Raw genomic sequence first — 57671 nt, 5'->3', positions numbered from 1 at the left:
GCTGGACCCCGCCGGACAGGAAGGCAAGCGACCGGAAATACAGCAGGCGTCCGGGCGCAGAATGCTTCAACGGGCCCGGGACACTGGGTTTAGATATGGATCGACTGGCCCTTGGCGTTGAGGACGGCTTCCTGGATCATTTCCGAGAGGGTCGGGTGGGCGTGGATGGTGGAGGCGATTTCTTCAAACGTGGCCTCCAGTGTCATGCCCAGGGTGAATTCGGCGATGAGCTCGGTCGCTTCGGCCCCGACAATGTGGGCCCCGAGGATCTCCCCGTGCGGGTCGCCCAGCAGAACTTTGATGAAGCCATCGGCATCTCCCGAGGCGACGGCCCGTCCGCTGCCGCGGTAGGGGAATTTGCCCACCTTGAACTTGATGCCTTTCTCTTTGGCCTTCTTCTCCGTCAGTCCGACGCTGGCCACTTGGGGCTGGCAATACGTGCAACCGGGGAAAACCGACACTTTGTGCGGCTTCTTGCCCTTGAGGAACATGCCCTCGACGGCCTCGATGGCCTCGTGCGAGGCCACGTGGGCCAGCCAGGGCGGGCCGATGATGTCGCCCGCGGCAAAAATGCCGGGGACGGTGGTTTCGTAGTTTTCCTTGGTTTTGACGTAGCCTTTTTCCAGTTCGATCTTGAGGTCTTTGTCGAAGATCGCCTCGGCATTGGCCTGCACACCGATGGCGATGAGGAGGGCATCGGCCTCGATGGTTTTGGAAACCTTGCCGGAAACGGTGAGCTTGACGCCCTTCTTGCCCACTTCGGTCTTGTCGACTTTCGTCTCGGTCAACACTTCGATGCCGGACTTGGTGAAAGAGCGCGAAAGGTGTTCCGCGACCTCGTGGTCCTCGACGGGCAGGATTTGGGGGAGCATCTCGATGAGAGTGACCTGGGTGCCGAAGCTATTGAAGAAATAGGCGAACTCCACCCCGATGGCCCCGGCGCCGATGATGGCGAGGGACTTGGGCTGGGTCTTGTTGGCCAGGGCCTCGCGGCTGGTCATAACCCGTTGTCCGTCGACCTCGACTCCGGGCAGACGGCGGGCCACGGTGCCGGTGCAGACGAGGATCTTGTCGCCGTCAAGGATCTGTTCTTTGCCGTCGGCGGTTTTGACCAGGACCTTCTTGTCTTTGCGGATCGAACCGGTGCCGACGACGTAATCGACCTTCTTCATGCGGAAGAGGGCTTCAATGCCCTTGGCCATTTTATCGGCCACGCCGCGGCTGCGCTCAACCACTTTGGCGAAGTCGAAGCTCACGTCCTTGGCGGAAAGGCCGTATTCAGCGGCGTGTTGGAAATGACGGTACAGGTCGGCGGATTTGAGCAGGGCCTTGGTGGGGATGCAGCCCCAATTGAGGCAGGTGCCACCGGCGCGTTCCTGTTCCACGACCATGACGGACTTGCCGAGTTGGGCGGCGCGGATGGCGCCGACGTAGCCGGCGGGTCCGCCGCCAATAACAATCAAATCATATTTCATAAAGGGACTTTCACCGCAGGGCGCGCGAAGGGTGCGAACAACGGACCTTCAATATTCCACCAGACCCGCTGGTGGACAAGTGCTTAAATCTGGAGAGGAGGACCGGTCAAGCCACCAACAGGGCCGGGGCTTCGAGGAGGTCTTTGACTTCCTTCAGGAAGATGGCGGCGTCGGCGCCGTCGACCACGCGGTGGTCGGCGGATAGGGTCAGGCTCATGCGCTGGCCGACCACGATCTGGCCATTGGCATCGACCACGGGTTTGGCCACGATGTTGCCGACGGCCAGGATGGCAGCCTGGGGTGGGTTGACGATGGCGCTGAAGCGGTCAACGCCGAACATGCCCAGATTGGAGACGGTGAAAGTGCCGGTGGTGTATTCCTCGGGCTTGAGTTTGCCCTCCTTGGCACGGGCGGCCAATTCCTTGGCTTCAAGGCTGATCTGCTTGAGGTTCTTGTCCTGTGCGTCGGGGATCACGGGCGTGATGAGGCCACCGGGGATGGCAACACCGAAAGCGAGGTGGACCGAACCGTTCATGCGCACGGCATCCTCTTCCCAGAAGGCATTGACCACGGGTGCCTTGCGCATGGCCACGGCACAGGCTTTTAGGACGAAGTCGTTGAAACTGAGTTTGACCGGAGGCTGGGTTTTTTCCAAACGGGCATTGAGAACGGCCCGAAGCGCCATGCAGGGGCCCATGTCGATTTCCATCTCCTGGTAAAAATGGGGAATGGTCTGTTTGCTCTGCTGGAGGCGCTTGGCGATGGTCTTGCGCATGTTGGTCAGGGGCACACGCTCGTCGCCCTTGCCGATGTAACCGGTGGCGTGAAGCCATCCGGAGCCGCCGGAGCCTCCTGTTGAACCGAGGGCCAGCACGTCCTTTTTGACGATGCGCCCGCCGGGCCCGGTGCCCGTCACCCGGGAAAGATCGACCCCGTTTTCGGCCGCGATCTTGCGGGCCAGGGGAGAGGCTTTGGCCCGTCCCACCAGTCCACCCACGGCCTGGGGGGTCGGCAGAGGCAGTGCGGGCGCGGAAACAGGTTCAACGGCCGGAGCCGAGGCAGACGCCGGAGCCGCCTCCTTGACGGAAGCGGCGGCAAATGCCGCTTCATCAATTTTTTCCCCTTTTTCACCAATAAAGGCAATGGGAGCCTTGCAGGCGGCCGCGGTGCCGGCCGGGGCCAGGATCTTCAGCAACACCCCGGAATCAAAGGCCTCCAAATCCATGGTGGCCTTGTCGGTTTCAATCTCGGCAATGACATCGCCGGAGTTGACCGTGTCCCCCTCTTGCTTGAGCCATTTGACGACCGTGCCCTCGGTCATGGTGTCGCTGAGCTTGGGCATGGTGATGGCGGTGGGCATGGGGAAAAGTTTTAAGTTTTAGGTATTAAGTTTTAAGCAGAACAAGATCTAACCCACGCTGAGGGCCGCTTTGACAATGCGGTCAACGTTGGGGATCTGGAAATCCTCAAGGGGTTTGGAGTAGATTGCCGGGGCATCGATGGCGGAAAGGCGCTTGATCGGCGCATCAAGGTCGTCGAAGCATTTTTCCTGGATGAGGTGGCTGATCTGGGCGTCGACGCCGCAGAAGGGTTTGTTTTCTTCCACCAGCAGGACACGGTGGGTCTTGCGCACGGATTCGCAGATGGTGTCCTCGTCGAGCGGGCGGATGGAGCGGAGGTCGACCACTTCGACACTGAGATCGTGTTCGGCCTGGAGGAGTTCGGCGGCCTTGAGGGCCATGATGACGCAACGGCCATGGGCCACGATGGTCAGGTCTGTTCCCTCGCGCTTGACGTCGGCCTTGCCGATGGGGACGAGGTATTCTTCCTCGGGCACCTCCCAGGACTCGCCATAGAGAAGGGTGTTCTCCATGAAATAGACCGGGTCGTTGTCGCGGATGGCGGATTTGATCAGGCCCTTGGCATCGTAGGCGGTGGCGGGACAGACGACCTTGAGGCCGGGGACATTGGCGATGGCGTTTTCCGGGGTGTGGGAGTGGGTGGCACCGACGTTGGTACCGCCGTTGGCCGGGCCGCGGACGACGATGGGGCAGTTGATTTTTCCTCCGGACATATAGCGCACGGCGGAGGCGTTGTTGATCATCTGGTCCCAGGCCACGTAGGCGAAGCTGAAGAACATGAGTTCCATAACCGGGCGGATGCCGAGCATGGAGGCGCCCACGCCCATGCCGATGAATCCGGCCTCGCTGATCGGCGCGTCAACGATGCGTTTGTCTCCGTACTTGGCCCACATGCCCTCGGTGACTTTGTAGGCGCCATTGTACTGGGCCACTTCCTCGCCGATGATGACCACGTTCTCATCGCGTTCGATTTCTTCGGAAAGGCCCTCGCGCAGGGCCTCGCGGTAGGTGATTTTGCGCATAGGGAAGTTATTCGATTTCGTCGTTGAAGAAAATGCGGCCCTGGGAGGTACGGCCGTCGGGCTGGTCGGTTTCCCAGTAAATGTCCTCGCGGATGGATTCACGGGAAGGATAGGGGCTCTGTTCGGCGAAGTCGGCCGCGGCCTTGGCTTCGTCCTTGGCCTCGCGGTCGATGGTCTCGTATCGCTGTTCGTCCAGATGACCCTCGGCGATGAGCTGGTTCTTGAAGAGCTGGATCGGGTCCTTGGTGGTTTTGTAGTTTTCGATCTCTTCCGGGCTGCGGTATTTCTTTTTGTTGGCGTCGGCGACGGAATGGCCTTCGTAGCGGTAGGTGTCGATCTCGATCAGGGTCGGCCGGGATTTCTGGTGGGCACGGTCGAGGGCGATTTGGACGGCGGCGCGTACCTCGTAGAGGTCGTGGCCCATGCACTGCTGCCAGTCCATGTCGTAACCCTCGGCGCGCTTGGCCAGGCACTCGCGGAAGGCCGAGGAACGGGCCAGGCTGGTGCCCATGGAATAACCGTTGTTCTCAATGACGAAGATGACGGGGATGTCCCAGAGGGAGGCGAGGTTGAGGGATTCGTGGAAAGCACCCTGGTTGACCGCACCGTCGCCCATGTAGCAAAGGCAGGAACCGGTCAGGCCCTTGTATTTGACCGCGTAAGCCAATCCGAGGCCGAGCGGGGTCTGACCGCCGACAATGCCATGGCCTCCCCAGTAATTCTTGTCGGGGGCGAAGAAATGCATGGACCCGCCCTTGCCTTTGGAACAACCGGTGGCCTTGCCGAAGAGTTCGGCCATGCATTCATTCATGCCCATGCCGACAGCGAGCGCGTGTCCGTGGTCGCGGTAGGCGGTGATGACGTGGTCGTGGGGTCCACAGAGGGAAATCGAACCGACGGCAACGGCTTCCTGGCCGTTGTAGAGATGGAGGAATCCACCGATGTTGCCGCCCTGATAGGCTTGGAGCGAACGTTCCTCAAAGCGTCGGATGCGGACCATGGTGCGGAGCAGGCCGACCTTGGCTTCCGGCTTGAGCGACTTGTTGACCGGAGCGTCGGCAAACGAAGAGGGTTGGGGGGCTTTTCGGGTGGCTTCCAGAGTGGACATAGTGGGGTCGGTTGGCTTTAGGAATGCGGCTTGCCAGCGTAGCGGAATCGTCCGCTGCGACAACAAGTTTGTGACCCGCGGCGGGGTGGGAATAGGACAGCCCGTTCCGTGCCAACCTCGGGACGCCCCAAGTTAAAAGTTCCCGGGAGAAATGCAATAGTCCGGGTGGGAGGATGCGCTTGATTCTTGATTTCCCCATCGGGTGAGTCCAAAAAAGGTCGTGGCCATGCTTGTTCCTCTGGCCGGGCAGGAAGCATCCTGGCCGGAAGCCTTCCCCCTGACCGAGGCTGAATTCTTCATCGGGCGCCTGCCCGGCAGTGCGATCATGAGCACCAATGACTCGGTCAGCCGCCAGCATGCCCGCTTGGTCTTTTACCAAGATGCCTGGTACATCGAAGATCTGGGCTCCCGCAACGGAACCAACGTTGAAGGCCAGGCCGTCACGAGCACGATCTTGGGGGACGATCAAATCATCCAAACTGGCGACCTATGGTTCGGCTTCACCCTGCGTGATCCCGAGCAATTTGACGCCGATTCCTTCGCCAGTTGGGCCGCGGAGATGCGGCAAAAGGCCGGACGGATTGAGCAACAAGCGGCCGCCGAGCCACCGGCCCAGGTACCCCAGGCCCTGCCCAAGCCACCGGCGGCCATCCTGAGCAACACCATGTCCCTGGCCGTTTCCCCGGCAACGCGGGCTTATCCTCCGCGCGAACCGAAGAAAAACGCCAAGGTCTCGGCCATTCTCCACCTGCCAGGAGCCACCTCGGCCACCGTATCGGCCTCAGCATCAGCTGTGCAGGAGGCCAAACCAGTCCTCGTGCCCTCATCTTCCACCGCCGCTCCTTCCTCCCTCAAGGTCACCGGACCCGATTACCTCTGGTATGCCGTCATCGTCCTCGCCGTGGTCGGCCTCATCCTGGCCGTGGTCGTTTTTGTCGTCCGCCACAACAATCGCGACAGCGACAGCGGCTCAATCTTCCAGCCCCGCTCCCCCCAATACCTCGTCGCCCAACAAAGTCACGGGACAGTCCGGTAGTTTGGCCAGAAAGGCCTTGCCGTAGGACTTGCTCAAGATCCGGGCGTCCAGGATCGCCACCTGCCCGTGATCGGTGGCCGTGCGGATCAACCGCCCCACCCCCTGGCGGAATTTCAGAATGGCCTCGGGCAGGGAATACTCCCGGAATGGATCGCCCCCGCGTTCCTCGATCCATTCCAGCCGTGCTTCGATCAGCGGATGGTCAGGGACGGCGAAGGGCAAACGGGTCACGATGACGTTGACCAGTGCTTCGCCGGGCACATCGACCCCCTGCCAGAAGCTGTCCGTCCCGAAAAGCACGGCATGGTCCCGGCTCTTGAAGTCGTCCAACATCTTCTTGCGCGACATCCCCCCGCCTTGCAGCATGAAAGGCCATCCCTGCTCCGCCAACCAGCCCGCCATGCCCTGGGCCACGCGTTGCATCGCCCCGTAGCTGGTGAACAGGACAAAGGCCCGCCCTCCGGTCTGGCCGAGAAAGTAGCGGATCCAGCGCTGCAGGGCTTCCTCGTATTCGCGTCCCTGCGATGGTTCGGGCATGCGCTTGGGGATGAATACTTTCATCTGCCGGGCGTAATCGAAAGGTGAATCCAGTTGCAGTGTGTCGGCCTCGAAGGCCCCCACCCGTTTCTGGAAATAATCCAATCCCTCACCCACAGACAAGGTGGCACTGGTCATGATCGCGGTGTTGCCCGGCTTGAACAGCATGGGTTCAAGCACCCCGGCCAGGTCCACCGGCGCCCCGTGCAGTTGCAGGGCTCCGGAGGATCCGCGCCCGCTCCGCTCCACCCAATAAACATAGTTCTCATGCGCCTGGGATAGAAAAACCGAGAGGTCGTCTTTGAATTCGGCGAAGCGCCGGGCCATGTCTCGCAGTTCCACCTGCTGGGTTTCGTCCTCGGACGACGCCGCGGCATCCAGCAGGGCCTGCCGGAGCTGCATCGCCGGAAGTGAAAGCGAATCTTCGACCACATCGGGCTGCCGCACCCTCCACTCGTTGCCCTGGTCGAACCGGCAGGCATTCTCCAATTTGGAAAAAAACTCGTCCACCCGGTCCAACAGGTCCACCACCATCCGCTGCCCTTCAGTGTTGCGGGCCAGCACCAACAATCCCTTGCGCGTCGTGGGGTGGTAGAGCCGGTGCAACTGGTAGCGCAAGGAGGAGGATCCCACACTCAATCCGATGTGCCGGGCAGCCGCCGACTCGAGGTTGTGGGCCTCGTCGAAAACGACAAAGTCATTCGGAAACAAATACCCGCCCCCGGCCATCATGTCCTCGTCGATCCCGCCCAGGCAGGTGAAGAACAGGGTGTGGTTCATCACCACCACATGGGCCTCGACCAGTCGTTTGCGGGCCTGTTGGTAGAAGCACTTTGGGTCGTTGCCGCAGGTCCGGGGGGTGCAGACATGGGCCTCGCTGCAGACCTGGGCCCAGACCTTCGGGTCCGGCGCCAGATTGAAATCGCTCAGCGTCCCGTCAGTGGTGGCCTGCCACCATTCCCACAAGCGTTCCAATTCGGCTTTCTCGCTGGTGACGAATAAATCGGCCGCCAACTGCCGCGCGCGTTTGAGGCGGTGCGGGCAGATGTAATTGTGCCGTCCCTTGAGCAGGGTGGCCTGGAAATCGAAGGGCACGATCTTCTCCACCAAGGGGATGTCCTTGTGGAAAAGTTGCTCCTGCAGGTTGATGGTGTAGGTCGAGACCAGGGCCTTGCGCCCCTGCTCGACGGCGAAGTGCACCGCGGGCAGCAGGTAGGCCAGGCTCTTGCCGATGCCCGTTCCGGCCTCGACCACCAGATGGCGTTCGTTCTCGAGCGAACGGGCCACCGCCGACGCCATTTCCTGCTGGGGTTGGCGGTGTTCGAAGTTCTTGGCCTTGGAAAGCAACCCACCGGGGCCGAACATCTCCCGCACCCGGGACTCCAGGCCGTTGTCCCAGGGTTGAAGGGGCGCAATCATGAACAGAGCAGCATAACGCCGTCCCCCGGTGAATCGATGGGAAATTCGTGTGCCCGTCCACTTTTCACCGCCCTGAAAGACGATGCCCACCGCGAAGATCGCGAAGAATCGAGCCCCCTCGGCTAACCCCGTCCCAAGCGCCCGCTTTCACGCAGCCATTCAGCCAGGCCGAAAATCAAATCCGGTCTCACTTTGCCCGCAGCCAACTCATCCACACTGAAGGGCAGACGTTCCGACCAATTGCTTTCACTCACCGGCCCGGGGACGTTGAAACGCAGATCGAGGGCGAAAAAGTCGGTCACGGTCAGCACGGCCAGCCAGGACGGACATTCCAACAATTGTCGGCAGGCCGCCTGGTGAACGGCCGGTTCGAACTCCCTGACCAGACGGGAATCGTCCAACCCGGCAAATCGAAGCAACCGGTAAATCTCCCACGAGGCTTCACGGGCGTCCTGGGCCAGCCCCTCGTCGCCCTGCTTGATCACTCCCCGGCCCCAGTCCCGTTCGATCTTGGCCCACCATCCCTCCCACGTCCCCTTGAGGGTTTCGTGGTCATGGGTGGACAGGGTGGCCAGGGTCAGTTCGGGATAATCCGCCGGATCCTTGTATTCGCGTGTGGCATCGTCGCGCTCAAAAAGCGGGATCTTGAAACCACTGATGCCCAGTTCCAACAAGCTGGGGCGCACGTACACCGGGACCACGCCCAAGTCCTCGGCCACGATGACCGCATCGCCCGCCGCCTCTTGGAGAATACGGAGGATCTTCTCCCCGTCGCGGCGATTGGCCTGGCGGTTTTCCTCGGAATGGTCGTCACGGGGCAGGAAACGCGGGACATCCCCGGCCAAGGCGCGGGCTTCCGCTTCGCCCATGCCGATGAACCGTGCGTTGTCGCGCGGCTGCCACGGGAAGGAAAAGACACGATAAAATCCCAGAACGTGGTCGATGCGGAACATCTTGAAAATGCGGGCGGTCTGGCGCACCCGGCGGCGCCACCAGGAAAATCCGTCCGCTTCCATGGCCGCCCATTGATACAACGGCACACCCCAGTTCTGCCCCCATTGCTGGGTGAAGGGATCGGGCTGGAAAAAGGGCTCCGGCGGTGCACCGCCCGACCACTCCAGATCGAATTGCTGCGGACGGGCCCAGACATCGGCGCTGGAACGGCTCAAACCGAAGGGAATATCCCCCATGAGTGCGACCCCGTGCAGCGCGGCATGCTTTTGTACGGATTCCCACTGGCGGTAAAGCACCCATTGGACGAATTGGTAGAAGCGACATTTCACATCGAGGCGTCGTCGCTCCACCACCGGCAGCTCCGCCACCCACTCCATCGCGGACTTGAGCGTCCGGCATTCCGGACGCCAGGATTCCCACATCGGCGAATCGTCATGATCGGCCATGAGGGCGCGGAAGAGCGCGTAGGGTTCGAGCCATTCGCGTTCGTCCCGGCAAAAGACCTCGAATTCCCGGCCTTCCGTCGCGAAATCCGCCCGCTCCGTCTGGAAACCGGCAAAGGCCTCGCGGGCCAGCTGCCACTTGATGGCCTTGACCTTGGCATAAGCCACCGGTCCGCGACCCAGATCCGCCGCCAGATCGTCTGGACAAACCTCGCGTCGGGCATCCGGGGTCAGCCCGGGCAACAGACCGGGTTCGGCCGCCAGGGTGGTGATATCGAGCGCGCAAGAACTGATGGCGTTGTAAGGGCTGTTGTCGCCGCTGGTCTCGTTGATTGGCAGGACCTGCAACACACGGAAACCCCAGCGGGCACAGACATCGACCATCCGCCGGACGGACTCGGTGTCCCCCACCCCCAGGTCACCCTTGTGGCGGAGGGCGAAAACCGGAGCGAACAATCCCGCTTGGCGGGAGGGGGCGGACGATGGGGTGGGCATCTGCTGACATTCCCCCGCTGCCCTACGGGCGTCAAAACCAAAAGGCGGGCGATGTGGCGACGGAATGCCTTTCTATGGCCGGGGAACGGATTCCCCGGCTAATGAATGAAAAAAATGAACACAAAAAAACGGCGCGGGATGGCTCCCGCGCCGTTTCCTTGTATCCGCTCGGGGATCAGTAACGGTAGTGCTCGGGCTTGTAAGGGCCGTCCACGGGCACACCGATGTAGTCGGCCTGGGCCTTGGTCAGGCGGGTCAGCTTGGCCCCGATCTTCTCCAAGTGCAGGCGCGCCACTTCCTCGTCGAGTTTTTTCGAGAGGCGGTAGACGCCGGGCTTGTAGGTGTCCTTGTTGTGCCAGAGGTCGATCTGGGCCAGGGTCTGGTTGGAGAACGAGGCCGACATGACAAAGCTCGGGTGACCGGTGGCGCAACCGAGGTTGACCAGGCGCCCCTCGGCGAGGAGGAAGATGGCCCGGCCGTCGCCGAAGACATACTTGTCCACCTGGGGCTTGATGTTGACGCGCTTGGCGCCCGCAAGGGCATTCAGCTTGTCGACCTGGATCTCATTGTCGAAGTGACCGATGTTGGCGATGACCGCCTGGTCCTTCATCTTCTGCATGTGCTCTACGGTGATGATGTCGGCGTTACCGGTGGTGGTGACGTAGATATCGGCCCTTCCGAGGGTGTCCTCGATGGTGGTGACTTCGTAACCTTCCATGGCGGCCTGGAGCGCACAGATCGGGTCGATCTCGGTGATGATGACACGGGCGCCCTGGCCCTTGAGCGACTGGGCGCAGCCCTTGCCGACATCGCCGTAGCCGCAGACCACGGCCACTTTGCCGGAGATCATGACGTCGAGCGCGCGGTTGAGTCCGTCGATGAGCGAGTGGCGGCAACCATAGAGGTTGTCGAACTTCGACTTGGTGCAGGAATCGTTGACGTTGATGGCGGGGACGAGGAGTTTGCCCTCTTCCATCATCTTGTAGAGGCGGTGGACGCCGGTGGTGGTTTCTTCCGAAACCCCGCGCCAGTCCTTCACCACTTCATGCCAGTGGAAGGGATTCTCGGCCTTGATCTTCTTGAGCAGGTCCTTGATGACCTGTTCTTCCGTGCTCTTGGAGGCGGAATCAACCCATTTGTCCCCGTCCTCAAGTTCCACGCCTTTGTGGATGAGCAGCGTGGCATCGCCGCCGTCGTCGACAATCAACTGCGGTCCTTTTCCATTGGGCCAGGTCAAAGCCTGCCAGGTGCACTCCCAGTATTCTTCCAGGGTCTCACCCTTCCAGGCAAAGACAGGGATGCCGGCCTTGGCGATGGCGGCAGCGGCGTGGTCCTGGGTGGAGAAGATGTTGCAACTGGCCCAGCGGACGTCGGCCCCGAGATCCTTGAGGGTCTCGATGAGAACGGCGGTCTGGATGGTCATGTGGAGCGATCCCGTGATGCGCACGCCGTTGAGCGGCTTGGTGGCGGCGTGCTTCTTGCGGATCGACATCAGGCCGGGCATTTCCTGCTCGGCGATTTCAATTTCCTTGCGTCCCCAGTCGGCGAGGCCGATGTCGGCGACTTTGTAGTCGTGGGTCTTGGCGGTGGTGGTGGCTGTGGTGCTCATGGTGGTCCTTTGTTGTAGTTTTAAGTTTGTAAGTATTAAGTTTTAAGCTGATCGGTGGACAGACTTTCGCAACCCTTCCAACATGGCTGAGATTTCTTTTGATTCTTTCACCAGTCTTTTTGCTTCTGTGACGTCGATTGCTTTCAACTTCTGGGCAATATACAACTGGGTTCGAACTTCGCCACTCGACCCCTTTGCTATTTTCAAAAATTGCGAAAATTCTTTTGTTCCGCCACGTTCAGCACCTTCGGCAATGTTGGAAGCCACCGAAAGGCCAGCCCGTTCAATCTGACTTTTGAGATTGGGGAAGCGGCATTTTTCGAATGCTAAAAAAAGATCCACTGACATCCTGCATCCACGCTGCCAAACCTCCAGATCCTCGAAAGATTTGTAAGCCATGGCCGCGAGTCAGCTTAAAACTTAATACTTAAAACCTAAAACTTTCACACCCCCGCCGCTTTGCGCAGGGCTTGTGCTTTGTCGGTTTTCTCCCAGGTGATTTCGGGGTTTTTCTTCCCGAAATGTCCGTAGTTGGTGGTGAGGCTGTAGATCGGGCGCAGCAGGTTGAGCTGGCTGACGATGTCGGCCGGTTTGAAACTGAAGACTTGGTTGACCGCGCGCAGGATGCGGGCATCGGCCACCGCACCCGTGCCGAAGGTGTCGATGTGCACGCTGACCGGCTTGGGGTGGCCGATGGCGTAGGCGAACTGCACCTCGCAGCGCTGGGCCAGACCGGCGGCGACAATGTTCTTGGCCACCCAGCGGCCCATGTAGGCGGCGCTGCGGTCGACCTTGGAGGGATCCTTGCCCGAGAAGGCCCCGCCACCATGGCGGCCCATGCCACCGTAGGTGTCGACGATGATCTTGCGCCCGGTCAGGCCGCTGTCGCCCTGGGGACCGCCAACGACGAATTTGCCCGTCGGATTGATCAGGTATTCGGTCTTGTCGGTGAGCATTCGTTTGGGCAGGACTTTCTTGATCACCTGTTCGATGCAGAAGCGTTCGATTTCCGCGTGGCTGACGCTGGCGGCATGTTGGGTGGAGATGACGACGTTGGTGATGCGGGTGGGCTTGCCGTCGATGTATTCCACCGAAACCTGGCTCTTGGCATCGGGACGGAGCCAGGGGGCGAGTTTGCCCTGCTTGCGGATGCGGGTCAGTTCGCGCCCGAGGCGGTGGGCAAACATGACCGGCGCGGGCATGAGTTCGGGCGTTTCATCACTGGCGTAGCCGAACATGATTCCCTGGTCACCCGCCCCTTGCTCGGCCGTTTTCTTGCCCTTGGCCTTGACCGCATCCACACCCTGGGCGATGTCCGGGGATTGGGTGGTCAGGTAATTGTTGATGAAGATCCGGTCGGCATGGAAGACATCGTCGTCATGGACATAGCCGATGCCACGGACCGCGTCGCGGATGGTCTTGTCGATGTTGATGACATCACCGATGGGCTTGAGCCCGATTTTCGGAATGGTGATCTCCCCGCCCACGACCACGACGTTGCTCTTGGCAAAGGTCTCGCAGGCCACGCGGCTGCGGGGGTCGACGCGGAGGCAGGCATCCAGGATGGCGTCGGAAATGGTGTCGCAAACTTTGTCCGGATGGCCCTCGCCGACGGACTCGGAGGAGAAGATGTAGCGGTCTGACATAGGCTGATAGCGTAATCCGGCGCCTGCCCGGTGCAAGACAAAATATTGACGCATCATGATGGAATGATATTTTCCCTGCCATGCCCGCCGGACCCGTTTCCCGCCTCAAGTTGCTTGGCCTGCTTTCGGATCCGACCCGGCTGCGCATCCTGAGCCTCCTGCAGGGGGATGAGATGTCGGTGGCCGAACTCCAGGAGGCCCTCAATCTGGGACAGTCCCGCATCTCCACCCATCTCGGCCAGTTGAAGGAGTCGGGCGTGCTGTTGACCCGCCGCGAAGGCCAGCGCACGTACTATCGCTGGTCAGACACCCTGCCCGCCATCCTCACCCCCCTTTGTCAGGCCGCGCTGGAAGCGGCCAAGGAACTGGAAACCCACGAAAAGGACCGCAAGGCCCGCCTGTTGATCCTGAAGCGACGCAAGGAAACCACCCGCCAGTATTTCAACACCCTGGCCGGTCGCTTGGGGAAAAAATACTGCCCCGGCCGGTCCTGGGAGGCGGTCGGCCACCTGCTCCTGCAGATGCTCCCCCCCCAAACCATCGCCGATCTCGGTGCGGGCGAGGGCCTGCTATCGCAAATGCTGGCGGTGCGGGCGAAGAAGGTCATCGCAGTGGACAACTCCCCGCGCATGGTCGAAGTGGGGTCCGCACTGGCGCGGGAAAACGGACTGGAGGGATTGGAATACCGGTTGGGCGACATGGAAGACCCGCCCATCGCGGCCGCGAGCGTGGACACGGTCATCCTCAGCCAGGCCCTGCACCATGCCGCCACCCCGCAGAAGGCGATGGATGCCGCCTACCGCATCCTCAAAAAAGGCGGACGGGTGTTGATTCTGGACCTGAACGCCCACACCTTCGACAAGGCGCGGGAGCTTTACGCCGATACCTGGTTGGGCTTTGCCGAGACCGATCTGGACCAGATGATGCGCCTGGCAGGGTTCAAACAGACCTCGGTATCCATCGTGGCCAAGGAAACTGAGGCCCCCCATTTCCAGACCCTGCTGGCGGTGGGGACGAAGTAGCGGATGTTCTTGAATTTCCCGGAGGGTCGCAGGTCCTGCGACCGGGCTCATCTTGCAATATCGATTGTCCTGTCCGAGACAGGCAACTTTTAGCCCACGTCATCCCTTCATCCCGGTCACAAGGCGTGTGACCCTCCGGACCGGTCTTACTGTCTTTCCTCCTTCCCGGAGGGTCGCAGGCCCTGCGACCGGGCTTATCTGGCAGGTCGAATTCCCCAAACCTCATTCCCAGGGCATTCCACTGATTGCCTCTCATCCGGACGCACGGCGTGCGCCCCTCCGGTAAATAAATCAAGCTTCCAAATTTTCGATCACTCCTTGATAGGGCCAATCTTCCGCTTCCTTCACCAACCCAGCCCTCACCGGATTCTGAAAAACATAATTCCATTTGGATTCGTAATGATCCACGGAACGGAGTTGACGATCCCAGTATTCCCTTTGCCAAACTGGCTTTTCTTCAAGATAAGGCCAACGCCTGGTGCTGGTTCGTTTCCAATAGGTGATCCACGAAGGAAGGGATAGAATGGGATTCATGGATACAGGGGCACAAAACAAATGCACATGGTCGGGCAATAGAACATAACGCCCAACCTTCCAATCTTTGGCGTCGGACCAGACGGATTTCAACAGTTGGTAAATGGTATCTCGGTTCAGCAACGGCCTTCTTCCATTCACGGCCACAGTCAGGAAAATCAAAGGTGCCCGGTTGTTCCAATCACGGGGAGGAAGATGAATCGGATGCTTCCTGGATTTCTCGGCTTTTTTCTTCCAACTTCCGGAGGGTCGCAGGCCCTGCGACCGGAAGCAACTTTTGAGCACGGATTCCCCGGACGAGATCCTGAGAAGACTTCTTGGGTTGTTTCCTCATCCCGGTCACACGGCGTGTGACCCTTCGGGAGGAAAAAAACCTACTGCCGACTGCCCCAGTTGGTCACCCAACGGAGGTAGCGGGCGTAGTTGGCCGAGCCATCGTTGGTCACGGTGACGGCGCCGGTTTCTCCCGCGGTGGACCAGATGTCCGGCACCACTTGGTTGAAAAGGGATTTGGCGGAGGCCACGCTGTTGACGTTCCCGGCGGAATCGTAAAAGTAACCATAAGCGTAACCGAAGGGATCCTGGATGTAGGAGTTCGTCGTGAGCGAGCCGACCTGGCCTTCCTTCAACTCGATGTAGGCGGTGGCATTGGCGGTGGCGGAATAGGCCGAGCGTCCCATCAAAGCGGTGAACAGTGTGCGCCCGGACGTGGTGTAAGTGGCGTTGCTGGGGTTGGAGGAATACAAATTGCTGGTGATGGCGATGCCGTTGGCCACGGGATAATCGCCATTGTCTATTTTGTAACGTTCGAGCGCGGTTTCAATGGCGGCGATTTCCACCGAGGCGCGGCTGGTGGCGGCTTTTTTCTGCACGTTGCCCATGACCCCGATGGTGATGCCGGCCAGGACGGTGATGATGGTCATGACCACCAGGAGTTCAATCAAGGTGAAGGCGCGGCGGGAAGGGCGGGAGGTGGCGGTCATGGATTACTTCCAAGTGGTGACGTACTTTGTTTTGTCCGTGCCATCGTAAGACTTCTGAGGGCCACGCGACCAGATGGCCACGGAGGCATTGATGGTCCCCTGATTATCTCCGACTGCAATCTGGTTATTATAGTCCGAATCAACCTGGATCCAGTAGGCTTGGTGCCAAGGATCGACAAACTTGGTACCACTGGCATCCGGGGTCTTGTTGCTGGAGCTGATGTTGGAACGGAGGACTTTGGTGTTGAATTCCATGAAGACGATGCGGCGGGGATTTTGATCACTGGCAGTGGCCGAGGTAGAACCAATCAAAATATTGTAGAGTGCGGTATCCCCGGAGTTGGTGCTGGCGTCCGTCCCGGTAAAAAGGCCGGGCCAGGTGCCATACTCGGTCTGATAGCTGACCATGGCTGTGCGGAGCTGATTGACCATGGCACCGGCTTCGGCCTTGCGGGCGGTATTCAGAGCCCCATTGACCGCAGGCAGGGCCAGGCCGGCCAGGATGCCGATGATGGTGATGACCACCAGAAGTTCGATCAGGGTGAAGGCACGACGGTTGCGACGAACGGGGCTCATGGGTATAAACTAGGGCCCGTATGGACCTTGTAAATCCCTTTTGGGAGGCTGTGCTGCACGAAATCAGGGGAAGATTTCACCGCAAAGGACTCGGTGCACTCGAAATTTTCGGAATGATGCCATGGGACCCGGGGTCCACAAAAAAACCCCATCGCGTGCTTCGCGGTAAACCCACCCCACACCCGTCCGCGACCGCCTCACGAACGCTTGTCGAGTTCGTCTTCCAGCCGCTCGGCCAGCCACTGCTTGATCATGCTCTGATAATTGAGGTAACGCTGCCCGGCCAGGCGCTTGAGGCGGGCCAACATGCGCGGGTCCATGCGGAGGGTGATGGTGGTGGACTCGGTGCCGTCGGACTTGAAACAGGCCTCCTGCATGATCCGTCCATCCAACTGGTGTTGCTGCCAGTAGTCGCGTTCCTCCTCGACCGAGGCGAAACGGGGGATCTGTTCCCATTTGGTGATGGTTTCCATCAGAAGTACTCCCGGGCCTTGCGGTTGTAGAAAAAGCTCTCTTCCTCGGTCAATTCACGGGCGGTCAGCACTTTGATCTGCTTGCCATTGGTGCTGTACACAGAAAAAACGCCACGACCGCGCAACGTCATGCCCAGACAGAAATAACGGCTGTGTTCGGCGATGTCCCCCCGCTCCGGCCAGAGTCGCACACTAAAGGGGTCTTCGAAGCTCTCGGCGGCTTCTTCCAAGGTCACCCCTTTTCCGGAAAACAGGGTCCAGTCAAACTCCATAACGCGTGGCGATGCCCACCCTAAGCCGTTCCCCCAGATGTGAAAAGAAGGAACCTTGGAAAATCGACAGCCAGCCGGAGTAGCCGAAGCCGAAGGCAAAGAGGCAGAAAAACGGCAGTGACCACCACTGCCGGTGCTGCACCGCATACCAGACGAAAGTGAGGTAGTAGGCCGCCAACAACAATTCCAGCCAAGGGAGGACCGTTCGGGCCGATCGGTAATTCATCCGCCACCAGGTGGTCCATCGCTCGGAGACCCCGTATTTTGGCGTGCGGGTGAATTCCGAGTGGTGGTTGAAGACGGCTTCGAGCACGGCCCGGGCATTATTGAGGCACAACCCGATGCCGACGGCGATGAGCATGGGAATGTAGAAGACGATCTGGATCCAGCTCACCCCCCCCGCGCGCAGGGCCGCGGCGTAAAACAGGAAGATCGACAGTGAAGCCGCCATGAAAATGGGCAGGTCAATAAGGAGAACCGATTGCCAGTGAACCCCCTGGTGCTTGAGGTCGGGATGGACTAAGAGGGCCATGCAGGCCAGAAGCAGGTAGGCAAAATTGGACGTGAGGTGGAAGGTGGCCTCCAACTTGACTCGCAGGGGCTGGCGGGAACGCCAGACGGCTGGCAGGAGTTTCTTACAAGTCTGGACCGCACCCTTGGCCCAACGGTATTGCTGGGCCTTGAAGGCGTTCATGTCGACCGGCAACTCGGCCGGTGTGACCAGGTCAGGGACAAAGACAAATTTCCAGCCCTGCAACTGCGCCCGGTAACTCAGGTCCAGATCTTCGGTCAGGGTGTCGTGTTGCCACCCCCCGGAATCGGCAATGGTGGAGGCCCGCCAGATGCCGGCTGTGCCATTGAAATTGAAGAAACGCCCGGAACGTGAACGCGCCGTTTGCTCGATGATCAAATGCCCGTCGAGAAGCAGCGCCTGCACCCGGGTCAGGAGGTTGTACCCACGATTGAGGTGACCCCAGCGGGTCTGGATCATCCCAACGGCAGGATCGGTGAAGAAATCGATCGTCTGACGGAGCATCTCGGGGGGCGGAACAAAATCCGCGTCAAAAATGGCAATGAACTCGCCCTTGGCCTGCTTCATGCCCTCTTGCAACGCACCGGCCTTGAACCCCGATCGATCTTTCCGGGTCAGGTGTTCGATGTCCAAGCCCCTGCCTTGGTACTCCCGCACCAGCCCGGCCACCAAGCCGCTGGTTTCATCGGTCGAATCATCCAAGACCTGGATCTGCAGAAGATCGGACGGGTAATCGAGGGCGCACACCGAACGGATCAGTCGCTCGGCCACATAACGTTCATTGTAAATCGGCAACTGCACGGTGACTTTGGGCAACTGCCCGAAACGGGCCATGGGCAAAGGCTTGAGGTGGCGGTACTTGAGGTAAGTGCGAACCATCCACAATCGGTGCAGTCCGTAAACGGACAACCCGATCACAACGAAGGCATATGAAGCCAGCCAAAGGATACCGAACATATTCGTAAGTGCTTCTAGGACCGTTGGAAAGCCAACGGACTTTCGGATTGCACAGGGCCGCATGTTGCTGCTTACGTGGGGAGGGTCAAGAGAAAAACCATGATCCGGAAACTCTATGAACTTCCCTAAATGTGTCGCATTTAACGATTTGGAGAACTGGCGACAAAGCAGCGCCGCCTCCGGATCCTGGGTCGTCACCAACGGCTGCTTCGACCTGCTCCACGTCGGCCATGTGCGCTACCTCCAACACGCCCGAACCCTCGGGCAACTACTGCTGGTCGGCATCAACGACGACGAAGGTGTGCGCCAACTCAAAGGCCCCAACCGCCCGCTCAACACCGCCAGCGACCGCGCCGAAGTCCTGGCCGGCCTGGCCTGCGTCGATGCCGTCTGTATCTTTCCCGGCTCCCGGGCCACCGCCTTCCTGGCCGCCGCACGACCGGACATTTACGCCAAGGGGGGGGACTACACCCTGGACACCCTCGACCCCGAGGAACGGAAAATCCTCGAAGCTGCTGGCTCCCGCATCGAGCTCCTCCAGCTCGTCCCCGGCCGTTCCACCACCTCTCTAGTCAACCGGATGAGACAACCATGACGCATGGCCCTCTCCTGCCGGTCGCCGTCCTCGGCTCGGGCCGGGGCTCCAATTTTCTCGCCCTCGCCGATGCCATCGACCGCGGCGAAATCCCCGCCCGGATCGTCCTCGTGGCCAGCGACCTGCCCCATGCCCCCATCCTCGAACACGCCGCCGCACGCGGCCTCCCCACCTACGTCTGCCCGACGGGAAAATTCAAAACCAAACTCGAACCGGAAATCGAATCCGCCTTGGCACAAACCATCCGGCATTCGGGCGCCAAATTGGTTGTGCTGGCGGGTTACATGCGCGTTCTCAAGTCCCCGCTCTTGCAACCCTTCGCCGGACGCATCCTCAACATCCATCCCTCCCTGCTTCCCGCGTTCAAAGGACTGGAGGCCTGGAAGCAGGCCCTCGATGCCGGCGTTGCCGAAACCGGTTGCACCGTCCACTGGGTCGATGATTCCCTCGACGGCGGTCCCATCATCCGCCAGGAAAAAGTCCCCGTCCTTCCGGGCGATTCCGCAACAACCCTCCACGCCCGCATCCAGGAAGCCGAACATCGCCTGCTGCCGGCGGTCGTCGCCGACCTGGCCAGGGGGGGCATCCCCTGGCCCGACCAAGGCGGATTTTAGATTTGCGAAAAAAAACGTCCGGCCTAGGCTCATCAGTTCCATCCCCTGCCCGATGGTGTAACGGTAACACAGTGCCCTTTGGAGGCATTATTCATGGTTCGAATCCATGTCGGGCAACCCTACCCCCAGCAGAACGCGGGAACGAATCAGCGGGTCAACCACCAAAACGCAAGTCTCCAATGAGATCGGCTTGGTTTTGATCAACTCTTGCATTGATCGTTCGGGTATCCAAATCAATCGCTCTCCGGCTCCTTTCCAAACTTCAAACCTTGGTGTCTTGGAGTCTTGGTGGTTACGAAACTTCCGGGGCGTTTGCGTTTCCCCCTGCCGAACGTAATCTGACCCCATGTCCGTTTCCCGAGCCCACGGCGCCTGGTGGGGGTCGTTTATAGGTGATGCCCTGGCCATGCCCGCCCATTGGTATTACAGCCGCGCCCTCATCGCCCGCGATTACGGAACCCTCGACTCTTACAAACCACCCCTACCCCACCACCCCGATAGCATCCTCTGGCGCAGCCACTACACCGCCACCGGCCCCAAGGACGACATCCTGCACGATCAGGCCCGTTTCTGGGGATTGAAGGACATCCACTACCACCAGTTCCTCCAGGCCGGGGAAAACACCCTCAATCTGAAACTCGCCGCCGTCCTCGCGGAATCCCTCATCTCTTGCCAGGGCTACGACCGCAACGATTTTGTCCAACGCTACCTCGCCTTCATGCTCACGCCCGGGTCGCACCGCGACACCTACGTGGAGGAGTTCCACCGGGGATTCTTCCAGAACCACGCCAAAGGAAAAAAACCGGACCGCTGCGGCATCGACGACATCCACATCGGCGGACTCGCCATGGTCGTCCCCCTCGTGCTCTGGTATCTGCACGACGACGAAAAACTCCTCCAGGCCGTGCAAAGCCATGTCTCGCTGACCCACAAAAACGCCCAGGTCCAGGACGCCGCCCGCACCTTCGCCCGTTTGCTCCAGGCCTTCATCCTGGGAGAAAACTGGACCTCCGCTTCGAAAAATCTAGGCCCGGCCGCACATCCCGCCCTGGAACACCCCTACGCCCGGTGGGCCCGCGAGGAGGACGAATCCCATGTCGTCGGTTCCCGTTTCAGCACCGCCTGCTACATAGGGGACGCTTTTCCCGCCGCCCTCTTCCTGGCCTGCAAATACGAAAACGACCCTCGCGGCGCAATCATGGCCAACACGCGATTGGGCGGCGACAACTGCCACCGCGGCGTGGTCGTCGGCGCCCTCACCGGCGCCCGTTCCGGGAAGGAAGGCCTGCCCCCCGAATGGATCACCGGACTGCACGACTACCCCCGCTTGGCCGGACTGTTGGCGGATTTTCCCAGACCGGACTGAATGTATGGCTAGCCCTCTTTCCATCGCCGTCATCGGAGCAGGCATGGCCGGTGTGGCCGCGGCCCGGGTGCTGCACGATGCCGGTTGCCGCGTGGTCGTTTTCGAAAAATCCCGCGGCTTCGGCGGACGCTGCGCGACCAAACGTTGGCGGGAACACCGGGTCGACCACGGCGCCCAGTATTTCACCCGCCGGACCGAACCCTTCCGCAAAGCCCTGGAACAATCCTGTGGTTCCTCCATCCGCTCCCTGGCCGCCCCCATCCTCGGCCCGGACGAACAGCCCCTGCCGGACGAACCGCGCTTCTACCATGCCACGGGCAACAGCCATCTGGCCCGCGACCTGGCACAGGGACTGGACGTGCGGCTCGAGCAAAAAATCGAGAAACCCCAGCCCCAGGGAACCCAATGGATCGTGGGCGGGGAATCCTTCGACCGGGTCCTATCCACCGCCCCCTGGCCCCAAACCCGCGCCCTGGCGGGACTGGGACTCGATTCTTGCTCAACTCCCAACGAACCCTACGCCCCCTGCCTGACCCTGGTTCTGGAGTTTGAAGGCACCCGCCATGGCCTGACCCCCTCCGCCTATGGAATCTCCCGTCCCGAGGATCCCGTGCTGGCGTGGACCGCCTGCGAAAACCACAAAACCGGAAGGGTCACCGGGGATCGTACCGTCCTCGTGGCCCAGGCATCCGCCCCATTCAGTCAGGCCCGTTTCGAAGAAGATCCCGCCCTTTGGTCGGCGGAATTGGGCACTCTCGCCTCCGCTGCCTGGCAACTGGGGAACCTGGAACCCACGGCGCTTTTCACCCACCGCTGGCGCTACGCAAAAACCACCGCCGTCGTGACGACGGAAGACCTGCCCGAGGGATGGTGGTATGCAGGCGATGCCATTGCCCACCCGAGGGTGGAAAGCGCCTGGGAGTCCGGCCACCACACCGCCCTCACCCTGCTGGCCAAAACAAGCACTTGATACCCAATCACATTGAGCAGGTGATAAAGCGCCTAGGGGAAGACAAGATTCCTGCTGATCCGCTCTTGGAAGAAAGACCACAAACCGGCTCGGCTGTCCGCCTCAGGCGAAACAATTCAGTCCACCACGAAGGACGTCCCGTGACCGCGTTGGTCACGCCGAACGGGACCTCACGCGGCGAAGAACGCGAGGCAGAAACACATGATTGGGAATACAAAAAGAAGTCGTCCTACTGCATGACATTTGACTTCGGGTTCACCGATCGGTGAATGCAGTTTTTGCCAGCCAAAATCCGTATAACTTCGCGAACTTAGCGCTCTTCGCGGTAACAACTGCATGGTTAGGCTCAGGCGGATCGCCCTCCCGTTGATCCTGTCACTCAGTCATTTTAATTTGGTATGACTTCACGTTTCTTGGCCGACTTTCTGTGGGAAATGGGTCATGCAGTTGGCTTCCGGCTCTCGGCCAAGTCAGTGCTGCCGCCTATTGCCAACCGACTACTGGCACAGTTTAGTAAGTGGGCATCGAGGGATCTACGTCTTCTGCCCAACCCTCGATGCCACCTTCGAGTGCCTTGAGCTTTCCGAAACCGGCTTGTTGGAGCAGGCGGAAGGCCTGGCCGGTGCGGATCTCTCCCTTGCAATAGATCACGATCTCTTTCGCACTGTCGAATTCGTGCAGCCGCTTGGGCAGCTCCCCGATCGGCACCTGGGTCGCACCCGGGATCACGCAGATCTTAGTCTCGTGCGGCTCGCGTACGTCGAGCAGCACAAAGTCTTCCTTGGCATCGAGTTTCTTCTTCAGGTCGACCGGACTGATTTCGGGCAGGGCCAGGAGCTTCCGCGCGGGGGCATCGACCGCGGGGGTGCCGCAAAACTGGTCGTAGTCGATGAGCTCTTTGATCGTCGCCGTCGGCCCGCAGATCGGGCAGGTCGGATCTTTCCGCAGTTTCATCTCGCGGAACTTCATCTTCAAGGCGTCGAATAACAACAATCTGCCGACCAGAAGGTCGCCCTTGCCGATGATGAGTTTGACCACCTCGATGGCCTGGACGACGCCGATGATCCCGGGGAGCACACCGAGCACGCCGCCTTCGGCGCAACTGGGGACGAGGCCGGGGTCGGGCGGCTCGGGGTAGAGGCAACGGTAGCAAGGGCCCTTCTCGGCCCAGAAGACGGTGGACTGGCCGTCGAACTGGAAGATGGACCCGTAGACGTTGGGCTTGTTCTGGAGGACGCAGGCATCGTTGACCAGGTAGCGGGTGGCAAAGTTGTCGGTCCCGTCGGCCACGATGTCGTAGTCCTGGATGATCCCCATGGCGTTCTCCGAGGTCAGGGGGACGTCGTAACGCTGGATTTCCACGTGGGGGTTGATTTCCCGCATGGCGGCGGCGGCGGACTCGGTCTTGAGCTTCCCGATGCTCGAGGTGCCGTGGATGATCTGGCGCTGGAGGTTGGAGGTATCGACGCGGTCGAAGTCGACCAAGCCAATTTTCCCGACGCCGGCGGCGGCGAGGTAGGCCAACAGGGGGGAACCGAGTCCACCGGTACCCACCACCAGCACCCGGGCGGCCTTGAGCCTTTTCTGGCCCTCCATCGTCACCTCGGGCATGATGAGGTGTCGGCTGTAGCGTTTGATTTCCTCGTTGGAAAACTCCTGCGCGGCGGCGGCTTGGGCGATGCGGTCCAGATGGCTCATGGGGAAGGGAAAAAGTAGCCCAAGCCCGGGTCGCTTCAAGAGGAAAGGACTGATTCGGAATCAACCATCAGCCATCAGATGTGGTAGTCCATACCGGAGGGGGAACTGCGCATCTGGTGGGCTTCCTCGACCAATTGGGCCAGGGTAACGCCCCGCAGGACTTCGAGGGCCGCATCCTCGGAGCGGGCCAGAAGGCGGCGAAAGACTCTGGCCCCGATGTCCCCGGCCGGGTCGGTGGCTTCTCCTGAGGTTTCTCCGTCGAGGATCTGGATGACCTCATCCAATCGAATGGCCCCGGGCTCGACCGCCAGCGCATAGCCCCCAATCACGCCGCGCCGGCTTTGCAACAAGCCCCGTTTCTTGAGGGCCAGCAGGATTTGTTCGAGAAACTTTTCCGGGATGCGGGTGGCCTCGGCAATCTGGGAAATCTGCCGCCATTCCCGGCCCTCCAATCTACCCAACGCGATCTCCAGCAGTGCCCGGACGGCATATTCACTCTTCTTCGATACGCGCACGGGCAGATTGTGGGCCCGACTCCTCACTCCGTCAATGCCCTCGCGAGCCCTACAGGGACGAAGAGACCCGCCCTGTTGCATTTTCCATCCCAACCGCTTAAGTTGAGACATGGCCAACACCGCCAAATTGCCCACCCTGAATGACTGCCCCGGCCACGGCATCGTCATGAGCAGCCGCGTGCGGCTGGCCCGCAACCTGCGCGAACACCCCTTTCCCGGCTGGCTCAAGAAATCCGACCGCGAACGCCTGCTCGCCGAAGTCCAGCCCGCCGTGCGGCTGCTGGCCTCGCTCAAGCAACCACACTACGACCAGCCGATGGATACTTTCAGTCCACTGGAGAAACAAGTCCTGGTCGAGCAACACCTGATCAGCCGAGAGCACGCGGCCAAGAATTCCGGCAGCGGCCTGGTGGTCAGCAGCGACCGCACCATCAGCATCATGATCAACGAGGAGGACCACCTGCGCATCCAGAGCATCTTCCCCGGCTACGATCTCGACCTGGCGTGGAAGACCGCAGATGCCGTGGACACCGGCCTGGAGAAGAAACTCAACTTCGCCTTTTCGCCGCAGCTGGGCTACCTCACCGCCTGCCCGACCAACGTCGGCACCGGTATGCGAGCCTCGGTGATGCTCCACCTTCCCGGCCTGGTCCTGAGCGACCAGATCAACCAGGTGATCAAATCGGTCAACCAGATCGGCCTGGCCGTGCGCGGCCTCTACGGGGAAGGCACCGAGGCCCTGGGCAACCTCTTCCAGATTTCCAACCAGATGACCCTGGGCGAAAGCGAACAGCAGATCCTCGACCGCTTGCACAAGGTGATCGGTAAACTGATCGAGAACGAATGGAACGCACGCCAGAAACTGGTGCAGGAAAAAGGCCGCATGGTGGCCGACCAACTGGGCCGCGCCTTCGGGGTCATGCAACATGCCCATGCCATGTCATCCAAAGAGGCACTCAACCTGCTTTCCCTGCTCATTTTGGGGGTGGACTTGGGCGTCCTCCCGATTACTTTGAAGGACAAGCTCGACGACCTCTTCGTCCACACCCAACCGGCCCACCTACAGAAGGAGGCCGGGCGCAAACTCGGCGCGGAAGAACGGGACGCCGTGCGGGCGGACTTGCTGCGGGAAAAACTCAAGGCGGTCCCGCCGCCCAACATCAAAAAACTCAAGATTTCCTGAAATGAACAACTTCACACCCCGCGCCCAACAGGTCCTGGCCCTTGCCCGCAAGGAAGCCGACCGCTTCAACCACAACTACGTCGGCACCGAACATCTCCTCCTCGGCTTGATCAAACTCGGCCAGGGCGTCGCGGTCAATGTCCTGCAAAAGATGGGCCTCGACCTCGAGACCGTCCGGATGGAAGTCGAAAAACAGGTCGGCTCCGGCCCTGATACCAAGATCTCGGGCAACATCCCCTACACCCCCCGGGTCAAAAAGGTCCTCGCCCTCGCCGGCAAGGAAGCCAAGGCCCTCCACCACAGCTACGTCGGCACCGAGCACATCCTCCTCGGCCTCCTGCGCGAGGGCGACGGCGTGGCGGCCCGTGTGCTCAAGACCCTCGACGTCGACCTCGAACGCGCCCGCAACGAGGTGCTGAAGGAACTCGACCCCAACTTCGAAGCCGGCGAACAGGAAGAGGAAGCCCCCGGTGGCGAACCCGCCGCCGAAGCCCAAGGCGGTGCCTCCGGAGGCCGCAAGGAAGTCAAAACCCCGGCCCTCAAAGCCTTCGGCCGCGACCTGACCGAACTCGCCACCAAGGGCGAAATGGACCCGGTCATCGGACGCAAGAACGAGATCGAACGCGTCATCCAGATCCTTTGCCGCCGCACTAAAAACAATCCGGTGCTGATCGGCGAGGCCGGCGTGGGCAAGACCGCCATTGTCGAAGGCCTGGCCCAGGAAATCGTCGCCGGCAACGTCCCCGAACTTCTGCGCGACAAAAAAGTCATCACCCTCGACCTCGCCCTCATGGTCGCAGGCACCAAATACCGCGGCCAGTTCGAGGAACGCATCAAGGCGGTCATGGAGGAAATCCGCAAATCCAAGAACATCATCCTCTTCATCGACGAGCTCCACACCATCGTCGGCGCCGGTTCGGCCGAGGGGGCGATGGACGCCTCCAACATCATCAAGCCCGCCCTCTCCCGCGGCGAGCTCCAGTGCGTGGGCGCGACCACCCTCAACGAATACCGCAAGCACATCGAGAAGGACTCTGCCTTGGAACGCCGCTTCCAGTCGGTCAAGGTCGAAGCCCCCAGCGTGGACGAGGCCGTCCTCATCCTCAAGGGACTGCGCCCGAAATACGAGCAGCACCACCGCGCCAAAATCACCGACCCGGCGATCGAGGCCGCGGTCAAGCTCTCGGACCGCTACATCACCGCCCGCTTCCTCCCCGACAAAGCCATCGACATCATGGACGAAGCCGGTTCGCGCGCGCGCATTTCCGCCAGCATGCTGCCTCCCGAATTGAAGGACAGCGAAGCGAAGATCGAAACCATCAAGTCCGAAAAGGAAGCCGCAATCAAAGACCAGGACTTTGAAAAAGCCGCCGCCCTGCGCGACAAGGAAAAGGAAGCCCGTCTCAGCCTGGAAAACACCATGGCCGAGTGGCGCCGCAAACGCGACGAGACCGAAGTACTCGTCGACATCGACGACGTCTACACCATCGTTTCGAAATGGACCGGCATCCCGTTGACCCGTCTGGAGGCCAAGGAAACGGCCAAACTCCTCACCATCGGCGAGGAACTCAAGGGCAAAGTCATCGGCCAGGACGAGGCGGTGCACGCCCTCTCCAAAGCCCTGCGCCGTTCGCGCGCCGATCTCAAGGATCCGAAACGGCCCATCGGCTCGTTCATCTTCCTCGGCCCGACCGGGGTGGGCAAAACCCATCTGGCCAAGCAACTGGCCGAACACGTCTTTGGCGAAGCAGACGCCCTCATCCAGCTCGACATGTCCGAGTACATGGAGAAGTTCAACGTTTCCCGCCTGGTCGGTTCGCCCCCCGGCTATGTGGGCTATGAAGAAGGCGGCCAATTGACCGAAAAGGTCCGCCGCCGTCCCTATTGCGTGGTCCTCTTTGACGAAATCGAAAAGGCCCACCCCGACGTCTGGAACATCCTCCTGCAAATCCTCGAGGACGGCACCATCACCGACAGCCTTGGTCGCAAGGTCGACTTCCGCAACACCATCATCATCATGACCTCGAATGTCGGGGCCGAATTGGTGAAGCGCAACAACACCATGGGTTTCGGCACCGCCGATCCCGACGCGGCCGACTACGAGGCCATCAAGGAAAAACTCCTTGGAGAAGCCAAGAAGGTCTTCAAGCCCGAGTTCCTCAACCGCCTGACCGATATCATCGTCTTCCACTCGCTCACCCGCGAGAATCTGACCAAGATCGTCGAATTGGAAATCAAGAAAGTCGGCGAACGGCTTCGCGAACGCAAAATCCTGGTCAAGCTCACCCAGCCCGCCTTGGATTTCCTCATCGAGAAGGGCTACGACCCGCAATACGGGGCCCGTCCGTTGCGCCGGGCCATCGAGCGTTTCCTCGAAGATCCGCTGGCGGAGGAAATCATCCGCGGCACAATCAAGGAAGGATGCGTGGTCGCTGTCGATCTCCAAGGCACCGAGCTGACCTTCACGCCGGGCGAACCACAGGACAAGCCCGTCGGTTCGAAGTCGGCCTGAGTCCGCGAAGCGAATCGTTTCCAGTTAGCGGTTTCTGGTTTAGTGTTTGAGCGCCTTGAACCGCAAAACGGAAACAGAAAACAGGAAACCTCACGGACCCTCCGTCCGTGAAATGTTCGCGCGGATCTCGGCCCCCTATGACCGCCTGAACCACCTCTTCAGCGGCGGTGTCGATTACTGGTGGCGATTCCTCCTCGTCCGCTCATTACCCAAATCAGAATTCAATCATCAGAAATCGGAAATTCTCGACCTCGCCTGCGGCACCGGCGACGTCACCCTGGCGCTGCAACAGGCGGGGTTCGACGCGGTCGGCGGAGATTTCTGCGAACCCATGCTCGAACGCGCCCGGGCCAAGGGCGTGAAAAAAACCGTGGTCGCCGATGCCCTGGCCCTGCCCTTCCCCGACGCCTCCTTCTATGCCGTGACCCTGGCCTTCGGCTACCGGAACTTTGAGGACCGCGAGCGGGCCCTGCGGGAAATCCACCGGGTGCTGAAGCCCGGAGGCACGGTCCACATCCTGGAATTTTCCCAGCCCTTCCGTTGGTTCCGTCCGTTCTATTATTTTTATCTGCGCCATCTCCTACCCCGTGCGGCAAAAATTCTCTGCCGTGACCGGGCCGCTTATGAGTACCTATCTTCGTCCATCAGTGCATTTCCCGATGTGGAGGAGATTGGCCGGGAGTTGGAGCGGGCAGGATTTGGGGAAGTGCACTGGTCCCGCCCAACCCTGGGGATCGTGGCCCTGCACCGCGCCAGTCGTTCTTGATCCCGCCGGATGGCGTTGCTCCGGGCGTTTTCTGCCTGAGTAAGAAACATTCAGACAGGTTCTAAACCGGAATCATGCGATTCAGCAACCACAAGGACTCTGGGGAAGAAAGGGGTTGGGCGACGACTCTTTTGATCACCGTTCGGAGAATCCCTTTTCTCCCCCATTCGCTATGTTTCTACCGGCTTCCCTGTGATTCTATACGATATCAATTGCACCGTTCCGGCTATACCGGGCAATTGAGTCCGGAGATATAGGTCAAAGCATTCTGATAGCCGCGACTGGCCACCACAAGCGGCGACAATCGCTCCAGCGCATGCAGGTTGGCATGCTGATTGGGGGCGGGCTCATCCGGGTAATCCGCCCAATCCAAGCCAAGCTCGAGAAAGGGTTGCAGGGCGCAGGTTCTGGCCCAAAAAAATGATCCCGCCGGAAAATCGGGACACAACCCGCAACTTACAGACAATCCCATTCGTGCCAGAAGGCGTTGTGTGTGCGACTCGGGATCATCCCACGTCCCCAAATGCCTCCGCTCCGGGTAGATCAAGCCTAGTTTTGGATCACATTCCAATGCCGCCAATATTCGATCCATCATGCGGCGCCCTCCACCGCCGACCATGTGTTCCAACAAATACTCGCGCCAAACTTTTCCGAGTTTGCCATCATCATGCCAGAGCCTTTTTTTGGTGTGGATGTGTCCGACAATCTCATAATCCCGCACCAGGCGCGGGCCAAGAGCGGTGATCAAGGGTCCCAGATCCCTGCCCCGGTTGGGCACCTGAACATATTCGACCCTGCCCGGGTAGTCCCGGAACAAAGCTGCGACCTCCGAAACATCGCAGGCCTCACTGACTGTGATCCAGAGGTCGGGCCGGAAATGGTTCGACAACAAGCGCTTCAACATGTCGGGCACCACATCCGGGTAATACACATGGATGTGCAGTGCGACCCCCCGGAATGCGCGCGCATCCGGGGGAGCCGTATCTTCGGGGTACAACAACGGCATTCGCCATAGTCCCGATGGTTGGCCCGAGTCAAACCAATGGGCCAGAGGGTCGCGACGACAGTCCGGATGGGCGTCCAAATACATGCCTGGATTGAATCCGGGAAAGGGCCTGCTGGGGATAATCCCACTCCGCCATTTGCGGGTGTACACCCGCACTTGTTCTTCCGGCTGCTGCGACCTCAGATGAGGCTCAAGGTAGTCCGGGTGTAGCAGTTTCGCACGGAGGATGGTCTGGCGATCGGCCAATTCACAGGCCTTTTCTTTGATCACTTCTGCTGTCAAATCCATCAAAGCAGACTGATAGATTTCCGGATGGTCCACTTGGGGAGGAGGCACCACCACCATACGTGCGTTGGATAGAACGGAATCTTGGTCCACCAGATGGTGCAGTGCCTCCCTGGAAGGAAAAACAACGCGATCGGTCTGCCAAACCAGCCAACGCCATTCATCCAAGTTGAGAAAATCGCGCTCTGCCCCCAGAAGGCAAAAAAGAAAGGGCACGTCAAAACGTGAAAAGGCTTCCGTGAAATTCCAGCAGACGGTCGAATGCAGGATTCCCGCTTCGAACGGATGTACTTCGCAGAGCCTGCGGAGCAAGGCCTGCAAAAGGACCCTACGGTGCGACCAAACAGCAGGAATTTCGAAGCAACAATCGGCCTCGTCCTTCCAAAATGTTGCTCCTCCACCAGATCCCACCACCAAGACCACAACTTGGTGCGTGCGGCGGAATCCCCGGGCAAGGATCCGGGTCATCTCCGCCGCCCCATCCGGCGAAGAACCCGGAGTGACCAACAGAACGATTTTTTTCCCAGGATCCAACGGGCGCAGCACACGAAACAGGCCGGGACGGAAAAAGTGATCCAAGCGGGATGTGCGTTCTGTCCGTGCGATCCAATTGAGAATCAGGACTTCAACAAAACAGGATCGAACAAAACTGAAAAAACTTTGCCACATGAATCAAAGGTCAACTCCGTCACACTATGCACACCGACTCCCTAGGGAAGGAAGCGTATTTTTTTCTGGGCAAGGACGGGATCTGGAACTCAGGGCAGAACGATGTCAAAGCGGAGAAATTTCTTGATGTCCGTCGGCTGGAGCGACAACACCGCCTCCCGGATTTCATAGGTTCCCTCATCACTGACCAGGTTGTCGGTGATGCCTTCCGACGACCATGTACCGGAGCTCCCGGGCTCATTGCTCCACACCACCGTTCCCGTGACTCCGGCGGCCGACTTGCTGCGGCGGTATTGCAGGCTCATCTGGCTGGCGTTGACAGTTAGGATCGGCCGAGCCGCGGAGCTGTTGTTGCCGGGACTCATGCCGTAGAAAAATTCCAAGGCATTGCTGAGGCCGTTGAAGTCGGGGTCCGCATCGGGTAGTGCGTTGTTCCCGGTGTAAAGGCCGTTGAGCCAGGAGGCGAAAGACTGTCCGGTCACGGTGAGAAGACCCGTTTCATAGGAGATGTCGTAGTTGGCCGGGTTGAATGTGCCACCGCTGGCGTTGGAGGGAATGATTTCATAGTCTCCTTGGGCGTCGTAGGCCCCGGTGCCGCCGCTGGCGCTGAGGGTGACCGTTCCCACGGTTTCGGCACCGACCGTTCCATTGGTGGTGAAGGCGGAGGTGCCGAGGGAGAGGGTCGTGCCGAAGGCCTTGGTGCGGTCGTTGGCGGTCACGGTCAGGAGCTTGGGGTAAACCACGCTAGGTGCCGTGGCGACGTTGACCGGGAGAGCGCCCGGGCTGGTGCAGAGGATATTGCCGTCATAGGATCCGGCGGCTGTGGTGGAAGCCAGACGGACATAAATCGGGGTGGCCGCCAGAGTCCCAGCCGCACCGACCGTCTGGGTGCCATTGTAACCCGAAGCGCCACCGGCGGTCTTCGAAACCTCGAAGCCCGCGGGGGCGGTGACCAGGACGCCTGCGGCGAGGTTGTCGCCGGAGAGGGTGAAGGTGGACGGCGTGGGCGAGGCGGTGCCGTAGGTGGTGTTGACGGTGGAAAGCGTGCCATTGGTGGTGATCACCGGGCCGGACGCTGCGGCCCTGGTCACCAAGACGTCATCGAGGAACAACCGCTTGGTTGGCGTGGAGAATGTGATGGTTGATGAGGCCTGGCCGCCGGTAAAATTGAGCGACTTGGTTTCGAAGGGGTCTGTCATCAGGTTGGTGTAGCTGACCGACTGGGTGGTCTGCCCCGTGATATTGATCAACAGATTGCCCTCATAGTCGGTCCAACCCTTGACTTTGAAACTCAGGGTGAAATTCCCCCCGTTACCACTGAGATCGATGACCCGGCTGGTGATGGATCCATTTGCACTGCTGGAGCCGATGCGCACGGCCCCGCCTGCCTGAAATGCGTTGTTGGTCGTGGTAAAATTCCCGTTACCTGCCCAGGTTGTGTTCGATCCTGCTGTGGAAGTGCTGTTTCCAGAGGTGATGGAGGTAAAATCTTCATTGAAGATCGTGCTATTCCCGCCTCCTCCCCCTCCCCCGCTGGCGACAATGGTGATGGTCAGGGCGGCCGTGCCGGTTCCACCGCTGTTGGTGGCGGATAAGGTGGTATTGGTCGTTCCGGCGGTGGTCGGTGTGCCGGAGATGGCGCCGGTGGTGCCATTGACCGTCAGTCCGGCAGGCAACGGGCTGGCGGAGTAGGATGTCGGCCCATTGGAAGCAGTGATTTGATAACTGAAGAGCGATCCCACCGAGCCGCCCGCCGTGGAGGCACTGGTGATGACCGGGGCCACCGTCCCGCCGCTGGAATTGCGCGGGTTGGGCGAGCCGGAGCTGAAATCGCTGTTGTTGTTGCCGCTGTCAGTCACCCCGTTCCCGGCCCGGAGGATGGCCGTGGTGGAAGACGCTGCGGGTGCGGCAGCCGCACCCTCGAAGGCGTTGGCCGTGCCGTAGCCGACAAAATCCTGCAGACCGGCCTGTCCGATGGGGGATGAGCCGGTGAATCCGGTGATGCTGTTGCGCAGGGCGATCTTGCCGCTGGAGGCACTGAGGTTCGTTCCACCGGTGGCATCCGCCGTGGGCAATGCCGCCCCGGTGGTTCCGGAAGCCAACTTGAGCAGGTAGAAACCATAGGCCGGAATCGAGCCCGAAAGGTTGTTCACCGACCAGGTCGTTCCGCTGGCGCTGGCGTATTGGACCGACCAGTTGGCCAGACTGACCGGCGAGCCGGTGGTGTTGCGCAATTCCACATAATCCGCACTGAGAACCGCCCCAGACAACCCTCCTGCGCCATAAACCTGGCTGATCAGCACCGGCGCAGCGGCCAAGGTAAAATTGCCCGGACTGGTGCCGGTGCCGTAGGCATTGATCACCGTGACCGGACCGGTCCCCGCCCCGGAGGGATAGACCGCGGTGATCTGGGTGCTGGAATCGCTGGTAAAGGATGTGGCATCGACCCCATTGAAACGGACGGCAGTGACTCCGGAAAAATTGGTTCCGGTGATGACCACCGAAGTTCCAACGCTACCACTGGTGGGCGAAAACGAAGCAAGGGTGGGGGCCCCGTTGCCGCTCAGGACCGTAAGGGTGGCCACAGACGATGAGGCGCTGGCCCCTTCGCTGTCGGTGGCACGGGCGCTGAGCGTGTAGGTTCCGGCAGAGGGTGGCGTCCAGCTGAAGGTATAGGGTGCGGCGGTGTCGGTGTTGACCACGGAGTTGCCGCTGAGGAATTGCACCTGGGAGATGGTGCCCGTGGCCCCGGTCGAAGTGGTGTCGGTGGCATTGGCCGACAGCACCACTGGGTTGCCGGAGAGGAGGGTGGTCCCACTGGCCGGAGAGGTCAGCGTGACGTTGGGGGCGGGGTTGGCGGCCGCAGCGGAACCGCCTGTCACGATGAGGGAGTAGGTCTGGTTGGTGGTGAGGGTACCATTGATCGACACCGTGAGGGTGTAGGTGCCGGCCTGCGACGGGGAAGCGACCAAGACCTGCTCGACGTTGTCGGTGTTGTTGACGCCGGTGGTGGCATTGAGGGACATGGAAGCCTGGGTCCACGTGTTGACAAAAGGCATGATGTATGGGCGGTAGACGGTGGTGCCGTTCGGCGCGGTGACTTTCAGATCCAAATTGCGGACCAGGTTCGGGGTGCGGCTGTCCTGGCTGGTCTGGGCCGTGCCGGCGGGGTCGGTCCACGAGAGGGTGGCCCGGATCGGGCTGCTGCCGTCCCAAGTGAAAGTATGGTTCCGGGTGGTCTGGCTTGAAGAAAGGGAGTTTTCGATGATTTTGGGACTGGCCAGGCTGGCCTTGTGTGCCAGGACCAAGTCGGCTGCGGCCTTGACGTTGATCAAGCCCCAGCCGTAAGTGTAGTCCGGTCCGGGATTGCCTCGATCGCTCGCGGTGTGGATGAGCAGGGCCTTGAGTGTGCTGGCCCGCATCAACTGGCCGGAAAACTCGCGGGCGTAAAGCTGGACGATGAGCGCGGCCGAACCCATGGCCGACGGCGTGGCCATGCTGGTGCCGCTGTAGGTACCGTCGTAAGCGGCATTGCCGGTGCTGATGCTGGAATAGACATTGACCCCGTTGGCGACCAGATCGGGCTTGATCCGCCCGTCGTCGCAGGGACCCAGGCTGGAAAAACTGGCGATGACCGCCTTGGCGGGATCACGCAGTCCGGATGTGACGGCGTCGTTAGCGGCGCCCACGGTCATGATGTTTTTGGCCAGACCATTGTAGGTGATGGATTGGAATCCACCCTTGGCGGTGAGGGTGTCCTGTTCGTTGCCTGCGGCCCAGAAGGGCAGATAGTAGGGCAGGGCGGCGGCCACCGCATCCACCGATCTGGCCTCGGTTTCGTAGCGTCCCATATCGGCCGTGACGGCATCGTAGCCATAGGAGTGGTTGGACAAAGGGATTTTGGTCGTGATCTGGCCCGCACTGGACGCACCAGCAGCCGTCATTTCCGTGTAATCGTCCGTCCACTCATACGAATCGATGGCGACCGAAGGGGCCATGCCCTTGGCGGCGGCCTGGACTCCCGAGGCGCCAATGGTGCCCGCGACATGGGTGGCGTGGTCATCCAGGGCGGCGGAGGCATTTTTCAAGGTGACACGCCCGGTCAATTCCTGGTGGGTTGAACGCACCGAACCGCCGTCCCACACCCCCACTTTCACCCCCGAACCCGAGAGACTGAAATTTCCGCCGAAGAGCAGGTTGGCTCCGCTGGAAATGGCGGCGTTGGCGTTGGTGGTGTGCCGGTAGACCGGGCGGTCCCCTTGGAAAGTGTACAACTCCGAGACCCGGTGCCCCGGGCCCCGCATCCGGAGCGGAATACCCAAACGGGAGGCTTTGGCCAGCACGGCCTCTCGCTGCGCCTCCTGGATTTCCGACAGGCGCGCCACAGCCCATGCACGCTCTGCAGGATCGGAAAGATCACGCCCGGCGAGAACGTTGGCGATCTCCGTGGACTTATCATTTGTGGAATCATTGAAAGACTCGGAACCGGTGATTACTCCCTCTGGAGTCGTGCCCTCAGCGTTCTCGTTCAGATTGCCGGCTCCGACCATCCGGCCTCCTGCGGGCTTTGCGGGTCTGGAATCGCCAAATTTGTTAGGACTGGAGGCATCGATGGACTCGGTCCCGACTTCGACACCGGCTTCGGACCCGGGAGACTCCTGGGTCGAAGTCCTTGAATCCACATCTGCCGTCGTTGTCGAATCAGACACGGATGACCGATCCTGACGTTTTTGAACGTCTTGAAGCCATGAGCCCACACCGATTAGCACGGTCAGGGCAACAATCAGCAAAAAGGAGCTGGCTCGGGAATACAGACGCATAAATGGAGGGCTCTATCCGGTAATTATAGGGAACAATCCAGCTGAAAGGATGCCATTTCGAGTCAATTCTATGACGAATGGATCACAGAACTGACACCGAATCGGTCGGCTTCTATCATGTCCCGGAACAGTCCGGGGGAGTTGGACAATTCGGCATAGGACCCATCCTGCACCAGACGGCCCTGCTCCAGGACCATGATCCGATCGCAGGCCTTGATGGTGGCCAAGCGGTGGGCGATGAACACGGCCGTCTTTCCCTGCAAATTTTTCTCCAAAGACTCCTGGATCAAGCGCTCGCTGACGGTGTCCAAGGCACTGGTGGCTTCGTCGAAAATCAGAAAAGGCGGGTCCATCAACAGGACACGGGCGATGGCCAGCCGTTGACGCTGGCCGCCGCTCAAATTCGCGCCGGCCTCACCGACGCGGGCATCGAGTCCTTCGGGCAACTGGGCGATGAATTCCCAGGCATTGGCCATTTCGCATGCCCTCCGTAACTGGTCGTCATCGGCATCCGGGCGGATGAGGAGCAGATTCTGCCGGATGGTGGTTTGGAAAAAATAGGGCGACTGGGGGACGACGCCGAAGCTTTTGCGGACATCGGCGCCGCGGCAGCGGGAGAGGTCCACCCCATCGACGGTGATCCGTCCAACACTCGGATCGTAAAGCCGGATCATCAGTTGCGAGATGGTGGTCTTGCCCGCTCCCGAGGGTCCGACAAAAGCGACTTTCTGCCCATAGGGTATGCGGAAGGAGAGACCGTTGAGGATGTCCTTGGCGGCGTACTTGAAGTGCACCCCTTCGAAAGCCACTTCACCGCGGTGGGGCATGACGACGGCAGAACCTGGAGGAGGATCCGGCGTCGTGCTGGGGGTTTGCAGGACCGCATTCATGCGGGCAAAACTGGCCTCGGCGCTGCCGTACAAAGTGGACAATTGATAGAGCTGCTGGAGGGGACCCTGCAAACCCCCATAGGACAACAGGTATCCGACCAACTCACCCTGGGTGATGTGGCCGTCCAGGCAGCGCCAGGCCCCGACGGAACAAACCAGGGCAAAAAAAACGTAGCCCGCACCTTCCTGCTTCATCCATTCGATGTGCGACTGAACATCCCGCCAGACGCTTTTCTTGCTGATGTGTGCGGCCTGCTCCTTGAAATCGCGGCCGACGGTTCCTTCGGCCGCATACAATTTGATCTCACGGGTGCCCCGGATGAGGTCGGCCACCCTTCCGCTGACTTCGCTTTCGCTGCTCTGGAAAGCGGTGTGGTAGCCGTGGATTTTATGCCGCGCCTGGTTCATCAACCAGACACTGGTGAATACGGAAGCAGCCAAGACCGCGGTCATGACAAAATCCCACATCAGCAGCGTCCCCAGACTGGAAACGAGCAGGGCCAGCATCCCGGGCCCCATCAATGCCGTTTGGTGCATGAACTGCTGCAGCTGGGTCAGGGGCGAACCAAAGAGATAACTGAATAGTTCCCCCGAATTGTGCCGTCCATGGAATCTCAGACAGAGTGAATTGATGTGGCGGTAAAACCGCGCCCGCAATCGGAGGAGGATACGTTCTCGCACCCAAGTGAAGATTCGGAAGCTCAGGTGCCAGAAAACCATCCGGAAAACAATCGAAGCCAACAAATAGAATCCCATCAGCTGGGCCAGCTTCATCCACCGCTCCCCTGCGGGCATCACCGGCGTGACAATATCGTCGATCAGATACTTTGGGGCCAGATTCTGGAAGGTGATCGCCACCCCGTGCATGGTGTTGAGCACGAAACCCAACACCAGCCACCTGGCATAGGGTTGCATCTGCCAGCCTAAAAAACGGAGCAGACTGGTCTTGGGGGGCGGGGATGCCTTGGCACTCATGGCGCCCGGGCCGAAACAACCCGGGTCCCCTCCTTGCTAAACCCGACCACCGACAGGTCAAGCCTGATCGTGCCTTTAGAATAAGTTATACTTATAATATGGGCTTTCCAAAGATTAGTAACGCTCCTACTTTCGATCCGTGCATCGTCTTCTATTAGTTCTGTTACTTAGTGCCGCGTGGCTCCCGGCGGCGACCACCCCACCCCCTGGATCAGGAAAAATACACCAACCCGTTCTGCTGCTGGTCGAAGCTTCGGCCAAGGAGATCTATGACGACAATATCTACACCTATGCCTATGGAAGGCAGGCCGATCGCTCTTCCTGGATCACCCAGGGCCAGCTCACACTCGGCTTGAAGTGCGATGCGGATCAAGCCGGAACTTGGACCCCCAGTTACACCTGGGAGGGACTGGCATTCCTCAACGCCAGCGAAGAGTCCCACCAAAAACACACCGGGCGTCTGGAGTTTGCCGGGAAGCAGGAGGACTGGTCCTGGCAAGGCGACCTCAGCCAAAGCTATACCGACGGCAGCACCATCTCTCCCACCTGGACCGGCCCCGGAGGGGCGCCGGCGGTCGGGGCACCGGAGGTGCGCAACCGCCGCAGGAACTTCATGCTCGACCACAACGCGCAAATCACCTGGAAACCAGGGGCGTGGTGGGTCCGGGGCCTTTACCGGGGTCAGTGGCATGATTTCATGACGGACTATTCCCCAACCCCCGGTTATCAGAATTACGACGACCGCAACGATTTCAGCCTGGGTCTTGATTTCGGCCGCCAATTGGCCGGGGACTGGGACGCGTATGTCGGTGGACGCCTCGGCCAGGAAGACCAGGGGCAGATGCCGCATACCCCCATCGAATTCGACAACCAATACTTCCGTTGGGTGGTCGGAACCCTGGGCCATCCCCTGCCTTGGTTGAATATCGATGCCGAGGCCGGTCCCGATTTTCGCTTCTTCACCCGCGATCTGCCCAAGGGCGAACCCGACGAGCGCACTGAAATCTATTACCGGGGCCAGGTCGGCATCCAAATCACTTCCCAAGACCTCCTCAGCTTATCCGGCAAGCAATACCTTTTCCCCTCCTCGGCAGGTTGCGGCATGATGCGGGAGGGACTTTGGGACGCGGAATTCCGCCACACCTTCACGGGCGGCGAATCCGGGGAACTGGTTTGCAGTGCTTCCTTGGGATTCAGGGTCAACGAGGACGACTTTTTCCCGGCCAAGCGGCGGGACCGCGTTTACACGCCCAGATTGGAATGGAAAACCGCTTGGAAGCAAGTCTGGAACCTGCGAGCCACCTACGAATACAGCTGGTCCGAAAGTGAGGTGGTGAACACCCCTTCACGAGAGTTCGAACGTTCGCGGATCAGTGTGGCCGCCTCTTGGCGATACTGAGGGTTACTTGACCGTGAAGACGATGCCGTTGAAGTAACCCGAGGGAAACTTCTGCCGGACGCTAGCCGGGAACGGAACCGGCATCTGGTTGGCCTCAATGATCGTGCGATGCGCCAAGGCCAGAATCGCCGGGTCCACTTTCTTGGCGGGGGATTCGACCAAAGTGACTTTCCCGTCTGGATTCACGTGGTAACTGAAGGTCGCCCGGCCACGTTTGAGCTGGCGGCCGTACTTTTCCATGTAGCCTTCCCAGACATTTTCCATCTTGGTCTGCACATCGAAGCGGTAGTCGAGAAAGTCCTCAACATACCCGGAAACCGCCGAGGGCGTCGCGGCCGGTGCTTCCGCGGCCGACAGATCGCGGTGGGCGACGAGTCCCATCCACACCAACCCCACCATCAGGAGATGGGAAAAACCGGACCAGGATCCTGCAAAATGGTTCAGTCGGGGCATATGGGTATCCTACCGGATTACCCAGCCGGGGCAATCTGGAATCCTGCCCGGATCCCCGACCCGTCTCCCGGTTATTCGTCCTTCCCTAAACCCGTCGTAGAAGCCCACCAAGGCCTGTTTCTTAATCCTGTTCGCGACTGTCCTTGATGGGAGGAAACTCCCGCCAGTTCCGAAGGTCGTAGTGCCACCATTCCGCCGGCACTCCGCTCCAACCGTTCTGGAACATCGCCTGCCGCAACTTTTCCGCATGGGCCGCCGCCGCCTTGGGTAGGTCACGGAAATCATGATCGGCCAGTGGCGAAAAAACATCGTGGTCCGTCGGCACCGCCACCGGATTCCCTTGGAGATCGGCCAAACCAACATCCACGCTCGTGCCCCGGGTGTGCCGCGATCCCATCCGGGGCGGCGCGACAAAATTGGCGTTCGGCACCGCCTTCCACAAGGCTTCCTGGGCCCACTGTGGACGGTAGGCATCCCAAATCACCAGTTGCAAACCATCGCGTCGCAACCGCTCCTGAACCCGCTTCAGCCGCGCCGCCGCCTCCGGCCGCAAACGGGCCCTGGGGTCGCTGTATATGGCCCGGCCGGTGATGTTGTGCGGCCCCGCGTAGCGCATATCCAAGCGGATTCCCGGAATCGCCTCCGCCAGATCCACCAACTCCGCCCCTTGGAGAAACACCCCGCCTCCGGTAGCCAACACAACCGCTGCCAAAAGTGCTTTCTGGATGGACATCGCCGCAAGCTTGCCGATTGTGGATCCACAACGCACGCCGAAATGACCCAACCGGAGCCCCAAAACGCCATCACCAAGGAGGAACTCGCCTCCCTGCCCCTCTTCCGTTACGAGGGCCCCATCCACCTCATCCGCTCCGACGAAGAACTGGCCCGTCACATCCCCGACCTGCGGAAGGAAAAAGTCATCGGGTTCGACACCGAAACCCGGCCCTCTTTCCGGCGCGGACAATCCTACCTCCCGACGGTCATCCAAATGGCCACCGCCGATGCCGCCTACATCATCCAACTGGCCGAAATCCAAAGCACCGGACTCATCAACGTCATCCTCTCCAGCCCGGACATCCTCAAAACCGGCATCGCCCTCGACCAGGACCTGGTCAAACTCAAGGAACGCTTCCCCTTGGCCGAGCGCAGCATCCTCGACCTCGGCAAAATTGCGGCACGCCAGAAAATCGCCAAAACCGGTTTGCGCAACCTCGCCGGTCTGCTCCTCGGCTACCGCATCTCCAAGCAATCCCAGGTGACCAACTGGGCCGCCGCCGAGCTCACCCCTTCCCAGATCCAATACGCCGCCACCGATGCGTGGATCAGTCGTGAACTTTTCTTCGCCCTCGAACAGCGCTTCCCTGAAGCCCTGCGCGAGGCCATCGAAGAAGCCGTGAAAACGCTCCCACGCTATCTCGATCACGCCTGAATCCAACCGTCCCCTGCCCCCATCCTCTAAGCCCATGAATGCGGTCCATCTGGACAAGGTCTGCAAGCACCTCGGCGGCGCCGAAGTGGTCCGTTCCGTCGACTTGGAAATCCGCCGGGGGGAATTCTTCTCCCTTCTTGGCCCGAGCGGTTGCGGCAAATCCACCACCCTCCGCCTCATTGCCGGCTTCGACCGGCCCTCCTCCGGACGGATCTCCATCAACGGCAAACCCATCAACGGGGTCCCCGCCTACGTCCACGACATCAATCTGGTCTTCCAAAACTACGCCCTCTTCCCCCACCTCACGGTTTTCCAGAATGTCGCCTTCGGTTTGGAAATGCAGAAAAAGAACCCCGCCGACATCCTTGCCGCCGTCACTGAAATCCTCGCCCTCGTCCGCTTGTCCGGCATGGACCAACGCCTCCCGCGCGAACTTTCCGGCGGCCAACAACAGCGCGTCGCCCTCGCCCGTGCCCTCGTCACCCGTCCCTCGGTCGTCCTCCTCGACGAACCTCTCGGCGCCCTCGACCTGAAGCTGCGCAAGGAAATGCAGTTCGAACTCAAGCAACTCCAGTCCACCCTGGGCCTGACCTTCATCTACGTCACCCACGACCAGGAAGAAGCCCTGACCATGTCGGACCGCATCGCCGTCATGCACAAGGGCCGCGTGCTCCAGGTCGGCACACCGGAAGAAATCTACGAGAAACCCGCCACCCGCTTCGTGGCCGATTTCATCGGTGAATCCAATTTTTTCGAGGGCACCATCGTCTCCCGCGATGGCAAATACGTGGTCTTTGCCTCCTCCGGGCTGAACATCAAGGTGTTCCCTGATCACGTCACCACCCCGGGTCCGGAAGGCATTCTCGCCGTCCGTCCGGAAAAAATCTGGATAGGCAAAAACCGGGCCGCCGGCATGGAGAACGTCTTCGCCGCGCACATTGTCGATTCCCTTTACTACGGCACCGACACGCTCTTTCTGGTCAAACTGGACAAGGGCCCGAGCCTCCAGGTCCGCCGCCAGAACCTCAAGGAAACCGGCATCGGCAAGGGCGACGCCGTCTTCGTGGGCTGGCCGGACGAAAGCGCCTACCTCCTGGAATCCGCCGCGGACTGAATCCGGCCGATTCCCTCACTCATCGCATGAGCGAACGATCTTTCCCCGGACTCCGCTTGCTCGCCCTCCCGCTGGCATTCCTGGCCGTCTTCTTCGCCATTCCCTTCGGCATCATCGCCGTGGCCAGTTTCATGAGCCGGGGCAATCCCCTGGAATGGACCCCCGACCTCTCGGCCTACGGACGTGTCATGGACCCGCTCTTGATCAAGGTTTTCTTTCGTTCGGTTTTCATCGCCTCCGGGGCCACCGCCTCCTGTCTGGCCTTCGGATTCCCCCTGGCCTGGTTCATCGTCCGCCAGCCCCCTTCCCGCCGGCGTTTCCTCTATTTCCTGGTCATGATTCCGCTGACCGCAAATTCCCTCGTCCTCACCTATTCCTGGATTGCCATTCTCCGGCAGCAGGGCTTTATGGACCGCTTCTTGCAAAGCCTCGGCTGGTTCGGTGAAGGCCCCTTCGTCCTGCTTTATTCCACTCCGGCCGTCTTCCTGGGCCTCACCTATTGGTATCTCCCGTTCATGGTTTATCCCATTTACGCCAGTCTGGAAAAACTGGATTTCACCCTCGCGGCCGCGGCGGCCGATCTGGGAGCCGGACGCTGGGAAACGTTGCGCCGCATCATCCTCCCCCTCGCGGCCCCCGGCATCCTCACCGGCTGCACCCTGGTCTTCATCCAAACCTTCTGCTCCTTCGTCGTTCCGGACATGCTCGGCGGCGGAAAGGTCGACATGATAGGAAACATCATCCAGAAGCGTTTCCTCTCCCTCCCCCAGGATTGGCCTCTTGGGGCCGCGCTCTCCATGGCACTGCTCGCCCTCATCGGGGGAGCGTTGTTCTTATCCTTCCAACTCACGCGGGAAACCCCCGCCCGGCGTTCATGATGGATTTCCAGCCCCCCCGCCCCCCCTGGAATTGGACCGCCCGGCTGCTCCGGCTCAATGCCCTCGCCGTCTATATCTTCCTCTATGCGCCCATCGTGGTCCTGATTGGTTTCAGCTTCAGTGCCAGCCGCTACAGCGCCGTTTGGGGGGGCTTCTCCACCCGTTGGTACGAAAAACTCTTTTCCAACGTGGAACTCCGCACCGCCCTCGGCCAGACCCTGTTGCTGGCCGGCTCCTCGACCCTCTGCGCCACCGTGCTAGGAACCCTGGCCGCACTCGGACTGGCCAAACTCTCCCGGCGGCTCCAGGGACCGCTCGAAACCGCCTTCTACCTCCCGGTGATCATGCCGGACATTGTGCTCGCCATTTCCCTGCTCGTTTTTTTCAAAACCCTCATGCCCGCCGCCCTCGGACTCCCGGCCATGATCCTGTCCCACATCGCCTTCAACCTCTGCTACGTCGCCGCCGTGGTCGGCACCAGCCTCAAGGGGTTCAACCCGCGCCTCGAGGAAGCCTCCCTCGATCTTGGCGCCACCCCGTGGCAGACTTTTGTCCGGATCAAGCTCCCCCTCATCTGGCCCGGCATCCTCGGCGGCGCCCTCCTCGCCACCGCCCTCTCCCTCGACGAATTCGTCATCGCTTTTTTTGTCAGCGCGGCCGACTCCACCACGCTCCCCCTCCAGATCTACGCCATGCTCAAACGCGGCGTCACCCCGGAAATCAACGCCCTGGCCTCCCTCATGCTCACCGCATCAATCCTGCTTGCCTGTCTCTCGCTCTTCCTGCAAAAAAAATACCCATGACCACCCTCCGCACCCTGGCCCTCCTCGCCTCCCTCCTCATCACCCTGGGTGCTTGCGGCCCCCAATCCGCCCCCACCCCCACCGCCCCCAAGGTCCTCAACCTCTTCATCTGGGAAGAATACCTCGACCCCGCACTCAAGGCCGACTTCGAGAAGGAAACCGGCATCAAGGTGGTCGAAGCCAACTATGGCAGCAACGAAGACATGCTGGCCAAGCTCCAGGCCGGCGGCGGCTTCGATGTCGTCGTACCCTCGGACTACATGGTCCAGGTCATGCGCCGCATGAATCTTCTGGAAAAGCTCGATCACAGCCGCCTGCCCCACCTCGCCAATGTCGACCCGTTTTTCCGCAAGTTCAAATACGACCCCGGCTACGACCACGCCATCCCCTTCCAGTGGACCGCGACCGGCTTCGGCTACAACAGCAAGTCGGTCAAAAACCCTCCCGCCTCCTGGTCCGATGTGCTCGACCCGGTCAAAGCCCGCGCCCTCAAGGGCCGGTTGAGCATGCTCAACGACCCCCGCGAGGTCATCGGCGGCGCCCTCATCTTCCTCGGATTTTCACCCAACACCATCCGACCCGAAGAACTGGCCAAGGCCGAAGCCGTCCTCCTGGCACAGAAGCCCCTCCTGGCCAAATATGACAACGAATCCTTCGAGGACTCCCTCGCCTCCGGCGAAACCCTCGTTGCCCACGGCTGGGCCGGGGAGTTCGCCACCGCACAAACGGACAACCCCGATCTCCGCTTCGCCCTGCCCAAGGAAGGAGCCATCCTCTCCGTGGACAATCTCGCCATCCCGGTCTCAAGCAAAAACCGCGATGCTGCCTATCTTTTCATTGACTACCTCCTCCGCGCCGAGATCGCGGTCAAGGTGGCGGAGTATTCCCTCTACGGTAGCGCCAACGCGGCCGCCCTGCCCCAATTGGCCCCGGAATTGCGCAACGGCATCGGATTCACCCGCCCCGAAGGCTTTGCCTTCCACCAAATCGAGGACCTGGGTGAAAACACCGCGCTCTACGACAAAATTTGGAGCCGGTTGAAGTCCGAGTAGCCCTAGATAGGGACGTCGAACTTCCAGACGACTTGCCAAGGCCTCGCCTGCGTCTAGCTTGGCGGCTATGGTCATTCGCACCCTGCTGCTGCTCACGTTCGGCCTCGCTTCCAGTCTGCCAGCCCAATCCGAGCCCCCGGTCCAGACCGAAGATTACCTACTGCGCCGAGAAACGTTGGTCACCGGACTGACCAATGCCTGGGCCATGGTCAAACTCCCCGACGGCCGCCTCCTCATCACGGAGAAAGCGGGCAAAGTGCGTGTGGTCCAAAACAACCAGCTCCTTCCCGAGCCCGTCGCCAACATCCCGGAAGTCGACCCCGGTGGGCAGGGCGGCCTGCTCGACATCGAACTCCACCCCGACTACCCCCAGAACGGCTGGATCTACCTCGCCTACAGCCGTAAAAAGGAAAAAGGCAGCCTGACCAACATCGTCCGGGCCCGCCTCAAAGACAACGCCCTCACCGATATCCAGCCCGTCTTCGATCCCCCTGATGAGGACTATGTGCACGGTGGAATCCATTTCGGCTGCCGCTTGGAATTCGACAAACAAGGTTACCTTTACTTTTCCCATGGTGACCGCGGCGACAAGACCACCCCGGAAAACCGCGCCCAGCGCCTGGACCACATCGGCGGAAAAATCCACCGGCTTCATGACGACGGCCGCATTCCGGACGACAATCCCTTTGTCAAAACTCCCGGGGCCCGTCCCTCGATTTGGTCCTATGGCAATCGCAACCCGCAAGGTCTGCGCTTCCATCCCGTCACGGGCGACCTCTGGTCAACCGAACATGGCCCACGCGGCGGTGACGAACTCAATCTGATCAAAAAGGGGGCCAACTACGGCTGGCCCCTGGCCTGCTTCGGCATCAACTACAACGGCACCCCCATCACCGACAAAACCGAAATCGAAGGCATGGAATCCCCCGTGACCCACTGGACCCCTTCCATCGCCGTCTCCGCCATCGATTTCTACACCGGTGACCAATTCCCCAAGTGGAAAAACAACCTCCTGGTCGGCTCCCTGGCCCACCAGAAACTCATCCGCATCGTCCTCGACGGGCAGAACAAGGCTGTCCACGAAGAGATCCTGGTCAAGGGTGGCGGGCGCATCCGTGACATCCATTGCTGGGACGACGTTGCCATCCACGTCCTCTACACCGACAAGCTGGTCCGTCTGGTTCCGGAATGAATGTCCAAAACGTGACAGAAGTCTTTTTTTGAAGTGACCAACTGCAGGGGTCAGGTCATGGGGCCATCCGCACTTCCATTTTGTGGGCGATGACGTTCCCACTCTTTTTCCAGTTCCTCTTCGAATCGCGAAGAAAGCCCGGTATGAGTCCCATCATCCTGGAGCGGGACACTTTGGGACGGCTGAGATGGGGATCGGGATGCGCAATCCATGTGAAAATCATAGCACAAAAAAGTCCGCTTTTTCCGGTTTTGACAGCCAAGCCACTTTCCACCACATTGAAGTCAGACCATGGACCGCCAAACCTCCCTCCTTTTGCTGGCTTTTGGCATCATCGGCACCACGCTCGCCGTCGGTGCCCAGCGCACCCACGCGCTCAAGAAAGCCCGCGCCCTCCGCGCCAGCTTCCGCCCCCACTTCCGCGAAGGCTGCTACCTGGTCAAGATCATCGCCGGTCCGAAATGGTCCGTGGGCGAATTCGGCACCTTCGACGCGGCCCAGAACAAAGTCCTGATCGAGGGCGAGGAATTCGACGCGGAAGAATTCGAGTTCATCCTGGCCTGAGCCGGGATGATTCAGTTCAAGTTCAACCTCCAAGACACCAAGTCTCCAAGGAGAACGGATTGGTTTTCTCTGGAAAATCTGATCACCGTTCAGTGAATCCCTTTTTCCCCAATCCGTTGCGTTTCTAATCGGCGACTCTGCGACTCCACGCGGTATTTAGTGCACCGTTCCGGGTTAGAGCCTATCCGGATAGTCTCTAATTCAGCTCGGCAGGAGCCTCGCTCTCCCGCGAACCCTGGCTCTCCGTCACCAAAGCCCCGTGTCGGATGGAATCGGCAATGGATGGCGGAGTGTCGTCGCCTCCGTTGCCGTTGAACAAGGGCGACTCTTCTTTGCGGTTGAGCCGGACCGAGACGATCTTGGAAACCCCGTGCTCTTCCATCGTAACCCCGTAGAGGACATCGGCGCTGCTGATGGTGCGCTTGTTGTGGGTGATGACCACAAACTGGGACTGGGTGACAAAGCGCTGGAGGATGCGGATGAAGCGGTTGATGTTCGATTCGTCCAGCGGCGCGTCCATTTCGTCGAGGAAGCAGAAGGGGCTGGGCTTGACCATGTAGATGGCGAAGAGCAAGGCCACCGCGGTCATGGTCTTCTCCCCCCCGGAAAGAAGGGTGATGGACTGGAGCTGCTTGCCCGGGGGACGGGCCACGATTTCGATACCGCACTCCAGCGGATCGGCATCGTCCTGCAGGTTGAGGTCGGCCTTGCCACCGCCGAACAGTTCGACAAACATTTCCGAGAAGTTGGCCTTGATCTTGGCGAAGGTCTCGGAGAAGAGCACACGGGTGGTCTCATTGATTTTCTTGATCGCCTCATGGAGCTGGTCGCGGGCCCGCAGGAGATCCTTCTCCTGACCTGCAAGGAAGCTGAGCCGTTGTTCCAGTTCCTCGTATTCGGTGATGGCCTCGACATTGACCGGACCCATGCGGTCGATGCGTTCACGCAGTTCGTTGACCTCATTGGCCACGGCCTGCCAGTCGACCGGCTCGACCAGTAACGGGTCCTCTTCTACTTCCACTTCAACCACGCGCTCCGGTTGGGAAACGGGGTCCGCCTCAACCGCTGTTGCAGCCGGATCCGAGCCAGCGTCCGCGGTTTCCGATCCGGCATCCGGGGCCGAGGTTGCTTGACCATTTACCGCGGTCCCCTCCCCTTCCAGGGGAGCGGGAACGGGCAGGGAAGCCAACACATCCTTGGCCGGAGCAGCCAGGGCAACGTCGGCATCGGACGGGGTCCAACGTGCTTTCGGAGCGGGAGTCGCACCCTCCGGTCGGGGGCGTTCCGCCGTGGCGGGGTCCCAGGTGGCCAGATCAATCTCATAGGCCCGGTGGATGCGCTCCACCAAAGCATTGAGGTGCATGCGCTGTTCGGCCACCTGGACTTCCTCGCGCCCACAAATGCCCTGGACTTCCCCGGCTTTGCGGCGTCCGATGCGCGCGGTTTCCTCGATCTCGCCCAGGAGACGCCCGACTTCGCGGCGTTCGTTCTCGCGGATGGCCAGGGTTTGCTCCAACTCACCCGACTGGCGCGCACAGGCCTCGATTTCCTGTTCCGCCCTGCCGGAGTTTTCGAGGCATTCGAGGATGCGGACCTCGTAGGCGCCGATTTCCTGCTCGCGGTCGAGTCTGGCCTTTTCCACTTCCTGGAGCCGGTTTTGTTGGATGACCAGTTCCTGGTGGATGGTCTGGGCCTTCTGTTGCTGGGCGGCCTGGCGGATGCGGGCCTCGGTGACCCGCTGGGAGTGTTCTTCTACTTCCTGGTTAAGCTCACCCAAACGGACGATGAGCGAATCGACTTCCCCGGCCAGGGCCAGACGTTCCGCCTCCATTCCGCGGACCTGGGCCTCGAGCCCGTCGCGTCCGCCCTGTTCACTCGTTTGTTGCTGGCTGAGATGGGTCTTTTCGCGGGAAACCGTCTCACAGGAGTTGCGCCACTCCTGGAGTTGCCGTTCCAGGGCCTCGCATTCGAATCGGGCCGAAACCAGTCCGCCCTCCTCTTCCTGGGATTGCTTGCGGGTGCGGTCCAGGACGGACTCGGCCTCGTCCAAGCGGGCGCGGGCCAGATCGGAAGCGGCTTGGGCTTTTTCCGCTTTTTGTTTGTGACCGGGAAGTTCGGCCTGGAGGACTTTCCATTCCTTCTCTTGCTCGACGATGGCGGCCAGGGCCGAGGAATCGCTACCCCGGATCTGCAGACCATTGCGGAACCAGACTTCGCCGTCGCGGCTGACGATGTGGCACCCGGGGTGAAGTCGACGGAGTTCCTCCGCTTCGGCCGCATCGGCGGCGACGAGGAATTCCTCGAGGATGCGTTCGACCAGGTTGCGGACCCGGGACTGGGCGGTGACGAAGCTCATGGCGGCGCGTGCCGCGTCGATGGAGGAAGCGCGGGCATCCGCCGTCTTGGCCCCGAAAAGGGTCTGGCCCAGGCGCTGGATGAAGGAACGGGATTCGGCCGAGCCCGGGTTTTGGGAAAACAGATCTGCCACCACCACGGTGGCCCCGACACCGCGGATGGCCTCGGTCACCGCACGCAGCGCGTCGGGCGACTCGATGATGAGCGCCTCCCAAGCCGCGCCAAGGGCGCGCTGGATGGCTTTCTCATAGCCCGACTTGATCTCCATGTGATCGAGGAGGGTTCCGGAAATACCCGGACCCTGGAATTTGCCCAGGAGGGTCTTGGTGCTCTCCGAATAACCGGACCGCGAACCCAACACTTCGCTGAGCACATGGTAACGGGCTTCCTTGCGGGTGGCCTCGGATGCGGCCAACTCGGCATCTTTACGGGCCCTTTCCAAAAGTGCCCCGGCCTCGTCGCGGGCGGCGGTCAGCCGGACCACTTCATCGAGACGGTTCTGGTGGGCCTGCTGGTGCTTGTCCAGGCGGGCACGGGACTCGGCCAGTTTGTCCTCCAATTCCCGGCCCCTGGCGGAGAGGATTTTTTCCTCTTCTCCCAGTTTTTCGACCCGGACGATGAAGGAATTCTGCTGGAGTTCGAGGGCGGCGATGCGCTGGCGGGTCGTGTTGAGTTGTTTATCGGTCTGGTTGAGCTTCTGTTCCAGGATGGAACGCTGCTTGAGGTTGTCGGAGACCCGTTTGCGGGCCTCTTCCTGTGCGGTCTGGAGGACGGCAAGCTCCTCGCCCAAGCGGGCAAGGACGGCCTGCATCGAATCTTCTTCTGCCTGCATGCGCGCGACCTGGCCCTGGAGATCGGCCACTTTTTCCCCACTGGCGGCAATTTCAGCGCGGTTCTTTTCCTGGAGGGCAAGGAATTCCGTGATGCGTTCGTCGTTGAAGCGGATGGCCTGGCGGGCTTTTTCCACATTGCTTTCGGCCAGGCTCTTCTGTTGGTGGAGTGCGCGCAGTTCCTGTTCGAGCTGTTCCGCCCGTTGGCGTTTGACCGAGAGGTCGGACTCCTGTTGTTCCAGGTCCTGCTGGATGGCCTTGAACTCCATCTGCAGGCCCTGGACGCGCGATTCTCCGGCATCGAGGCGCGCGCGCATCTCGGCGTAGAGATGGCCGGCCAGGCGGGTGTCGAGGTACTTCAACCGGGTATGAACTTCCTTGAAGCGGCGGGCTTTCCCAGCCTGCCGCTGGAGTGACCCAATTTGGCGGGACAATTCCTTGACGATATCGCCCACGCGGATGAGGTTCGACTCGGTGGCCTCGAGTTTGCGCAGGGCCTCTTTTTTCTGGGACTTGAAGCGGGTGATGCCGGCGGCTTCCTCGAAAACTTCCCGCCGGTCGTCCGGTTTGGCGGAGAGGATCTTGTCGATTTTCCCCTGCTCCATGATGGAGTAGGCCGAGCGTCCGATGCCGGTATCCATGAAAAGGTTGTGGATATCCTTCAGGCGGCAGGGCGTTTTATTGATCTCGTATTCACTCCGACCGTCGCGGAAGACGCGCCGGGTGATGCGGACCTCGTGGAAATCGGTGCCGAGTTCCTTCTCGCACTCGGCGAAGTGCATAGTGACCTCCGCCATGCCCAGGGCGCGGCGGCTGTCGGTACCGCTGAAAATGACATCCTGCATATTGCCGCCGCGGAGGGCCTTGGCCGACTGCTCGCCCAAAACCCATCGGATGGAGTCGAGCACATTGCTCTTCCCGCAGCCATTCGGGCCCACAATCGCGGTCACCCCGCGGTCAAAACTGATTTTCGTGGGCTCGGCAAACGACTTAAACCCCACCACCTCGAGCGATTGCAAATACATCGTCCCATTAAACGTCGGAGGTAGGACGGTGCAAGTAAAACCCACAACTAATAGTGGTCCATTGTGAATAACCCCCCGACCCAGAGTGGTGGCAATCTGTAAGTCGATCTTATACTGGCAACCATTTTACGCGTGACGCCCACGTCAATCCACCTAAGATGCTCAGCATGCGCGTCTTAGTTACGGGAGGAGCAGGATTCATCGGGTCGCATGTTTTGCAAAAACTGCAGGCCCAGGGTCATGAGACGGCCCTGATGGATGAATTCAATGACTTTTACGATCCGGCAATCAAGCGGGCCAATGCCGCCCTGACTGGAGCCCGGCAGTATGCAGCGGATATCCGTCAGGAGCGGGATGTGAACCGGGTGCTGGAGGATTTTCGTCCGGAGGCCCTCATCCACCTGGCCGCACGGGCCGGGGTCCGGCCTTCGCTCGAAGAACCCCAGCTTTACATCGACACCAACGTCACCGGTACCCTCAATCTCCTCCAAGGCATGAAGGCCCATGGCATCCGCCGCATGGTCTTCGGTTCCTCCAGTTCCGTTTACGGTTGCAACACCAAGGTGCCTTTTTCCGAAGAGGACCCGATCTCCCGCACCATCTCGCCTTACGCCGCCACCAAGGTCGCGGGCGAGCACCTCTGCACGGTTTTCAGCCATTTGTACGATCTCGACATCGTGGCCCTCCGCTTTTTCACCGTCTACGGTCCCCGCCAACGGCCCGATCTGGCCATCCACAAGTTCACCCGGGCCATTTGGGAGGGCAAATCCATCGACCAGTTCGGCGACGGCTCGACCCGGCGAGACTACACCTACGTCGACGATATTGTGGACGGCGTGACCAAGGCCCTGCACCACCCGGTCCGGGGCTACGATGTCTTCAACCTGGGCGAAAGCCGCACGGTCGAATTGCGCGAACTCATCCGCCTGATTGAGACCGCGCTCGGTCGCAAAGCGCAGATCTGCCACAAGCCCGAGCAACCGGGCGACGTCCCCATCACCTTTGCCAACATCGACAAATCGCGCCGCGTGCTAGGCTACGATCCGCACATCCAGATCGAAGAAGGCATCACCCGCTTTGTCGATTGGTTCAAGAAAACCCAGACAGGACCGGCATGAAAGCGGCCCTGCCCCTGTTGCGCGACCTGATCAGGATTCCAAGTGTGAATCCGTCAGGCGATCCGGGGGTGGACAACCCGGGTGAGGCCGCCCTCGCCCTTTTCCTCAAAGACCGGCTCGAGCGTCTGGGCGCACGCGCACGCCTCCAATCCGTCCTTCCCGGCCGCCCCAATGTCATCGGCGTCTTCCGCCCGGATGGGAAGATCCACACCCGCATCCTGCTGGCCCCGCACACCGACACCGTCAGCGTGGTGGGAATGACCGTCAAACCCTTCGACCCCGTGGTCCGCAACGGTCGCGTCCATGGACGTGGCGCCAGCGACACCAAGGGCCCGATGGCGGCCATGCTGACCGCCCTGGCCCGGGTGACCCGTTCCAGGGAATGGAAAAAATCCGGGGTGGAATTCACCTTTGCCGGCTTGATGGGGGAAGAGGCCGGCAACGACGGGGCCCATGCCTGGGCCCGGGTCTGCCCGAAATACGACCTGGTCATCGTTGGCGAACCGACGGAAATGAAAGTGGTGCATGCCCACAAGGGAGCGCTCTGGCTGAAATTGAAAACCCGAGGCCGGGCCCGCCACGCTTCGCTTTCGACCGCCGACGACAATGCCCTTTATCATCTCATTCCCGCCCTGGAGTATTTCCGCGATTCTTTACCGGCGCAACTGGACCGGATGGTCCATCCGGTGCTCGGGCGTCCCAGTGCCCAGATCACCGTGCTCAAAGCCGGAACCAAGGTCAACATCAGCCCGGAATTCGCCGAGGCCCTGGCCGATATCCGCACCGTCCCGGGCATGAAGGGCAAATCCTTCACCGCCCATCTCCGCAGGGAGCTTCCCGATCCCATTGTTCTGGAAATCACGGGCGAGTCCCAGCCCCTCGACACCGACCCGGGGGACCCACGGGTGGCCCGGCTCATCCGTCTGCTCCGGGGTCCGGCCACGGCCCCCTGGTTTTGCGATGCCGGGATTTTCTCGGCCGCGGGCATGCCCGCGGTGGCCGCCGGCCCGGGCTCGATCCGCCAAGCCCATACCGCCGACGAATGGATTTCCGTCAAAGCCCTGGAAGAGGGCACCGACCAGATGACGCGAGCGCTGGCCGCCTTCTGCAGTTCCTGATCCCCCGGCCGATCAACCGGGCGGCAATTGGAGGAGTCAAGATCAATACTTCAGTCGTTCTTCGTAATTCTCGTTGAACTGCCGTTCCACCCCGCGCTCGTAGCGCGCATCATCCTCCGGTTCACCACGCCTCGCGGCGCATCCGGAGAGGAGGACAAGGGCAAGCAAACCCATCAAGGCAACCGCGGCAAGGTTTCGGTCTGATTTCATGGGATGTGTTCCAGTAGCTCCTGCAAAACGCGGTGGGCCGGACGGTTGGTGTCGAGGGTGGTGATCTTGTCACCGAATACCTCGCGCATGCCGGGCAGGGCTGCGCGGTAAACCTGCAGACGCGTCCGGACAATCTCCTCGCTGGCATCGTCGGCCCGCCCTTCCTTGACGGCACGACCGCGGATGCGATGGAAGATTTCCTCGTCGGTGCAGAGAAATTCAAAGGTCACCAGGACATCCATCTGCTCGGCAACCACACGGGCCTGGGCGGGGGTGCGTGGCACACCGTCGAGGACCAGGATTTGCTGGTCGGGTTGGTAGGTGCCCCCGGCGAGAAGCGACTTCATACAATCGTCAAAAAGGCGTAATGCGATCGCATCAGGCACCAGCAGCCCGCGGGATGTTTTCTGGAACATGTCCTGCATCAGGTCGCGCTCGGCTTGGTCACGCGACACGCGGGTTCGGAAAGCATGGCCCATGGAAAAGTGAAGAAACCCGGGCAGCAGGCCCAGCACCTTGCCGAAGGTGCCCTTGCCCGAGGCGGGCGGGCCGATGAGAACAATGGCGCGTGCTTTCATGGGTTGGGCGCGGAAGTTGGAGTGGGGGCAGGGTTGGGAATGGATGCCGCCGCAGGTTCGAGGTATCTTTCCATCCCGGGAAACTGGGCCGCGTTTTCACCTGCCTGGTAACGCTTGACCAACTCGCGCTCGATTTGCTCCTGGGCGCGCATATCCCAGCGGGCGTATTCGTCCTTGAGTTCCCCGTATTGGCGCTTGTTGGTGTTGCGGTCGAGCCGGTCCCCTTTTTCCTGGAGGTAGCGGCTGTTTTTCTCCTGCAACCCCGCGCGGAGTTCTTGCAAGCGCGAGGTGCGCTCATAGGGAATACTGGCGATCGGATTGGGGTTTTCTTTCAAGGTTGAGCAGGAGGAAACGCCGAATAGCAGGGGGAAAAGCATCAGAACCGAGAAGCGCATAGACTCTTTATGGCACATCCGGGATGTTTGAAAAGCCCGGCAAGCACCCAGCAGCTCAGGAGCGGGCCAAGGTCAGCAGGAGCAGCAGGAACCGGAGCGTCCAACCGGCCGTGCGGATCCAGTTCGTGGCGATCAAACGGGCCGCCACCGCGGGGTCGAATCCCCGGGCGAGACGGTGATGGGCCGGAATGGAAAAAAACACCGTTGTCCCCCAGATCAACACCAGTAACGCCAGTCCGGCCAGGATGTCAGGTCTCTCCAAACGAGACGGAACCAGCGCCACCGCGAGAATCGCGCAGGCGGTTTCACCCAGGATGGGCGGGCCCACCACCATGCCGGTCATGCCCGTGTGGCGGTCATGGAAGCCCCGCCAATGGTCCTCCCGCACGCGAACGAAGGACGGGTAGTGCACCAACTGCACATACCAGATGATGCCGAACATGGTCGCCGTACAAGCGAACTGCAAGAGATCAAGCAGTCGGCAAAGGGTCGCGGTTTCCGGGCTCATGCCTTGAAATCACGGCCGCAAAACTGGAGCGCCCCGATGAAGAGGAAGGAAGCGTTGATGCCGCCGAGGTAGAACACGGACTCAAGGATGCGCCAGGCGTCGATATGCGGGTCGAAGAGGTGGACCCAGACCGACATGTGGTAGGTCAGCAGCCAGCCATGGATACTGGAAAAGAACGGCATCAACTGGAGCACCATGTCGAGGAAGAGCAGGGTCAGAGCGACAATGCTGGCCGCGGCCGGCTTCATGTTGAAGCAGGAGAAACAGAAGGCCATCACCGTGATGGTCAGGGTGAGATAAGACAACAAGCCGGTGGCGAGAGCATAACGCCACAGGGCTTCTCCCGGACCGAACAGTCCGAAGACCCCCTGGAGCGGGGCATAGACAAAGAGGTTCCCCATGCCCTCATAGGCCACCCCGACGATGAGGGACGTGGTGGTGATGAAGACCATGAGCACGGCGGTGTAGACCGCGCAGGCGGCGAACTTGACCCCAATGACACGCAGGCGCGACACCGGCCGGCTGAGGATCATGCGCAAGGTGCCATCCTCCACTTCCTTGGCCACCACATCCCCGGCGATGAGTGAGAGGTAGAGCGAACCGAGGAAAAAGATGGTGTTGGTCATCATCAGGAAGGCGAGGGTCATGCCGGAGTAGTAGTCCTGGAAGAGGAAACCGCTGCCTTCGAGCGTCCGGGCGATCGCGCGCTGGGCACTGGGGAGCTGGAGCAGACCGAGGATGGCGATCTCGGTCGCGAGGAAGGCCCCGAAGCCGATGTAGGTCCGCTTGCGGGAAAAAAGCTTGGTCAGCTCCCCGGTGAATTGCCGCCACAGGAGTTTCATGCCCCCTCCTTGCGCCCGTGGATTTGGCGCAGGTAAAAGTCCTCCAGATCGGCCTCTTTCTCACCAAGATGCTCCAGATGGTGGCCCGCCTCCACCAGTACCCGGGCACAGTCGGCCAGGGATACCCCCTGCACGAGGACATGACCGCCCGGCGCCTGGGCCAACATGTTCTTTTCCACCAGGAGAGAAAGCGAGACAGTGGTACGGTCGGTGCGGATGTCGACCTGGCCGGCGACGTGGCCCAAGGCGCGCCAGTCCCCGGCGAAGACGAGACGTCCTTGACGGAGAATGGCCAGCTCACGGCAAAGGCGCCGGACTTCGTCTAGCTGGTGGGAACACAGCAGGATGGTCATCCCTTCCTCGCGGTTCAGCCGCAGAACCATCTCACGCATCTCGGCAATGCCCTCCGGGTCGAGCCCGTCACCGGGTTCATCCAGGATGAGGAAATCCGGGTCCGGAAGGAGGGCCTGGGCCAGGGCCAACCGCTGGCGCATACCGTGCGAATACTTGCCGACCGGGTCATCGATGCGCCCGATCAACCCGACCTTGGCGATGATGGCATCAAGGGCCGAAGGCGGACAGATGGCGGAGTAGGCCGTGAATATTTCCAAGTTACGGCGACCGCTGAGGTATTCGTAAAAGCAGGGGGTTTCGAAGATGGCCCCGACCCGGGCCAGGGCCTGTTGGCGCGAGCGGAAGACATCGTGGCCGGCCACCCGGAGGATTCCCGCATCGGGGTGGATCTGGCCCAGGACCGCCCCGATGGTGGTGCTTTTCCCGGCGCCGTTGTGGCCGAGGAGGCCGTAGAGCGAACCCCGGGGCACCTGGAACGAAACGTCCTGAACGGCCATGCGCTCGCCGAAACGCTTGCCCAATCCGGAGATTTCCAACATGGGTTCAGCGGCTGGCACGGACACTCCCGTCTGCGTATAGGATGTTGCTGGTGCGGCCCCGGTCGTGGAAGGCCTCTTTGTCGACCACCAGCGGGATCTGGGAAAGGCTCGACTGATTGGTCAGAGGAAATTCCAAACCGGGAAGGCGCAGGTTCTTGCTTCCATCGGGTTGGATAACGGGAAGATAGTTCCAGAAGTAACTGCAGCCGGTTGTCTCAAAAAGCTTTTTGGCATCGCCCGGGCAACGGAAAACGGCCGCCTCCCCTCCCGTGTAGGGCAATAGGACGGTGTCGAGGACGGGCACGTTTTCGGAAAGACTGTGACGCCCGGCGACGATATCGGGCAATTGCTGTTCGTGATCGGCGGCAAAGGCCTGGAGGGCCAGACCGATCTGCCGCAGGTTGGAAACACACTGGGTGGCACGGGCACGCTCCCCGGCGGCACCCAAGGCCGCCAACCCCAGCAGCGCCAGGATGGACAGCACAGTGAGGGCCGCGAGCAGTTCCACCAAAGTGAATCCTTTGCGGCGAGGAGGCGGGGTGGATTCTGCCTTCACGGGTGACGGTAGGAACGGAGGTTCTGCTGGATCTGCTCGATGACCGGGGCCAGGTCGAGTTTGGTTTCGGCGGAGGCCGTTTTGAGGTAACTTTGGAAACCTTGTTCGACCACCTGTTGCAAGGTACCGTCCTCGATCCGGGCCTGGGTGCGGGACCAATCGGCTCCGCGCGCCATGTCGTCGGCTTTGCGAAGATCGTCCAAGGCGCGCTCAACCGCGGCTTTGCGCTCGGTGGGCTCCATTTTATTGAAGACTTCAAGTATCTGGTTGAATCCCTGCGGCAGAGTGGCATCCAGGAAAGCCCGGCGCTCGACGTCGCTCATGGCTTCAAACGTGCCGTCCAAACCCCGGGCCAGGGCCAGTTGGCGCCGTTCTTCAAATGATAGGCGGTTGACGGTCGAAGCCAGATCCGCGAGGTAACCCGGGCGGTCTTGGGGGGGGAGCGAGGCCAGAGGCTGGGCAGCGGTGCGATCGATGATGGCTTGGGCGGTGGCCTTCCGGGTTTGGGCCGTGGTTTTGAGTCCCCAAAAAACGCCCCAGATGACGACCAAACCCAGCACGCCCAGAATCCATCCTTTGATTTTCACACCCCACGGATACGCCTGTTTGCCCGCTTTGCAAAGAAATCGCCCTGTGGCCCCCTTGACGAAAAGCCCGCGTTGGATACCTTGAGCGCGTATGAACAAAATCCTCCTCCTCCTCACCGGTATCGCGTTCGTTTCCCTCTCCACCGTCCAAGCGGGCGGAAGTGGATGCTCGGGCTGCGGCGACAAAGACAAAAAAGAAGAAACCAAAAAAGAAGACGGCAAGAAGTCCTGATCTGCTGGTATCTTCTTCACACAAAAAAACCCTCCCTTGAACGGGAGGGTTTTTTTGTGCCTACCGTTCATCCGGTCGGCCTTAGAGCATTTTGCATTTAATTAGCTTCGTAAAAGCTGTACAGTGTTGGTGGTATCCCGTAGAAGATTGGGATGAAATCCTACAGTGCTGATTTGCGGGCCAAGATTATCAAGCGTCGTTCCAAGGGGGCGAGTGCGGCGG

General features: G+C 60.6%; 51 protein-coding genes and 1 tRNA gene. 21 read left to right on the top strand and 31 right to left on the bottom strand.

Annotated features, from left to right (window positions below):
* Positions 1-89: 89 nt before the first annotated feature.
* The 4 genes from lpdA to pdhA form a co-directional block, all read right to left on the bottom strand.
* Complete coding sequence (gene lpdA, locus SFU85_09475; protein MDX6767009.1) at positions 90-1475, bottom strand: dihydrolipoyl dehydrogenase; 1386 nt, start codon at positions 1473-1475, stop codon at positions 90-92.
* Positions 1476-1581: 106 nt separating this feature from the next.
* Positions 1582-2835, bottom strand: a complete 1254-nt coding sequence (locus SFU85_09470; GenBank protein MDX6767008.1) for a dihydrolipoamide acetyltransferase family protein — start codon at positions 2833-2835, stop codon at positions 1582-1584.
* Positions 2836-2883: 48 nt separating this feature from the next.
* A complete protein-coding gene (locus tag SFU85_09465; GenBank protein MDX6767007.1) occupies positions 2884-3858 on the bottom strand; it encodes an alpha-ketoacid dehydrogenase subunit beta in 975 nt (324 codons plus the stop codon).
* 7 nt (positions 3859-3865) lie between these two features.
* Positions 3866-4966, bottom strand: coding sequence for a pyruvate dehydrogenase (acetyl-transferring) E1 component subunit alpha (gene pdhA / locus SFU85_09460; GenBank protein ID MDX6767006.1), 1101 nt, complete (start codon positions 4964-4966; stop codon positions 3866-3868).
* 202 nt (positions 4967-5168) lie between these two features.
* Here pdhA and SFU85_09455 point away from each other — a divergent pair, with 202 nt between their 5' ends.
* The gene (locus SFU85_09455) at positions 5169-6002 is read left to right on the top strand and encodes an FHA domain-containing protein (GenBank protein ID MDX6767005.1); all 834 of its coding nucleotides are present in this window, start codon (positions 5169-5171) and stop codon (positions 6000-6002) included.
* Here the strand turns inward: SFU85_09455 and SFU85_09450 are convergent.
* The 5 genes from SFU85_09450 to metK form a co-directional block, all read right to left on the bottom strand.
* Positions 5937-7958 carry a helicase C-terminal domain-containing protein gene (locus tag SFU85_09450; protein MDX6767004.1) on the bottom strand — a complete coding sequence of 674 codons (2022 nt, stop codon included), beginning with the start codon at positions 7956-7958 and terminating at the stop codon, positions 5937-5939. The genes SFU85_09455 and SFU85_09450 overlap by 66 nt on opposite strands.
* A 122-nt stretch (positions 7959-8080) precedes the next feature.
* Positions 8081-9850, bottom strand: coding sequence for a 4-alpha-glucanotransferase (locus SFU85_09445; protein ID MDX6767003.1), 1770 nt, complete (start codon positions 9848-9850; stop codon positions 8081-8083).
* A 175-nt stretch (positions 9851-10025) separates the two neighbouring features.
* Positions 10026-11459 carry an adenosylhomocysteinase gene (gene ahcY / locus SFU85_09440; protein MDX6767002.1) on the bottom strand — a complete coding sequence of 478 codons (1434 nt, stop codon included), beginning with the start codon at positions 11457-11459 and terminating at the stop codon, positions 10026-10028.
* Positions 11460-11501: 42 nt separating this feature from the next.
* A complete protein-coding gene (locus SFU85_09435) occupies positions 11502-11858 on the bottom strand; it encodes a four helix bundle protein (GenBank protein ID MDX6767001.1) in 357 nt (118 codons plus the stop codon).
* 44 nt (positions 11859-11902) lie between these two features.
* Positions 11903-13105 carry a methionine adenosyltransferase gene (gene metK / locus SFU85_09430; protein MDX6767000.1) on the bottom strand — a complete coding sequence of 401 codons (1203 nt, stop codon included), beginning with the start codon at positions 13103-13105 and terminating at the stop codon, positions 11903-11905.
* An 80-nt stretch (positions 13106-13185) separates the two neighbouring features.
* Here metK and SFU85_09425 point away from each other — a divergent pair, with 80 nt between their 5' ends.
* A complete protein-coding gene (locus SFU85_09425; GenBank protein MDX6766999.1) occupies positions 13186-14127 on the top strand; it encodes a metalloregulator ArsR/SmtB family transcription factor in 942 nt (313 codons plus the stop codon).
* A 291-nt stretch (positions 14128-14418) separates the two neighbouring features.
* Here the strand turns inward: SFU85_09425 and SFU85_09420 are convergent, their stop codons facing one another.
* The 6 genes from SFU85_09420 to SFU85_09395 all read right to left on the bottom strand — a co-directional run bounded on the left by SFU85_09420 (position 14419) and on the right by SFU85_09395 (position 18454).
* Entirely contained in the window at positions 14419-14823 is a 405-nt protein-coding gene (locus SFU85_09420; GenBank protein ID MDX6766998.1) for a transposase, read from the bottom strand.
* Positions 14824-15035: 212 nt separating this feature from the next.
* Positions 15036-15644, bottom strand: a complete 609-nt coding sequence (locus SFU85_09415) for a prepilin-type N-terminal cleavage/methylation domain-containing protein (GenBank protein ID MDX6766997.1) — start codon at positions 15642-15644, stop codon at positions 15036-15038.
* A 3-nt stretch (positions 15645-15647) separates the two neighbouring features.
* Entirely contained in the window at positions 15648-16220 is a 573-nt protein-coding gene (locus tag SFU85_09410; GenBank protein MDX6766996.1) for a type II secretion system protein, read from the bottom strand.
* A 197-nt stretch (positions 16221-16417) separates the two neighbouring features.
* The gene (locus SFU85_09405) at positions 16418-16693 is read right to left on the bottom strand and encodes a CopG family antitoxin (GenBank protein MDX6766995.1); all 276 of its coding nucleotides are present in this window, start codon (positions 16691-16693) and stop codon (positions 16418-16420) included.
* The gene (locus SFU85_09400; GenBank protein MDX6766994.1) at positions 16693-16965 is read right to left on the bottom strand and encodes a hypothetical protein; all 273 of its coding nucleotides are present in this window, start codon (positions 16963-16965) and stop codon (positions 16693-16695) included. The genes SFU85_09405 and SFU85_09400 overlap by 1 nt, the downstream gene beginning before the upstream one ends.
* Positions 16955-18454 (bottom strand): glycosyltransferase family 2 protein, encoded by a 1500-nt coding sequence (locus SFU85_09395; GenBank protein MDX6766993.1) that lies wholly within the window; start codon positions 18452-18454, stop codon positions 16955-16957. Before SFU85_09395 ends, SFU85_09400 begins: the two co-directional genes overlap by 11 nt.
* Positions 18455-18569: 115 nt before the next feature.
* On the opposite strand from SFU85_09395, the gene SFU85_09390 reads away from it, so the two are divergent.
* The 5 genes from SFU85_09390 to SFU85_09370 all read left to right on the top strand — a co-directional run bounded on the left by SFU85_09390 (position 18570) and on the right by SFU85_09370 (position 21999).
* A complete protein-coding gene (locus SFU85_09390; protein MDX6766992.1) occupies positions 18570-19049 on the top strand; it encodes an adenylyltransferase/cytidyltransferase family protein in 480 nt (159 codons plus the stop codon).
* Positions 19046-19663: a phosphoribosylglycinamide formyltransferase gene (purN, locus tag SFU85_09385; protein ID MDX6766991.1), complete on the top strand. Its 618-nt coding sequence runs from the start codon at positions 19046-19048 to the stop codon at positions 19661-19663. The genes SFU85_09390 and purN overlap by 4 nt, the downstream gene beginning before the upstream one ends.
* Positions 19664-19709: 46 nt before the next feature.
* Positions 19710-19780: transfer RNA gene (locus tag SFU85_09380), tRNA-Gln, on the top strand.
* Between the two features lie 229 nt (positions 19781-20009).
* The gene (locus SFU85_09375; GenBank protein MDX6766990.1) at positions 20010-21029 is read left to right on the top strand and encodes an ADP-ribosylglycohydrolase family protein; all 1020 of its coding nucleotides are present in this window, start codon (positions 20010-20012) and stop codon (positions 21027-21029) included.
* 4 nt (positions 21030-21033) lie between these two features.
* The gene (locus tag SFU85_09370) at positions 21034-21999 is read left to right on the top strand and encodes an NAD(P)-binding protein (GenBank protein ID MDX6766989.1); all 966 of its coding nucleotides are present in this window, start codon (positions 21034-21036) and stop codon (positions 21997-21999) included.
* A 510-nt stretch (positions 22000-22509) separates the two neighbouring features.
* On the opposite strand, the gene moeB is transcribed toward SFU85_09370, so the two are convergent.
* A complete protein-coding gene (gene moeB / locus SFU85_09365) occupies positions 22510-23697 on the bottom strand; it encodes a molybdopterin-synthase adenylyltransferase MoeB (GenBank protein MDX6766988.1) in 1188 nt (395 codons plus the stop codon).
* Between the two features lie 74 nt (positions 23698-23771).
* Positions 23772-24212 carry an Rrf2 family transcriptional regulator gene (locus SFU85_09360; GenBank protein ID MDX6766987.1) on the bottom strand — a complete coding sequence of 147 codons (441 nt, stop codon included), beginning with the start codon at positions 24210-24212 and terminating at the stop codon, positions 23772-23774.
* A gap of 109 nt (positions 24213-24321) precedes the next feature.
* Here SFU85_09360 and SFU85_09355 point away from each other — a divergent pair, with 109 nt between their 5' ends.
* From SFU85_09355 to SFU85_09345, 3 genes are all read left to right on the top strand, one after another.
* The gene (locus SFU85_09355; GenBank protein MDX6766986.1) at positions 24322-25395 is read left to right on the top strand and encodes a protein arginine kinase; all 1074 of its coding nucleotides are present in this window, start codon (positions 24322-24324) and stop codon (positions 25393-25395) included.
* A gap of 1 nt (position 25396) precedes the next feature.
* Positions 25397-27907, top strand: coding sequence for an ATP-dependent Clp protease ATP-binding subunit (locus SFU85_09350; protein MDX6766985.1), 2511 nt, complete (start codon positions 25397-25399; stop codon positions 27905-27907).
* Positions 27908-28019: 112 nt separating this feature from the next.
* On the top strand, positions 28020-28673 hold the full coding sequence (locus tag SFU85_09345; protein ID MDX6766984.1) for a ubiquinone/menaquinone biosynthesis methyltransferase: 654 nt from the start codon (positions 28020-28022) through the stop codon (positions 28671-28673).
* Between the two features lie 226 nt (positions 28674-28899).
* On the opposite strand, the gene SFU85_09340 is transcribed toward SFU85_09345, so the two are convergent.
* The 3 genes from SFU85_09340 to SFU85_09330 all read right to left on the bottom strand — a co-directional run bounded on the left by SFU85_09340 (position 28900) and on the right by SFU85_09330 (position 37318).
* Positions 28900-30543: a rhamnan synthesis F family protein gene (locus tag SFU85_09340; GenBank protein ID MDX6766983.1), complete on the bottom strand. Its 1644-nt coding sequence runs from the start codon at positions 30541-30543 to the stop codon at positions 28900-28902.
* Between the two features lie 179 nt (positions 30544-30722).
* On the bottom strand, positions 30723-35342 hold the full coding sequence (locus SFU85_09335) for a S8 family serine peptidase (GenBank protein ID MDX6766982.1): 4620 nt from the start codon (positions 35340-35342) through the stop codon (positions 30723-30725).
* Between the two features lie 179 nt (positions 35343-35521).
* Positions 35522-37318 (bottom strand): ABC transporter ATP-binding protein, encoded by a 1797-nt coding sequence (locus tag SFU85_09330; protein MDX6766981.1) that lies wholly within the window; start codon positions 37316-37318, stop codon positions 35522-35524.
* A 139-nt stretch (positions 37319-37457) separates the two neighbouring features.
* Between SFU85_09330 and SFU85_09325 the strand changes: the two genes are divergently transcribed.
* On the top strand, positions 37458-38717 hold the full coding sequence (locus SFU85_09325) for a hypothetical protein (GenBank protein ID MDX6766980.1): 1260 nt from the start codon (positions 37458-37460) through the stop codon (positions 38715-38717).
* A 3-nt stretch (positions 38718-38720) separates the two neighbouring features.
* Here the strand turns inward: SFU85_09325 and SFU85_09320 are convergent, their stop codons facing one another.
* Together SFU85_09320 and SFU85_09315 are read right to left on the bottom strand one after the other, a co-directional pair.
* Complete coding sequence (locus SFU85_09320; GenBank protein MDX6766979.1) at positions 38721-39170, bottom strand: hypothetical protein; 450 nt, start codon at positions 39168-39170, stop codon at positions 38721-38723.
* Between the two features lie 121 nt (positions 39171-39291).
* Positions 39292-39903, bottom strand: coding sequence for a M15 family metallopeptidase (locus tag SFU85_09315; GenBank protein ID MDX6766978.1), 612 nt, complete (start codon positions 39901-39903; stop codon positions 39292-39294).
* Positions 39904-39945: 42 nt separating this feature from the next.
* Here SFU85_09315 and SFU85_09310 point away from each other — a divergent pair, with 42 nt between their 5' ends.
* From SFU85_09310 to SFU85_09280, 7 genes are all read left to right on the top strand, one after another.
* Positions 39946-40599, top strand: a complete 654-nt coding sequence (locus SFU85_09310) for a 3'-5' exonuclease (GenBank protein ID MDX6766977.1) — start codon at positions 39946-39948, stop codon at positions 40597-40599.
* Between the two features lie 34 nt (positions 40600-40633).
* On the top strand, positions 40634-41713 hold the full coding sequence (locus tag SFU85_09305; GenBank protein ID MDX6766976.1) for an ABC transporter ATP-binding protein: 1080 nt from the start codon (positions 40634-40636) through the stop codon (positions 41711-41713).
* A gap of 26 nt (positions 41714-41739) precedes the next feature.
* A complete protein-coding gene (locus SFU85_09300; protein ID MDX6766975.1) occupies positions 41740-42591 on the top strand; it encodes an ABC transporter permease in 852 nt (283 codons plus the stop codon).
* Positions 42588-43394: an ABC transporter permease gene (locus SFU85_09295; protein ID MDX6766974.1), complete on the top strand. Its 807-nt coding sequence runs from the start codon at positions 42588-42590 to the stop codon at positions 43392-43394. The genes SFU85_09300 and SFU85_09295 overlap by 4 nt, the downstream gene beginning before the upstream one ends.
* Positions 43391-44446: a spermidine/putrescine ABC transporter substrate-binding protein gene (locus tag SFU85_09290; protein MDX6766973.1), complete on the top strand. Its 1056-nt coding sequence runs from the start codon at positions 43391-43393 to the stop codon at positions 44444-44446. The genes SFU85_09295 and SFU85_09290 overlap by 4 nt, the downstream gene beginning before the upstream one ends.
* Before the next feature lie 67 nt (positions 44447-44513).
* Positions 44514-45638, top strand: a complete 1125-nt coding sequence (locus SFU85_09285; GenBank protein MDX6766972.1) for a PQQ-dependent sugar dehydrogenase — start codon at positions 44514-44516, stop codon at positions 45636-45638.
* Between the two features lie 291 nt (positions 45639-45929).
* Positions 45930-46202 (top strand): hypothetical protein, encoded by a 273-nt coding sequence (locus SFU85_09280; GenBank protein MDX6766971.1) that lies wholly within the window; start codon positions 45930-45932, stop codon positions 46200-46202.
* A gap of 196 nt (positions 46203-46398) precedes the next feature.
* Here SFU85_09280 and smc read toward each other — a convergent pair whose 3' ends face one another.
* Complete coding sequence (gene smc, locus SFU85_09275) at positions 46399-50412, bottom strand: chromosome segregation protein SMC (protein MDX6766970.1); 4014 nt, start codon at positions 50410-50412, stop codon at positions 46399-46401.
* 167 nt (positions 50413-50579) lie between these two features.
* Between smc and SFU85_09270 the strand changes: the two genes are divergently transcribed.
* Together SFU85_09270 and SFU85_09265 are read left to right on the top strand one after the other, a co-directional pair.
* Positions 50580-51530 (top strand): SDR family NAD(P)-dependent oxidoreductase, encoded by a 951-nt coding sequence (locus SFU85_09270; GenBank protein ID MDX6766969.1) that lies wholly within the window; start codon positions 50580-50582, stop codon positions 51528-51530.
* Positions 51527-52648 carry a M20/M25/M40 family metallo-hydrolase gene (locus tag SFU85_09265; GenBank protein MDX6766968.1) on the top strand — a complete coding sequence of 374 codons (1122 nt, stop codon included), beginning with the start codon at positions 51527-51529 and terminating at the stop codon, positions 52646-52648. The genes SFU85_09270 and SFU85_09265 overlap by 4 nt, the downstream gene beginning before the upstream one ends.
* A gap of 42 nt (positions 52649-52690) precedes the next feature.
* Here the strand turns inward: SFU85_09265 and SFU85_09260 are convergent, their stop codons facing one another.
* Genes SFU85_09260 through SFU85_09225 form a run of 8 tightly spaced genes read right to left on the bottom strand, consistent with a single transcriptional unit; the run spans position 52691 to position 57217 of the window.
* On the bottom strand, positions 52691-52858 hold the full coding sequence (locus tag SFU85_09260; GenBank protein MDX6766967.1) for a hypothetical protein: 168 nt from the start codon (positions 52856-52858) through the stop codon (positions 52691-52693).
* Positions 52855-53436, bottom strand: coding sequence for a nucleoside monophosphate kinase (locus tag SFU85_09255; protein MDX6766966.1), 582 nt, complete (start codon positions 53434-53436; stop codon positions 52855-52857). The genes SFU85_09260 and SFU85_09255 overlap by 4 nt, the downstream gene beginning before the upstream one ends.
* The gene (locus SFU85_09250) at positions 53433-53831 is read right to left on the bottom strand and encodes a hypothetical protein (protein ID MDX6766965.1); all 399 of its coding nucleotides are present in this window, start codon (positions 53829-53831) and stop codon (positions 53433-53435) included. The genes SFU85_09255 and SFU85_09250 overlap by 4 nt, the downstream gene beginning before the upstream one ends.
* Positions 53832-53886: 55 nt before the next feature.
* Positions 53887-54339, bottom strand: coding sequence for a hypothetical protein (locus SFU85_09245; GenBank protein ID MDX6766964.1), 453 nt, complete (start codon positions 54337-54339; stop codon positions 53887-53889).
* Positions 54336-55181 carry an ABC transporter permease gene (locus SFU85_09240; GenBank protein ID MDX6766963.1) on the bottom strand — a complete coding sequence of 282 codons (846 nt, stop codon included), beginning with the start codon at positions 55179-55181 and terminating at the stop codon, positions 54336-54338. The genes SFU85_09245 and SFU85_09240 overlap by 4 nt, the downstream gene beginning before the upstream one ends.
* Positions 55178-56092 (bottom strand): ABC transporter ATP-binding protein, encoded by a 915-nt coding sequence (locus SFU85_09235; GenBank protein ID MDX6766962.1) that lies wholly within the window; start codon positions 56090-56092, stop codon positions 55178-55180. The genes SFU85_09240 and SFU85_09235 overlap by 4 nt, the downstream gene beginning before the upstream one ends.
* Entirely contained in the window at positions 56079-56630 is a 552-nt protein-coding gene (locus SFU85_09230; GenBank protein ID MDX6766961.1) for a prepilin-type N-terminal cleavage/methylation domain-containing protein, read from the bottom strand. Before SFU85_09230 ends, SFU85_09235 begins: the two co-directional genes overlap by 14 nt.
* On the bottom strand, positions 56627-57217 hold the full coding sequence (locus SFU85_09225) for a hypothetical protein (protein MDX6766960.1): 591 nt from the start codon (positions 57215-57217) through the stop codon (positions 56627-56629). Before SFU85_09225 ends, SFU85_09230 begins: the two co-directional genes overlap by 4 nt.
* A gap of 91 nt (positions 57218-57308) precedes the next feature.
* On the opposite strand from SFU85_09225, the gene SFU85_09220 reads away from it, so the two are divergent.
* Complete coding sequence (locus SFU85_09220; GenBank protein MDX6766959.1) at positions 57309-57449, top strand: hypothetical protein; 141 nt, start codon at positions 57309-57311, stop codon at positions 57447-57449.
* Positions 57450-57671: the final 222 nt, after the last annotated feature.

Source organism: Candidatus Methylacidiphilales bacterium, from assembly GCA_033875315.1.
Taxonomy (GTDB): Bacteria; Verrucomicrobiota; Verrucomicrobiia; order Methylacidiphilales; family CAZTYG01; genus JANRJG01.
The sequence above is the reverse complement of the archived record's forward strand: the minus strand, read 5'-3'. Positions and strand labels throughout refer to the sequence as shown.

What these genes read in the sequence shown, in the direction of transcription:
- lpdA (MDX6767009.1), bottom strand. Translation starts at nt 1,475, where the DNA reads ATGAAATATGATTTGATTGTTATTGGCGGCGGACCCGCCGGCTACGTC.
- SFU85_09470 (MDX6767008.1), bottom strand. Translation starts at nt 2,835, where the DNA reads ATGCCCACCGCCATCACCATGCCCAAGCTCAGCGACACCATGACCGAG.
- SFU85_09465 (MDX6767007.1), bottom strand. Translation starts at nt 3,858, where the DNA reads ATGCGCAAAATCACCTACCGCGAGGCCCTGCGCGAGGGCCTTTCCGAA.
- pdhA (MDX6767006.1), bottom strand. Translation starts at nt 4,966, where the DNA reads ATGTCCACTCTGGAAGCCACCCGAAAAGCCCCCCAACCCTCTTCGTTT.
- SFU85_09450 (MDX6767004.1), bottom strand. Translation starts at nt 7,958, where the DNA reads ATGATTGCGCCCCTTCAACCCTGGGACAACGGCCTGGAGTCCCGGGTG.
- SFU85_09445 (MDX6767003.1), bottom strand. Translation starts at nt 9,850, where the DNA reads ATGCCCACCCCATCGTCCGCCCCCTCCCGCCAAGCGGGATTGTTCGCT.
- ahcY (MDX6767002.1), bottom strand. Translation starts at nt 11,459, where the DNA reads ATGAGCACCACAGCCACCACCACCGCCAAGACCCACGACTACAAAGTC.
- SFU85_09435 (MDX6767001.1), bottom strand. Translation starts at nt 11,858, where the DNA reads ATGGCTTACAAATCTTTCGAGGATCTGGAGGTTTGGCAGCGTGGATGC.
- metK (MDX6767000.1), bottom strand. Translation starts at nt 13,105, where the DNA reads ATGTCAGACCGCTACATCTTCTCCTCCGAGTCCGTCGGCGAGGGCCAT.
- SFU85_09425 (MDX6766999.1), top strand. Translation starts at nt 13,186, where the DNA reads ATGCCCGCCGGACCCGTTTCCCGCCTCAAGTTGCTTGGCCTGCTTTCG.
- SFU85_09415 (MDX6766997.1), bottom strand. Translation starts at nt 15,644, where the DNA reads ATGACCGCCACCTCCCGCCCTTCCCGCCGCGCCTTCACCTTGATTGAA.
- SFU85_09410 (MDX6766996.1), bottom strand. Translation starts at nt 16,220, where the DNA reads ATGAGCCCCGTTCGTCGCAACCGTCGTGCCTTCACCCTGATCGAACTT.
- SFU85_09405 (MDX6766995.1), bottom strand. Translation starts at nt 16,693, where the DNA reads ATGGAAACCATCACCAAATGGGAACAGATCCCCCGTTTCGCCTCGGTC.
- SFU85_09400 (MDX6766994.1), bottom strand. Translation starts at nt 16,965, where the DNA reads ATGGAGTTTGACTGGACCCTGTTTTCCGGAAAAGGGGTGACCTTGGAA.
- SFU85_09395 (MDX6766993.1), bottom strand. Translation starts at nt 18,454, where the DNA reads ATGTTCGGTATCCTTTGGCTGGCTTCATATGCCTTCGTTGTGATCGGG.
- SFU85_09390 (MDX6766992.1), top strand. Translation starts at nt 18,570, where the DNA reads ATGAACTTCCCTAAATGTGTCGCATTTAACGATTTGGAGAACTGGCGA.
- purN (MDX6766991.1), top strand. Translation starts at nt 19,046, where the DNA reads ATGACGCATGGCCCTCTCCTGCCGGTCGCCGTCCTCGGCTCGGGCCGG.
- SFU85_09375 (MDX6766990.1), top strand. Translation starts at nt 20,010, where the DNA reads ATGTCCGTTTCCCGAGCCCACGGCGCCTGGTGGGGGTCGTTTATAGGT.
- SFU85_09370 (MDX6766989.1), top strand. Translation starts at nt 21,034, where the DNA reads ATGGCTAGCCCTCTTTCCATCGCCGTCATCGGAGCAGGCATGGCCGGT.
- moeB (MDX6766988.1), bottom strand. Translation starts at nt 23,697, where the DNA reads ATGAGCCATCTGGACCGCATCGCCCAAGCCGCCGCCGCGCAGGAGTTT.
- SFU85_09355 (MDX6766986.1), top strand. Translation starts at nt 24,322, where the DNA reads ATGGCCAACACCGCCAAATTGCCCACCCTGAATGACTGCCCCGGCCAC.
- SFU85_09350 (MDX6766985.1), top strand. Translation starts at nt 25,397, where the DNA reads ATGAACAACTTCACACCCCGCGCCCAACAGGTCCTGGCCCTTGCCCGC.
- SFU85_09345 (MDX6766984.1), top strand. Translation starts at nt 28,020, where the DNA reads ATGTTCGCGCGGATCTCGGCCCCCTATGACCGCCTGAACCACCTCTTC.
- SFU85_09330 (MDX6766981.1), bottom strand. Translation starts at nt 37,318, where the DNA reads ATGAGTGCCAAGGCATCCCCGCCCCCCAAGACCAGTCTGCTCCGTTTT.
- SFU85_09320 (MDX6766979.1), bottom strand. Translation starts at nt 39,170, where the DNA reads ATGCCCCGACTGAACCATTTTGCAGGATCCTGGTCCGGTTTTTCCCAT.
- SFU85_09315 (MDX6766978.1), bottom strand. Translation starts at nt 39,903, where the DNA reads ATGTCCATCCAGAAAGCACTTTTGGCAGCGGTTGTGTTGGCTACCGGA.
- SFU85_09310 (MDX6766977.1), top strand. Translation starts at nt 39,946, where the DNA reads ATGACCCAACCGGAGCCCCAAAACGCCATCACCAAGGAGGAACTCGCC.
- SFU85_09305 (MDX6766976.1), top strand. Translation starts at nt 40,634, where the DNA reads ATGAATGCGGTCCATCTGGACAAGGTCTGCAAGCACCTCGGCGGCGCC.
- SFU85_09300 (MDX6766975.1), top strand. Translation starts at nt 41,740, where the DNA reads ATGAGCGAACGATCTTTCCCCGGACTCCGCTTGCTCGCCCTCCCGCTG.
- SFU85_09295 (MDX6766974.1), top strand. Translation starts at nt 42,588, where the DNA reads ATGATGGATTTCCAGCCCCCCCGCCCCCCCTGGAATTGGACCGCCCGG.
- SFU85_09290 (MDX6766973.1), top strand. Translation starts at nt 43,391, where the DNA reads ATGACCACCCTCCGCACCCTGGCCCTCCTCGCCTCCCTCCTCATCACC.
- SFU85_09285 (MDX6766972.1), top strand. Translation starts at nt 44,514, where the DNA reads ATGGTCATTCGCACCCTGCTGCTGCTCACGTTCGGCCTCGCTTCCAGT.
- SFU85_09280 (MDX6766971.1), top strand. Translation starts at nt 45,930, where the DNA reads ATGGACCGCCAAACCTCCCTCCTTTTGCTGGCTTTTGGCATCATCGGC.
- smc (MDX6766970.1), bottom strand. Translation starts at nt 50,412, where the DNA reads ATGTATTTGCAATCGCTCGAGGTGGTGGGGTTTAAGTCGTTTGCCGAG.
- SFU85_09270 (MDX6766969.1), top strand. Translation starts at nt 50,580, where the DNA reads ATGCGCGTCTTAGTTACGGGAGGAGCAGGATTCATCGGGTCGCATGTT.
- SFU85_09265 (MDX6766968.1), top strand. Translation starts at nt 51,527, where the DNA reads ATGAAAGCGGCCCTGCCCCTGTTGCGCGACCTGATCAGGATTCCAAGT.
- SFU85_09260 (MDX6766967.1), bottom strand. Translation starts at nt 52,858, where the DNA reads ATGAAATCAGACCGAAACCTTGCCGCGGTTGCCTTGATGGGTTTGCTT.
- SFU85_09255 (MDX6766966.1), bottom strand. Translation starts at nt 53,436, where the DNA reads ATGAAAGCACGCGCCATTGTTCTCATCGGCCCGCCCGCCTCGGGCAAG.
- SFU85_09250 (MDX6766965.1), bottom strand. Translation starts at nt 53,831, where the DNA reads ATGCGCTTCTCGGTTCTGATGCTTTTCCCCCTGCTATTCGGCGTTTCC.
- SFU85_09245 (MDX6766964.1), bottom strand. Translation starts at nt 54,339, where the DNA reads ATGAGCCCGGAAACCGCGACCCTTTGCCGACTGCTTGATCTCTTGCAG.
- SFU85_09240 (MDX6766963.1), bottom strand. Translation starts at nt 55,181, where the DNA reads ATGAAACTCCTGTGGCGGCAATTCACCGGGGAGCTGACCAAGCTTTTT.
- SFU85_09220 (MDX6766959.1), top strand. Translation starts at nt 57,309, where the DNA reads ATGAACAAAATCCTCCTCCTCCTCACCGGTATCGCGTTCGTTTCCCTC.